Annotated in this window: 34 protein-coding genes and 3 pseudogenes; 19 read left to right on the top strand and 18 right to left on the bottom strand. The window is 72.8% G+C overall.

Annotation, left to right across the window (positions count from 1 at the left end; translation table 11 throughout):
- From AOJ26_RS44510 to AOJ26_RS22365, 10 genes and pseudogenes are all read right to left on the bottom strand, one after another.
- Positions 1-199 (bottom strand): annotated as a pseudogene (locus AOJ26_RS44510) (hypothetical protein); the annotation flags it as partial.
- Positions 196-1692 carry an oligosaccharide flippase family protein gene (locus tag AOJ26_RS22405; protein ID WP_053850122.1) on the bottom strand — a complete coding sequence of 499 codons (1497 nt, stop codon included), beginning with the start codon at positions 1690-1692 and terminating at the stop codon, positions 196-198. The pseudogene AOJ26_RS44510 and the gene AOJ26_RS22405, both read right to left, overlap by 4 nt.
- Entirely contained in the window at positions 1655-2488 is an 834-nt protein-coding gene (locus AOJ26_RS22400; protein ID WP_053850121.1) for a Wzz/FepE/Etk N-terminal domain-containing protein, read from the bottom strand. The genes AOJ26_RS22405 and AOJ26_RS22400 overlap by 38 nt, the downstream gene beginning before the upstream one ends.
- Before the next feature lie 51 nt (positions 2489-2539).
- Entirely contained in the window at positions 2540-3655 is a 1116-nt protein-coding gene (gene wecB, locus AOJ26_RS22395; RefSeq protein ID WP_053850120.1) for a non-hydrolyzing UDP-N-acetylglucosamine 2-epimerase, read from the bottom strand.
- 3 nt (positions 3656-3658) lie between these two features.
- Positions 3659-4918 carry a nucleotide sugar dehydrogenase gene (locus tag AOJ26_RS22390; protein WP_053850119.1) on the bottom strand — a complete coding sequence of 420 codons (1260 nt, stop codon included), beginning with the start codon at positions 4916-4918 and terminating at the stop codon, positions 3659-3661.
- Entirely contained in the window at positions 4918-5688 is a 771-nt protein-coding gene (locus AOJ26_RS22385; RefSeq protein WP_053850118.1) for a WecB/TagA/CpsF family glycosyltransferase, read from the bottom strand. Before AOJ26_RS22385 ends, AOJ26_RS22390 begins: the two co-directional genes overlap by 1 nt.
- Entirely contained in the window at positions 5685-6842 is a 1158-nt protein-coding gene (locus AOJ26_RS22380) for a hypothetical protein (protein WP_053850117.1), read from the bottom strand. Before AOJ26_RS22380 ends, AOJ26_RS22385 begins: the two co-directional genes overlap by 4 nt.
- Before the next feature lie 254 nt (positions 6843-7096).
- Entirely contained in the window at positions 7097-7696 is a 600-nt protein-coding gene (locus AOJ26_RS22375; RefSeq protein WP_053850116.1) for an acyltransferase, read from the bottom strand.
- Positions 7697-7831: 135 nt separating this feature from the next.
- Positions 7832-8848: a zinc-dependent alcohol dehydrogenase gene (locus AOJ26_RS22370; RefSeq protein ID WP_053850124.1), complete on the bottom strand. Its 1017-nt coding sequence runs from the start codon at positions 8846-8848 to the stop codon at positions 7832-7834.
- A gap of 26 nt (positions 8849-8874) precedes the next feature.
- Positions 8875-9690: an IclR family transcriptional regulator gene (locus AOJ26_RS22365; protein WP_053850115.1), complete on the bottom strand. Its 816-nt coding sequence runs from the start codon at positions 9688-9690 to the stop codon at positions 8875-8877.
- Between the two features lie 51 nt (positions 9691-9741).
- Here AOJ26_RS22365 and AOJ26_RS22360 point away from each other — a divergent pair, with 51 nt between their 5' ends.
- From AOJ26_RS22360 to AOJ26_RS22320, 11 genes and pseudogenes are all read left to right on the top strand, one after another.
- Complete coding sequence (locus AOJ26_RS22360) at positions 9742-11454, top strand: IlvD/Edd family dehydratase (protein ID WP_053850114.1); 1713 nt, start codon at positions 9742-9744, stop codon at positions 11452-11454.
- 122 nt (positions 11455-11576) lie between these two features.
- Positions 11577-11699 (top strand): putative leader peptide, encoded by a 123-nt coding sequence (locus AOJ26_RS45100; RefSeq protein WP_324613995.1) that lies wholly within the window; start codon positions 11577-11579, stop codon positions 11697-11699.
- Between the two features lie 98 nt (positions 11700-11797).
- Positions 11798-12665 (top strand): annotated as a pseudogene (locus tag AOJ26_RS22355) (glutathione S-transferase C-terminal domain-containing protein).
- A 442-nt stretch (positions 12666-13107) separates the two neighbouring features.
- Positions 13108-14091: an amino acid ABC transporter permease gene (locus AOJ26_RS22350; protein WP_053850113.1), complete on the top strand. Its 984-nt coding sequence runs from the start codon at positions 13108-13110 to the stop codon at positions 14089-14091.
- The gene (locus AOJ26_RS22345) at positions 14088-14852 is read left to right on the top strand and encodes an amino acid ABC transporter ATP-binding protein (RefSeq protein ID WP_053850112.1); all 765 of its coding nucleotides are present in this window, start codon (positions 14088-14090) and stop codon (positions 14850-14852) included. Before AOJ26_RS22350 ends, AOJ26_RS22345 begins: the two co-directional genes overlap by 4 nt.
- A gap of 38 nt (positions 14853-14890) precedes the next feature.
- Complete coding sequence (locus AOJ26_RS22340; RefSeq protein ID WP_053850111.1) at positions 14891-15913, top strand: transporter substrate-binding domain-containing protein; 1023 nt, start codon at positions 14891-14893, stop codon at positions 15911-15913.
- A gap of 57 nt (positions 15914-15970) precedes the next feature.
- The gene (locus AOJ26_RS22335; RefSeq protein ID WP_053850110.1) at positions 15971-16726 is read left to right on the top strand and encodes a GNAT family N-acetyltransferase; all 756 of its coding nucleotides are present in this window, start codon (positions 15971-15973) and stop codon (positions 16724-16726) included.
- Positions 16723-16869 (top strand): putative leader peptide, encoded by a 147-nt coding sequence (locus AOJ26_RS45095; protein WP_280848001.1) that lies wholly within the window; start codon positions 16723-16725, stop codon positions 16867-16869. Before AOJ26_RS22335 ends, AOJ26_RS45095 begins: the two co-directional genes overlap by 4 nt.
- A gap of 81 nt (positions 16870-16950) precedes the next feature.
- Positions 16951-18153, top strand: a complete 1203-nt coding sequence (locus AOJ26_RS22330) for an LLM class flavin-dependent oxidoreductase (RefSeq protein ID WP_053850123.1) — start codon at positions 16951-16953, stop codon at positions 18151-18153.
- A 21-nt stretch (positions 18154-18174) separates the two neighbouring features.
- Positions 18175-19548 (top strand): NtaA/DmoA family FMN-dependent monooxygenase, encoded by a 1374-nt coding sequence (locus AOJ26_RS22325; RefSeq protein WP_053850109.1) that lies wholly within the window; start codon positions 18175-18177, stop codon positions 19546-19548.
- Positions 19549-19692: 144 nt separating this feature from the next.
- Positions 19693-19899, top strand: a pseudogene (locus AOJ26_RS22320) (GNAT family N-acetyltransferase); the annotation flags it as partial.
- Positions 19900-20141: 242 nt separating this feature from the next.
- Here AOJ26_RS22320 and AOJ26_RS22315 read toward each other — a convergent pair.
- On the bottom strand, positions 20142-21227 hold the full coding sequence (locus AOJ26_RS22315; RefSeq protein WP_053850108.1) for a M12 family metallopeptidase: 1086 nt from the start codon (positions 21225-21227) through the stop codon (positions 20142-20144).
- A gap of 96 nt (positions 21228-21323) precedes the next feature.
- On the opposite strand from AOJ26_RS22315, the gene AOJ26_RS22310 reads away from it, so the two are divergent.
- Positions 21324-23168, top strand: a complete 1845-nt coding sequence (locus tag AOJ26_RS22310) for a LuxR family transcriptional regulator (protein WP_053850107.1) — start codon at positions 21324-21326, stop codon at positions 23166-23168.
- 88 nt (positions 23169-23256) lie between these two features.
- On the opposite strand, the gene AOJ26_RS22305 is transcribed toward AOJ26_RS22310, so the two are convergent.
- Positions 23257-25824 (bottom strand): CHAT domain-containing protein, encoded by a 2568-nt coding sequence (locus tag AOJ26_RS22305; protein WP_053850106.1) that lies wholly within the window; start codon positions 25822-25824, stop codon positions 23257-23259.
- 148 nt (positions 25825-25972) lie between these two features.
- Here AOJ26_RS22305 and AOJ26_RS22300 point away from each other — a divergent pair, with 148 nt between their 5' ends.
- Genes AOJ26_RS22300 through AOJ26_RS22290 form a run of 3 tightly spaced genes read left to right on the top strand, consistent with a single transcriptional unit; the run spans position 25973 to position 28547 of the window.
- Entirely contained in the window at positions 25973-27400 is a 1428-nt protein-coding gene (locus AOJ26_RS22300) for a S8/S53 family peptidase (RefSeq protein ID WP_053850105.1), read from the top strand.
- 59 nt (positions 27401-27459) lie between these two features.
- Positions 27460-28035: an RNA polymerase sigma factor gene (locus tag AOJ26_RS22295; RefSeq protein ID WP_053850104.1), complete on the top strand. Its 576-nt coding sequence runs from the start codon at positions 27460-27462 to the stop codon at positions 28033-28035.
- A gap of 5 nt (positions 28036-28040) precedes the next feature.
- Positions 28041-28547, top strand: a complete 507-nt coding sequence (locus tag AOJ26_RS22290; RefSeq protein ID WP_053850103.1) for a hypothetical protein — start codon at positions 28041-28043, stop codon at positions 28545-28547.
- A gap of 15 nt (positions 28548-28562) precedes the next feature.
- On the opposite strand, the gene AOJ26_RS22285 is transcribed toward AOJ26_RS22290, so the two are convergent.
- The gene (locus AOJ26_RS22285) at positions 28563-29336 is read right to left on the bottom strand and encodes an N-formylglutamate amidohydrolase (protein ID WP_053850102.1); all 774 of its coding nucleotides are present in this window, start codon (positions 29334-29336) and stop codon (positions 28563-28565) included.
- Positions 29337-29867: 531 nt separating this feature from the next.
- Positions 29868-32087 (bottom strand): NADP-dependent isocitrate dehydrogenase, encoded by a 2220-nt coding sequence (locus AOJ26_RS22280; protein WP_053850101.1) that lies wholly within the window; start codon positions 32085-32087, stop codon positions 29868-29870.
- Between the two features lie 222 nt (positions 32088-32309).
- On the opposite strand from AOJ26_RS22280, the gene AOJ26_RS22275 reads away from it, so the two are divergent.
- Positions 32310-33845, top strand: coding sequence for a M1 family metallopeptidase (locus AOJ26_RS22275; RefSeq protein WP_053850100.1), 1536 nt, complete (start codon positions 32310-32312; stop codon positions 33843-33845).
- Positions 33846-33848: 3 nt separating this feature from the next.
- Here the strand turns inward: AOJ26_RS22275 and AOJ26_RS22270 are convergent, their stop codons facing one another.
- From AOJ26_RS22270 to AOJ26_RS22260, 3 genes are all read right to left on the bottom strand, one after another.
- Positions 33849-34934, bottom strand: coding sequence for a mechanosensitive ion channel family protein (locus tag AOJ26_RS22270; protein ID WP_053850099.1), 1086 nt, complete (start codon positions 34932-34934; stop codon positions 33849-33851).
- A 160-nt stretch (positions 34935-35094) separates the two neighbouring features.
- Entirely contained in the window at positions 35095-36618 is a 1524-nt protein-coding gene (locus AOJ26_RS22265; RefSeq protein WP_053850098.1) for an amino acid permease, read from the bottom strand.
- Positions 36619-36657: 39 nt separating this feature from the next.
- The gene (locus tag AOJ26_RS22260; RefSeq protein ID WP_053850097.1) at positions 36658-37647 is read right to left on the bottom strand and encodes a hypothetical protein; all 990 of its coding nucleotides are present in this window, start codon (positions 37645-37647) and stop codon (positions 36658-36660) included.
- A gap of 288 nt (positions 37648-37935) precedes the next feature.
- Here AOJ26_RS22260 and AOJ26_RS22255 point away from each other — a divergent pair, with 288 nt between their 5' ends.
- Genes AOJ26_RS22255 through AOJ26_RS22245 form a run of 3 tightly spaced genes read left to right on the top strand, consistent with a single transcriptional unit; the run spans position 37936 to position 42010 of the window.
- Entirely contained in the window at positions 37936-39375 is a 1440-nt protein-coding gene (locus tag AOJ26_RS22255; RefSeq protein ID WP_053850096.1) for an FGGY family carbohydrate kinase, read from the top strand.
- Positions 39372-40790: an FAD-dependent oxidoreductase gene (locus AOJ26_RS22250; protein ID WP_053850095.1), complete on the top strand. Its 1419-nt coding sequence runs from the start codon at positions 39372-39374 to the stop codon at positions 40788-40790. The genes AOJ26_RS22255 and AOJ26_RS22250 overlap by 4 nt, the downstream gene beginning before the upstream one ends.
- Complete coding sequence (locus AOJ26_RS22245) at positions 40787-42010, top strand: NAD(P)/FAD-dependent oxidoreductase (RefSeq protein WP_053850094.1); 1224 nt, start codon at positions 40787-40789, stop codon at positions 42008-42010. The genes AOJ26_RS22250 and AOJ26_RS22245 overlap by 4 nt, the downstream gene beginning before the upstream one ends.
- 16 nt (positions 42011-42026) lie before the next feature.
- Here AOJ26_RS22245 and AOJ26_RS22240 read toward each other — a convergent pair.
- The coding region (locus AOJ26_RS22240) for a lysylphosphatidylglycerol synthase domain-containing protein (RefSeq protein ID WP_053850093.1) at positions 42027-42677 on the bottom strand (651 nt) is incomplete at its 5' end.

The following is a 42677-nucleotide window of genomic DNA, read 5'->3' as shown; positions in this document are numbered from 1 at the left end:
ACGGCCTGGGCCTGTGGGTGGGCAGCGCAAGGGTCGGACTGGAGGAGGGCGAGGCACTCGGGGAGGGCGTCGGGTCGGCGGAGACCCGGGGCGCCCGCGTGGGCGTCGGGTCGGCGCGGTCGGCCTTCTCACCGCCCGAGGAGCACGCGGCCGTCAGTAAGAGCGCCAGGCCGAGGAGGAGTCGGCGGAGCGTGGTCATACGGTCTCCGGGGTCCGGGAGCCGAGCAGGAAACGGCGGCCGGGCAGCACGCACACCACGTAGCAGGCGAGGGCGGCCGCGCCGGTCACGAACAGGGCCGGGGTGCCCTCGCCCAGCAGCCGCTTGGTGCCGAGCAGCACCAGGGTCATCGCCACGCCGCCGAGGAAGGGCCAGGCGCAGGCCCGGGCCATGGGGGCGAGGCCGATCCCGGCGCGGGTGAGGGCGTGGAGGAAGACGGGGACGACGAGCCCTGCGCCCACCAGGACATGGCCCTGGGCGACACCGACGATGCCGCCGAGCCGGGCGCCGACGATCAGGACCGGGACGAGGGCGGCCACCCACAGGCCCTGCACGAGGATGAGCGAACGGCGCCGGCCGACCGCCACCAGACAGTCGTAGGCGAGTTCGCAGACGATGCGGATCAGGCCCAGGGCCATCAGCCACGGCAGCGCCTCGGCGGCGGGCAGCCACTTGCCGCCGTAGACGAGGTGGATGACCGGGGCCGCGAGCCCGCCCAGCAGGACGCACAGCGGCACCGTGCCGGTGACCAGGACGCCCAGGGCCCGGCTGAAGCCCTGGGCCAGCGCCTTCGGCGAGTCGGCCAGCCGGGAGAAACCGGCGAAGGAGACCCGCCGGGCCGCCTCGGAGATGACGCGGACCGGCCAGCCGGACATGTTGAACGCCAGGACGTAGAAGCCGAGCGAGATCTGGCCGAGGGAGGAGCCCACGACCATGCTGTCCACGTTGACCACGGCCAGGGCGAGGAGGCTCGCGCCGGCCAGCGGCAGCCCGAACTTCAGCAGGGCGCGGGCCTGTTGGCGGTCCCAGCCGAACCGCAGGGTCCCGGGGACGGCGATCGCACAGCCGACGAGTGCGGCGACGTTGCCCGCGACCGCGCCGCAGGCGAAGCTCATCGCGCCCCAGCCGGCGAAGGCCAGCACCAGGGTCACGGCCGTGCTGAGGACGAAGTTGAGCGCGTCGATGACCATCCGCCTGCCCTGCGCGAACTCCCGGGTCAGGATGCCGGCGGGCACGTGCGCCACCGCGTCGATCACCAGGCACAGGCACATCACCCGGAGCACGTCCGAGGCGCCGGGCGAGCCGAGCAGCCGGGCCACCGTGGGCGCCGAGGCGAACAGCGCCACGTACAGCAGGCCGCTGGACAGCACACTCAGGGTGAGCACGGTCGGTGCGAAGCGGCGCGGGTCGCCCTCCCAGCGGATGATGGCGAGGCCCACCCCCAGTTCGTTCGCGGACAGCAGGACCAGGAGCACGGTCTGGGCGATGCCGTAGACGCCCCACTCCGCCGGGCCCAGGGCGAACCGCGCCAGCAGGATGCCGGTGGCGAAGTTGCCGAGGCGCATCACCAGGGTGTTGATCAGGCTCCAGCGGGCCGCGGAACGGACCTTCGTGCCGAGGGAGGCAGGGGCGGGAGGCGACGGGCTGTCGCCCGGCTCAGCTCTCTCGCTGTCCGGTGTGCGAACGCTGTCCATGTGTCGACTCCTCGTCGAGCGCGTCGGCGGCGGGCGCCACGGTCATGACGGACCGCCGGTCCCGCGGCCCTTCGGCGTGCCGCCGCTCGGCCGACCGCGACCAACTGGGCGGTGTCCGCAGGGCCATCGTCTGCTCGGCGACCGACTCGGCCGCCTCACCGGCCGGCCGCACGGGCTCCTCCTCGCGCACGGCCGGACGCGGCCGCCGGCGCGCCTCCGCGTAGAAGGTGGCGACGAGGCTGAGGACCAGGCCGAGACCCCCGGCCATCACCATGTACTCGATGCGGGTCTTGGTCTGCGCGATCGGGTTCTGCGGGGCCACGATGGTCGACATGCGGATCATGGCGTCCGTCGTGACCGACTGCTGTTTCTGGAACTGCACCAGCCGCTCGCCCGCGTACGCGGTCAGGATGCGGTCCGACTTCAGGACGGCCTTCTTGTCGGTGCCGGTCACCGTGAGCCACATGAGCGGCCCCTGCGCGTTGTCGGCGAGCTTGGCCTCGAACGTGCCGGTGGCGCCACGGGACTTGAGCTCCCGCAGCGAGGCGTCGGAGTTGAGGTTGCGGGCCAGGCTGTCGGCCATGCCGGTCAGCGAGGTCTGGGTGCTGAGGAAGGGATTGCCGTCGTAGGCCTTGGTGGCCTTCTCGGAGTTCAGCAGGACCACCGTGCTCTGCGACTGGTAGGTGACCGGGACCGTCACCGCCACGGCCACGGTCAGGCCGACGGTCAGCAGCAGTCCCGGCAGCAGGACGTACCAGCGCCTGCGCATCACCCGGAAGATCTCAGCGAGATCCATGGTGGTCCCCCCTCGCGCCCAAACGTTCGACGAGCATATGTTGCAAGCGGATCATATGGGGAACGTTCGATCGGTGGGCCTCGGTCGGGTGTTCGCCGTGCCTCCCTCCAGCAGGACCTCTGCGATCCGGTCACTGGCGTGTCCGTCCCACAGTTCCGGCCGGCGCGGTGCGGGAGGCGCGTCGAGCACCCGGTGCACGACGGACACGATCCGGGACGGGTCCCGGCCGGCCAGCACGTTGGTGCCCTCCTCGACGGTGATGGGGCGCTCGGTGTTGTCCCGCAGGGTCACGCAGGGCACGCCGAGTGCGGTGGTCTCCTCCTGGATGCCGCCCGAGTCGGTCAGCACGACCCGCGCGGCGTCCTGGAGGGCGATGAAGTCCAGGTACCCGGCGGGCGGCACCAGCCGGATGCCGCCGGGCACGCCGATCTCGGCCAGCCGGCCGGCCGCGCGCGGATGCACGGGCAGCAGCAACGGCAGCCGGCCGGCGATCTCGCCGAGCGCCTTCAGCAGGCCGGCGAGAGTCTCGGGATCGTCCACGTTGGCCGGGCGGTGCAGGGTGACCAGGCCGAACTCGCCCTTGGCCAGGCCGAGTCGACCGAGGACGTCGGAGGCCCTGGCCCGCTCCAGGTTGGCGAGCAGCGTGTCGATCATGACGTTGCCGACCAGGTGGATCTGGTCCTCCCGGTAGCCCTCGGCACGCAGGTTGTCGGCGGCGTCGGGGGAGGGGGCCAGCAGATAGTCGCTGACCCGGTCGGTGGCGACCCGGTTGACCTCCTCCGGCATGCCCCAGTCCCGGCTGCGCAGCCCGGACTCGACGTGGGCGAGCAGCGGTCCGGCCTTGGCGGTGACCAGGGCGCAGGCCAGGGTGGAGTTGATGTCGCCGACCACGACGACGATGTCCGGGGCGAGTTCGGCGAGCAGGGGCTCGAACGCGGTCATCACGCGTCCGGTCTGCTCGGCGTGGCTGCCGGAACCGACCCCGAGGAAGCGGTCGGGCGGGCGGATGCCGAGATCGGCGAAGAACACGTCGTTCATGGCCGGGTCGTAGTGCTGGCCGGTGTGCACGAGGATCACCTCGGCGCCCCGGCTCTCCAGGGCGTCCATCACCGGTTTGATCTTCATGTAGTTGGGGCGAGCCCCGGCGACGCAGACGATGCGCGGCATGGTTCAGAGCACCTCGATCGTGGGTCCGGACGGCAGCCGGCGCCGGCAGTCGAGGACGAAGGGGGCGTGTTCGGCGACGAGTTCGTAGTCGAAGCTGTCGTGGTCGGTGAGCAGGACGACCACGTCGGAGGCCGCGAGCTCCTCCGGGGTGACGTCGACCCTCACCAGCCGGGTGTCCACCGGCAAGCTCTCCACGACGTGCGGGTCCGCCGCCCGGACCTGGGCGCCCATGTCGAGCAGCAGTTGGGAGATGCGCAGGGCGGGCGACTCACGGGCGTCGCCGGTGTTCTTCTTGTAGGCCAGGCCGAGCAGCAGGACGCGCGAACCGTTGACGGAGCGGCGCCGCTCGTTGAACAGGTCGCTGACGCGGCGGGTCACGTACTCGGGCATGTGGTTGTTGATGTCGTTGGCCAGCTCCACGAACCGGAAGCTCTGGCCGAGTTCGCGCTGCACCCGCCAGGACAGGTACGACGGGTCGATCGGCAGGCAGTGGCCGCCGACGCCGGGTCCCGGTGTGAACCGCATGAAGCCGAACGGCTTGGTGGAGGCCGCGTCGATGGCCTGCCAGACGTCGATGTCCAGGTGGTGGGCGAACATCGCGATCTCGTTGACCAGTGCGATGTTCACGTGCCGGAAGGTGTTCTCCAGGAGCTTGGCGAGCTCGGCCTCCTTCGGCGAGCCCACCGGCACGGTGGTGTCGACGAGTTCGGCGTAGAAGTCCTGAACGGCCTTCAGCGAGGCCTCGTTGACGCCCGAGACGACCTTCGGGGTCTCCTTGAAGCCCCACACGGTGTTCCCGGGGTCGATCCGCTCCGGGCTGTAGCCGAGGTGGAAGTCGGTGCCCGCGGTCAGGCCCGAGCCGTCCTCCAGGATCGGCGCGAACATCTCCTGGGTGGTGCCGGGATAGGTCGTCGACTCCAGGACGACGGTCGCCCCGGGTCTCAGGTACCGGGCGAGGGTGACCGCCGACTCGCGGATGTACCGCAGGTCGGGGGTGCCCTCGTGCAGCGGGGTGGGCACGGTGACCACGGCGACGTCGAAGCCGCCGCAGTCCCGGGCCGCCTCGCTCGGCCGGTAGGCACCGCTGTCCAGGGCCGCGCGGATCCGCTCGGAGGTGACGTCCTCGACGAAGGACTCACCGGCGGCGAGGCTCTTGACCCGCCGGGAGTCGACGTCGTACCCGATCACCTCGTGGCCGACCTCGGCGGCCCGGATGGCCAGCGGCAGACCGACGTATCCCTGTCCAACCACGACGACACGCATCAGTGACTCCTGTTCGCGGGAGCGGCCTGCGGGGTGATCCGGATGAACTCCCGTGCCGTCATGAGAAGGAAGGCGGTGTTGGTGGTGAGGTAGCGCTTGCCCAACCGGCGCGGCTCCTGGAGCGCGCGGTAGAGCCACTCGACGCCGAGCCGCTGCCAGGACGCGGGGGCCCGCCTGGTGACCCCGGCGAGGATGTCGAAGGAGCCGCCGACGCCGTGGACCACGCGGGCGCCGGTCCGTGCGCCGTGGGCGGCGGTGAAGATCTCCTTCTTCGGCGAGGTCATGCCAAGGAAGAGCATCTGGGCGCCGGAGCGCGCGATGCCGTCCGCGATCTCCTCCTGCTGGGAGTCGTCGAAGTAGCCGTTGCGGCTGCCGGCGACCTTGAGGCCGGGGAAGCGGTCGGCCACCCGGCGCAGCATCTCCTCCAGCACCTCCTCCTTGGCGCCCAGGAAGTACACCGGGATGCCCGCCGACTCCGCCTCGGCCAGCAGCCGCAGGAACAGGTCGATACCGGCCACCCGTTCGGGCAGCGGGGCGCGCAGGACCTTGCCGGCCCAGACCACGGCCTGGCCGTCGGCGAGGACCAGGTCACAGCCGGAGACGGCCTCGGCGAGCCGGGCGTCGCGCCGCATGTTCACCAGCTTCGCGGCGTTGACCACGCCGATCTCCAGCTGTCTGCCGTCCCGGACCGCGGCCAGGCAGCGCTCGACGGTCTCGTCCATCGTCAGCGGGTCCACTTCGATCCCGAACAGGGACTGGCGGTCGTTCATATCAGGCCCCCCTGCCAGGCGTAGAGCATCCAGCCGAACTCGTACGGCCGGCATTCGCGGTCCACGGAGAGCGGGCGGTAGACCCGGTCCAGGGTCTTCAGGCGCAGCCCCGGGGCAACCCGGGTGGAGAGCCCGCGGGCGGCGCGTACGGCCTTCTTCGGGTCGCCCCGGTAGACCTTGCGCCAGGTCACGCCGAGCTCGTCGAGAATCAACGGCTCCGGGTGCGCGGCCAGTTCGGGCGCGTCCGTCATCCAGCGCAGGCCCTTGCGAATCGCCGGGCCGAAGTCGCCGCCGCCGGCGTCGGTGAGGTCGAACAGGGCGGTCGGCGCCATCGCGTGCTGGTGGACGCTGTAGACCGGGTAGCCCTCGACGACCTGGCCGGTGCGCGCGTCGTAGTGCCACCACCACTGCCCGCCGTCGCCCTGGAGTTCGCAGATGCGGGCGGCACAGGCCTCGGAGGCGGCCAGTGCCTCCGGGTCGCCGTCGCCGCTCGCGTGCGCGCGGGCGAGGGCCTGGAGCGGGTACGTCTGGTCGGCGAAGCAGGCCACGTGCGCCCGGTACCAGGGCACCAGGCCGGGGCCGGTGGCGTGCGGGAAGAGCGGGCTGTCGCCGACCCGGGCCCGCAGCAGGCGGTCACGCACCGCGGAGAAACGTCTCTCCACGTCGACCGTGCTGCGCGCCGCCGCCATGGCGGACAGCACCCAGGCCGCCTCGACGGTGTACTGCGGCCGCCCGTCCTCGTCGAGGGCGTCGACGCGGGCCAGGGCGTCGGACAGCTTGGGATGTCCGGTCTCGGCGGCGGCCCAGGCGATCAGCGCCGCGTCACCGAGGTTGGTGACGCCGGGCAGCGACTCGATCAGCAGACCCGTGAACTCCTCGGCGGTGCGCCCGCCGAGGACCGCGCGCTGCCGGTCCTCCGGAAGGAACCGGACACCGAGCGCGGTGATGGCCGCGTAGCGGGTGCTGGTCCCGCGCCGCTCCAGGGTCCAGGAACCGGCGGCAGTCCGCCGTCCGGCCATGGTGAAGGCGAAGGCCTCGCCGCCGGGCAGCAGCATCGACGGCAGCCCCGACTCGGCGACCGTGAGGAGTCGTCGGGCGAGTGGGAGCAGCGTCGGTTCCTCATGGCCGAGCGCGGCCAGACGTGTGATGCTCATCGGTTGGACACACCAACCCCCCTGTTTTTGCGCAGACTTGTGAGCGCCACGGCACGGACGGCCGGGCGGCGGAAGGCAGGCGGACGTCAGGCGTCGGAGCTGGTGCCGATCCTGTTTTCAGACATAGGTGTTTCCACCCGGTAACCCCCCCTGGGCACTACTGGTTCGTGTGCTCATTGTGCTTGGTCTGCACAGTTCGCACACATGTTATGCCGGTGAATGTTCGAAGATTTGCGATTTGGCGGAAACAGGAGTCATGCGCGCTCGACGAGTCCGCCGTCCTTCTCGTCGTACAGCGCACCCGTCTCAGGACACTCCCAGGCCCCCGGCTCGCCCTCCCGCTCCACCAGTCGTACGCCGGCCCGCCCCACCCAGCCGATGCGGCGCGCCGGAACACCGGCGACGAGCGCGTGGTCGGGCACGTCACGGGTCACCACCGCGCCGGCCGCGACCAGGGACCAGCGGCCGATGCGCACCGGAGCCACGCACACCGAACGGGCCCCGAGGGAGGCCCCTTCGGCCACCTCCACCGCCACGGCCTCCCAGTCGCCGCCGCGCTTGAGCCTGCCCTCCGGGTCCACCGACCGGGGGAAGTAGTCGTTGGTGAGGACCGCGGCCGGGCCGACGAACACCCCGTCGCCGAGCACCGCCGGCTCGTAGACCAGCGCGTAGTTCTGGAGCTTCACGTTGTCGCCGATCCGCACCCCCGGGCCGACGTAGGCGCCCCGGCCGACGATGCACCCGCTGCCCAGCCGGGCGTCCTCGCGGATCTGGGCCAGGTCCCAGACCGTCGTCCCCTCGCCGATCGTCGCCGTCTCGTCGACCTGGGCGGTCGGCTGCACCTTGAAGTCCACCGGGCTGAACCCTTCGTCTCGTCGGACATGTCCGGTCGTCGAACATGCCGACGGTGTCCATAGGGGATCGAGTCTGATCACCCCGGCGACGGAATACCAGCCTCCGTTCGTGAGTCCTGTCCGGTCGGCGCGGACTCACGCCAGACGGGGATCGACGTGGATCTTCGGTCCCGGGCCGGCGCCGGGCGGCCGTTCGCCGGCGAGCACGGGACCGATCGCGTCCAGCGCCACGGTCGCGGCCACCAGCGGCCGCGGGTCGACGACCTTCTCGGCGTAGGCCCTGATGGCCGCGTCGAGCCCGGGGGAGCCCGACAGGACACCGACCGCCGTCACGTCCTTGAGGACGAGCGCCCGGGTGTCGATCCTGCTCGGCTCGGCGGCCAGCCCGATGTACACGAGCCGGCCGCCCGGTTCGACCAACTCCTGCGCCCGGGCGGGCAGACGGGCCGCGTTGGTGGCGTCCACGACCGCGTCGAACGGCAGGTCGGGCAGCGTGTCCTCGCGCCAGGCGTGCGGCAGGCCCAGTGCGCGCGCGAAGGCGAGGGAGTCCTCCGTGGCGCCCATCAGGTGCACCTCCGCCCCGGCTGCCCGGACGAACAGCGCGACCAGCAGACCGATGGTGCCGGGCCCCAGCACCAGGACCCGGTCGCCGGGCCCCGCAGCGGTGGCCCTCGCGGCCCGCAGGGCGTTGCCGCCGGGCTCGACGAGCGCGCCGAGCACCGGGTCCACGGAGTCGGGCAGGGCGTGCAACGACGCCGCGGGAACGGCGAGTTGCTCGGCGAGGGCACCCGCGCGGCCGCCCCGGATGCCCACCTCCTCGCGCTTCTCGCACACGTGCTGCACCCCCCGCCGACAGCGGCGGCAGGACCCGCAGCCGAGCATCGTGTCGCCCATGACCCGGCGCCCGACCCAGCCGGGATCGACCCCCGGCCCCACCGCACGCACCCGGCCCGCCCACTCGTGGCCCAGCCGCATCGGATAACCGGCGTGTCCCTGGTGGAGATAGGCCATGTGCCCCGTGAAGAACTCCAGGTCGGTGCCGCACACGCCGACCCGCTCGACGTCGACCACGACCTCACCGGGTACGGCCACGGGCGTGGGCACCTCGCGGACCGCGAACTCGCCGGGGGCCGTGAGGACGAAGGCACGCATGTGCCGGTCAGCGGCCGAGGGGGCGTTCACCGCAGGGGCTCCTTCAGCGGGCCGAGGGCGTCGCGGATCTCCCCGACGGCGTCGACCAGCGTCCGCAGCGGGGTCCGGTACGCCAGCGCGCTCACGCTCACCGCCCCCGAAGGAACCGTCGGCGAGGTGGCGTACACGGGCAGGGCGAGGCAGGTGACGCCGGTCTCGTTCTCCTGGTCGTCCAGGGCGTAGCCCCGCTCGCGCGTCCGCCGCAGCTCGCGGTGCAACTCCTCGGCCGTGCACAGGGTCCGGGGCGTCCGGCGCTGCGGGGGCACCGGGCCGATCCACCGCCGTACGGCGTCGAGGGTGCCCAACTCATGGGCGAGCAGCGCCTTTCCGACCCCGGTCGCGTGGGCGGGGTTGCGGCCGCCGACCGTGGAGGTCAGCCGGACGGCACCGGTGGGCGGGTCGACCTTGGCGCGGTACACGACGTCGCGGCCGTCGAGGACGGCGTAGTGCGCGGTCTCCCCGAAGCGGGCGGCCAGTGACTCCAGCAGCGGCCGCACCCGCACGTGTTCGGGGCGGGCCTCGTGATGGGCGAAGGCCATCCGCAGGAACTCGTCACCGAGCAGATAGCGGCCGCCGGGCTCCTGACCGGCGAGCCCGGCCCGGCGCAGCGCGGCCAGAGCCCGGTGCACGGTCGGCTTGGGACTGCCGATCGCCCGGGTGAGCTCGTCCAGCGCCACCCCGTCCGGGTGCCGGGCCAGCTCCTTGAGCACGGCGAGCACCCGGTCCGAGCCCACCAGCCGGTCCCCCTCGGCACCGGCCGTGACGGGGGCTGTCGAAGCGGGGGAGCGCTGCGTATGCTGCATGGCGTTCCGGATAGTAGACCGCTGTACCGATTACCGGAAAGAGCACCGGCGATGAACCTTCGCAGCGCGCAGTGGTACGGGGGACAGGACCGCAACGCCTACATCCACCGGGCCTGGATGCGCCGGGGCGTCCCGGCCGACGCCTTCACCGGCCGGCCCCAGATCGCCATCGCCAACACCGCCTCCGACCTCACCCCCTGCAACGCCCATCTGGACGAAGTGGCCAGGTCCGTCCGCGACGGCGTGTACGAGGCGGGCGGCATCCCGCTCGACCTGCCCGTGGTGTCGCTGGGCGAGACCAACGTGCGGCCCACGGCCATGCTCTGGCGCAACATGGCCGCGATGGCCACGGAGGAGATGCTGCGGGCCAACCCCCTCGACGGGGTGGTGCTGTTGGGCGGCTGCGACAAGACGATCCCCTCCCTGCTCATGGCCGCCGCCTCGGTGGACCTGCCCGCCGTGGTGGTGCCCGGCGGGCCCATGCTGACCGGCACCTTCCGCGGCACCCCGCTCGGCTGCGGCACCGACGTGTGGCGGCTGTCGGAGGAGGTCCGGGCCGGGACCCTGTCCCAGGAGCAGTTCACCCGCTCCGAGTCGTCGATGATCCGCAGCCGCGGGCACTGCAACACCATGGGAACCGCCTCCACCATGGCACTGGTCGCCGAGGCGCTGGGCACGGTCGTCCCCGGGGTGGCCGGCACCCCGGCTCCGGACAGCCGGCTGCTGGAGGCGGCGCACGGCACCGGACGGCTGGCGGTGGAACTGGTGTCCAGCGACCGCCGCCCCAGCACCTTCCTGACCAAGGGGTCCTTCCACAACGCGATCGTGGCGCTCGCCGCGATCGGCGGCTCCACCAACGCCGTCGTCCACCTCCTCGCGATCGCGGGCCGGCTGGGCGTCGAGCTGACCCTGGACGACTTCGACCGCATCGGCTCCCGGGTGCCGGTCCTGGTGGACCTCCAGCCCGCCGGACGCTTCCTCATGGAGGACTTCCACCGAGCCGGCGGACTGCTCGCCGTGCTGCGCGAGGTCGCCGACCTCCTGGACCCGGACGCGCTGACCGTGACCGGGAAGCCGCTGGTGCACCACCTCACCGACGCCCCGATCTGGGACGCCGAGGTGATCAGGACCCGGGCCCGCCCCCTGGTCGAGGAGGGCGGGATCGCCGTACTGCGCGGCAGCCTCGCCCCCGACGGGGCGCTGATCAAGCCCGCGGCGGCCTCACCGCACCTGCTGCGCCACCGGGGCCGGGCGGTCGTCTTCGACAGCATCGAGGACTTCCACGCCCGCGTCGACGACCCGGACCTGGACGTCGACGCCGACTCCGTCCTGGTGCTGCGCGGCTGCGGCCCCAAGGGCTACCCCGGCATGCCCGAGGTGGCCAACATGCCGCTGCCCACCAAGCTCCTCGAGCAGGGGGTGCGGGACATGGTCCGCGTCTGCGACGGCCGTATGAGCGGCACCGCGTACGGCACCGTCGTCCTGCACGTGGCCCCGGAGGCGGCGGCGGGCGGTCCGCTCGCCCTCGTGCGGACCGGCGACGTCATCAGCCTCGACGTCGAGGCCCGCCGCATCGACCTGGAGGTGCCCGCCGGCGAACTGGCCGCGCGCACCCCGAACGCGGCCACCGTCGAGGGGTTCGCGAATCCGCGGCGCGGCTGGGAGCGGCTGTACGTCGACCACGTCCAACAGGCGGACCAGGGCGCGGACCTGGACTTCCTCGTCGGCTCCAGCGGCTCGGAGGTCAGCCGCGAGTCCCACTGATCCGGAAAGGGGCGGGGCGGGGTTCCCGCTCCGCCCCTGCCCACCTCGTGGACGCCCCCTTGACGTGCGCCCCGGCCCGATCGACACTCCAGACGGGAATCCTAGTGAACAGGTAGGGAAACATGAGGCGCCTTGAACCGGCCGTCGGCCGAGTGAGCCGTACCTCCCGGCCCTCGCCTCTCCTCACCTCCCGCCGTCACATCGATCTGCTGCGGGTCAGCAGCGCGATCAGGCCCCTGGGCTGAGCCCGGCCGCCGCCCACCTCCCTGTCCCGGCCCGCACCTTCGGCCCGACGACGCTTCCGCCGCGCGTACGTCTGCGCACCGACACCCCGGGGAGACCCATGTCCGTCACACCGCTCGCCCACGTCCCCGCTGTCCGATCCGGCCCCCGCCTTCCGGGGCCGGATCGGACAGGACGCGCGCAGTGGGCACTACGCCGTGCCGCGCCGCTACCGGCTCCACCTGGCCGCCGCCTGCGCGGACGGTCTGCGCATCGCCGTCGTGCACAGCCTGCTCGGCCTCGACGACGTCTGTCCCGTGACCTTCCTGGACCCGGTCCCCGACTGTCCCGACGGAGGCCACTCCGCGCTGCGCCCGCTGTACGAGGCCAGTGCCCACCGGTACCCCGGCGCGGCCGTCGCGCCGGTGCTCAGCGACGACTGGTCCGGACGGATCGTCAGCACCCACGCCGCCGACATCACCCGCGACCTCGCCCGGCACTTCGGCGGCGGCCGCCCGGCGCTGTACCCGTGCGGAGCGGAGTCGGAGACCGAGGCCGTCGAGCGGATGTGCGACGGTATCGGGCAGGCAGCGCAGCACGCCGGTTCGGCGGGCGGCGGGGTGCCCGAACGGGCCGCCGCGCTGGAGCGGTTGCTGGACTCCCTCGGCTCGCTGGAGCGCTGGCTGGTCGGACGCGACCACCTGATCCGGGATCACATCACGGCCGCCGACGTCGAGTTGTGGGTGACGCTGGTCCAACTCGACACCGTGCACCGCCACCACCTGGACGCCGACGCCGTGCGGCGCGTCGCCGACCACCCCACCCTGTGGGCCTACGCCCGCCGGCTGACCGCCCGTCCGGCCTTCGGCGCCCACCTCGACCTCGACGGCATCGCCCGCCGCCACCATGCCCGCTGTCGGGGCCTGGAGGCCGCCGGGGCCGCCGTACAGATCCTGGACTGGGCCGCGCACGCGGCTCGCAGCGCCTGACCGTTTCACCTGATGGACCGGCATTGACAGCGGTTCGGACGACTGCCTTAACCTACGGGTCCGACAAGGGCCTGTTTCAGCCACAGGCTCCACGGGTCCCGCGAGACCCCCGAGAACAGCGACGGTGACCGACATGTACGCAGCTCCCAGGACGGCCGCACGCCGTTCTCCGGGCTGCGTACGGCCGTACGGCGACCCGCTGGTCGCCAACCGGGCCGTCGACCTGCTCCGCGTGAGCAGCGCACTGTGTACCGCACCGGGCCGTGCCCGCTGTCGGGGCTGACCTTCCGCCTCCGCAGCCCCCGCGTTCCTGACGCACACCGCGCTCGCGGTGTGCCGTCGTCCGCCCCGCCCCCGGTTCCCGTGCGTCGCGTCCTGCGCCTGTAGTACGCCCCGTTCGCCGTGTCCCGGGGGAATCTCCCGACTCCGCCGGAGCCCCCTCATGAGTGAACCCCCAGGCGCCGCCGTGTCCGTCACCGAGGCACCGCCGCTGCCCGACGTACCGTCAAAACACCTCACAGCGCAGCGGGTTGTGCCACTGCGACGGCCCGGACGCTGGATCGCCACCGCCGTCGTCCTGGTCCTGGCGGCCCAGTTCGTCCACGGCCTGGCGACCAACCCGTTCTACCAGTGGGACCGCTTCGGCTACTGGTTCCTGCGGCCGACCGTCCTCGACGGGCTCCTGATCACTCTCGAAGTCACCGCCTACAGCGCGGTTCTGGGGCTGCTCGGCGGCATCCTGCTCGCCCTGGCCCGGCTTTCGAAGAGCCCGGTGCTGCGGGCGGTGAGCTGGACCTACGTCTGGGCGCTGCGCTCGATCCCGCTGATCGTCGTCCTGCTCTTCCTCTACAACTTCTCGGCTCTGTACAGGACGTTGAGCGTCGGCGTCCCTTTCGGGCCGGCCTTCTTCTCCTTCGACGAGTCCCGGCTCGCCACCGACATGGTCATCGCCGTGATCGGGCTCAGCCTCAACGAGGCCGCCTACGCGGCCGAGGTCGTCCGCGGCGGCATCCTCTCCGTCGACCAGGGCCAGCACGAGGCGGCCTCCGCCCTCGGCCTGCCCAAGAGCTACCAGTTCCGCCGGATCGTCTTCCCGCAGGCGCTGCGCTCCATCACCCCGAACTACGTCAACCAGCTCATCGGCCTGGTCAAGAGCACCTCGCTGGTCTTCTACGTCTCGCTGCTGGACCTGTTCGGCACCGTGCAGTCCATGGGCGCCACGTACCCCGGCGACATCGTGCCGCTGCTGCTGGTCGCCACCGTCTGGTACCTGATCCTGACCAGCGCCGTCTCGGTCGTCCAGTTCTACGTCGAGCGGCACTACGCCCGGGGCGCCACCCGCTCCCTGCCGCCGACCCCGCTCCAGAAGCTGCGGGCCGGCCTCACCGACCTGCGCGCCCGCATCCGCAGGGAGGCCGCCGTATGACCGCCGCAGCTCTCGAAGTGCACGGTGTGCACAAGTGGTACGGCGCCCACCGCGTCCTGGACGGAGTCGACCTGACCGTGCGCCCCGGCGAGGTCACCGTCATCCTCGGCCCGTCCGGCTCCGGGAAGTCCACCCTGCTGCGGGTCATCAACCACCTGGAGAAGCCGGAGATCGGCTACGTCAGCGTCAACGACGAGCTCATCGGCGTCCGACGCCAGGGGGAGCGGCTCAAGGAGCTGAGCGAACGAGCCATCCTGACCCAGCGCAGCCGCATCGGATTCGTCTTCCAGAACTTCAACCTCTTCCCGCACCTGACCGTCCTCGACAACGTGGCCGCCGCCCCGGTGGCGACCGGCAGGCTCGGCAGGACGGAGGCGCAGGAGCTGGCCCGGGCACTTCTCGGCCGGGTGGGCCTGGCCGACAGGACCGGCGCCTATCCGCGCCAGTTGTCAGGCGGCCAGCAGCAGCGGGTGGCCATCGCCCGCGCCCTCGCCCTGCGGCCGGGCGTCATCCTCTTCGACGAGCCGACCTCCGCCCTCGACCCGGAGCTCGTCGGCGAGGTCCTGGCCGTCATCAAGGACCTGGCGACCAGCGGCACCACCCTCGTCATCGTCACCCACGAGATCGGCTTCGCCCGCGAGATCGCCGACCGGGTCGTCTTCATCGACGGCGGTCGGATCGTCGAGCAGGGGCCGCCCTCCGAGGTCCTGGACCGGCCACGGCACGAACGGACCCGGGACTTCCTGAGCAAGGTCCTCTGAACCTCTTTCCTCCCTCTCTCCAACTCCTAAGGACAGCCATGCCTCTTCACCCCTCCCGGCGCAGCCTCGTGCGCGGCATCACCGCGGCCACCGCCGTCACCGCCCTCGCCGGCGGGCTCGCCGCCTGCGGCGGTGACAGCGACGCCGCCACCAGGACGACCGACAGCGCCGGCACGGTCACCGTGGGCCGGCTCTCCAACGGCGCCGCCAAGGAGACCACGCTCAAGGTCGCCGAGGTGAAGTCCATCAGCGCCGAACTGCCCGACGCCGTCAGAAAGAGCGGCAAGCTGGTCATCGGGTCCGGCACCCTCCCCTCCGGTTCGCCGCCGCTGGGCTTCGTGGGCAGCGACCAGAAGACCCTCACCGGCTCCGAGACCGACCTGGCCCGCCTGGTCGCCGCCGTCCTCGGACTGAAGCCCGAGGTCAAGCGGTTCACCTGGGAGAACCTCTTCGTCGGCATCGACAGCGGCAAGGTGAACGTCGGCTTCTCCAACATCACCGACACCGAGGAGCGCAAGCAGAAGTACGAGTTCGCCTCCTACCGCAAGGACGACCTCGCCTTCGAGACGCTCAAGACGTCGAAGTGGACCTTCGACGGTGACTACGAGGCCCTCGCCGGCCAGACCGTCTCGGTCGGCGCCGGCACCAACCAGGAGCGGATCCTGCTGGAGTGGCAGAACAAGCTGGAGAAGGAGGGCAAGAAGCTCACGATCAAGTACTTCCAGGACAGCCCCAGCATCTACCTGGCCCTGGGCAGCGGCAAGATCGACTCCTACCTCGGCCCCAGCCCCAACCTCTCGTACCACGTCACCCAGACCGCAGGCACGCCCAACGCGACGAAGATCGCGGGCCAGTACTCCGGCGCCGGTGACTCCCTCCAGGGCCTGATCGCCGCGACCGCCAAGAAGGACAGCGGTCTCGCGAAGCCCCTCGCCGACGCGATCAACCACCTGATCGACAACGGCCAGTACGCCAAGTGGCTCGCCGCGTGGAACCTCTCCAACGACGCCGTGACCAAGTCGGAGATCAACCCGCCCGGGCTGCCGCTGGACAACTCCTGATGGCCCATCAGTACGTCTGACACGCACATCCGTTGACCTGGAAGGGACTCCGCCTCCGTGGCCCAGCAGACCCGACTCCGCGGAGGCGGAGCCCCCCTGAGACCCCCCGCACACCCCGTCTCCGTCCTCGACAACGCCGTATGGGCAGCGCTCACCGGCCCGCACGCCCACCTCGCCGAACGCGTCGGCCTGGCCGCCCGCTACCCGGACGACGTCTACGCCTTCGCCGCCCTCGCCGATCCCGGTGACCCGGCAGCCTGGGCCGACCTGCACACCCTCGTCGGCCCCGGAACCACCGTACGGATCAAGCCCGTCGAGCAGGTCCCCGACGGGTGGGAGATCGTCGGCGGGGGAGTGGGCGTCCAGCTCGTCGACACCGCGCTGCGGGCCGAACGCGCACCCGAGGCGGTACGGCTCGGCCCCGACGACGTGCCCGAGATCCTGGACCTGGTCGCCCGCACCAGACCCGGCCCCTTCCGCAAGCGGACCGTCGCACTCGGCACCTACCTCGGCATCCGCGACCGGGGACGCCTGATCGCCCTCGCCGGCGAGCGGCTGCGCCCGCCCGGCTGGACCGAGATCAGCGCGGTCTGCACCGACCCCGCACACCGCGGCAGGGGACTGGCCACCCGCCTGGTCCGCGCGGTCGCCGCCGGGATCCGGGAGCGCGGCGACACCCCGTTCCTGCACGCGGCCGCGGACAACGCGAACGCCATCCGGCTCTACGAGTCGATCGGCTTCACCCTGCGCCGCCGCTCACCCGTCCTTCTTGTCCGCAGCCCGGGAACATCGCGGGAAAGCCGGGTGTTGTGACTCACGACGAGATCTGCCGGGCGCCGTCGCGCGCCCAGAAGGAGGAGGTGACGGGCGTGATCCGCGCACTCCGCTCCGCCCACCTCCACTCCCGGCCCCACATCGATCTCCAGCGCGTGTCCACCGCGCTCTGTTGTTCCTGACCCGTCAGCTGCTCCAGCCGCCGTGCCCCGCCTCCGCGAGGGCCGGCCCTCTCGTACGGATCTCCAGGAAGGCACTTGCTCGTGTCCCCTTCTTCCCTGCTGCATCTCGCCGTCGCCGTGGACGGCACCGGCTGGCACCCCGCCTCCTGGCGTGAGCCGGTGGCCCGGCCCCGTGAACTGTTCACCGCCGGATACTGGGCCGACCTGGTCACCGAGGCCGAGCGCGGCCTGCTGGACTTCGTCACCATCGAGGACGGCCTGGGCCCGCAGTCCTCCCGGTTCCTCGACCCGGACGAGCGCACCGACCAGGTCCGCGGTCGTCTCGACGCAGTGCTGATCGCCTCCCGCGTCGCCCCGCTCACCCGGCACATCGGCCTGGTCCCGACGGCGGTGGTCACCCACACCGAGCCGTTCCACCTCTCCAAGGCGATCGCCACCCTGGACTACGTCAGCACAGGGCGCGCGGGTCTGCGCGTGCAGATCACCGCGCGCCCCGACGAGGCAGCGCACTTCGGCCGCCGCACCGTCCCGCGCATCGAGGCCTACGACAGCCCCGAGTCCCAGGGCCTGGTCAACGACCTCTTCGACGAGGCCGCGGACTACGTGGAGGTCGTGCGCCGCCTCTGGGACAGCTGGGAGGACGACGCCGAGATCCGCGACGTCGCCACCGGCCGCTTCATCGACCGCGACAAGCTGCACTACATCGACTTCGAGGGCAGGCACTTCAGCGTCAAGGGCCCCTCCATCACGCCCCGTCCGCCGCAGGGCCAGCCCCTGGTCACCGCCCTCGGTCACCAGACCGTCCCGTACCGGCTCATCGCCCGCCAGACCGATGTCGGTTACACCACCCCGCACGACACCGGCCAGGCCCGCGCCATCGTGGCCGAGATCCGCGCGGAGCAGGAGGCGGCCGGCCGCGCCGACGAACTCCTGCACGTCTTCGGCGACCTGTTGGTCTTCCTCGACGACGACCCCGCCGAGGCCGCCGCCCGCAGGGACCGTCTCGACTCGCTCGCGGGAGAGCCGTACCGGAGCGACGCCCGCGTCTTCACCGGAACCCCGGCCCAACTGGCGGATCTGCTCGGCGAGTTCCAGGAGGCGGGTCTCACCGGCTTCCGCCTCAGGCCCGCCGTCCTGGGCCACGACCTCCCGGCGATCACCCGCGGCCTGGTCCCCGAACTCCAACGCCGGGGCGCCTTCCGCACCGCGTACGAGTCCGACACCCTGCGCGGCCTCCTGGGCTTTCAGCGCCCCGCCAACCGCTACGCCGCCGCGTCCGCCTGAGCCGGAAGGACCCCCGCACCCATGTCCAAGCCCCTGAAGCAGATCCACCTCGCCGCCCACTTCCCGGGCGTCAACAACACCACCGTGTGGAGCGACCCCGAGGCCGGCAGCCACATCGAGTTCAGCTCCTTCGCGCACTTCGCGAGGACCGCCGAACGCGCCAAGTTCGACTTCCTGTTCCTCGCCGAGGGCCTGCGCCTGCGCGAACAGGGCGGGAAGATATACGACTTGGACGTGGTCGGCCGCCCCGACACCTTCACGGTCCTCGCCGCGCTCGCCGCCGTCACCGAACACCTCGGCCTGACCGGCACCATCAACTCCACCTTCAACGAGCCCTACGAGGTGGCCCGCCAGTTCGCCAGCCTCGACCACCTCTCCGGCGGCCGCTCCGCCTGGAACGTCGTCACCTCCTGGGACGCCTTCACCGGCGAGAACTTCCGCCGCGGCGGCTTCCTCCCGCAGGAGGAGCGCTACTCCCGCGCCAAGGAGTTCCTCGCCACCACCCAGGAGCTCTTCGACTCCTGGCAGGGTGACGAGATCCTCGCCGACCAGGCCTCCGGCGCGTTCTTGCGGGACGCCAAGGCCGGCTCCTTCGTCCACACCGGACAGCACTTCGACATCCACGGCCGGTTCAACGTCCCGCGCTCCCCGCAGGGCCGTCCGGTGATCTTCCAGGCGGGGGACTCGGACGAGGGCCGCGAGTTCGCCGCCTCCTCCGCCGACGCCATCTTCAGCCGGTACGCCACCCTCGACGAGGGCCGGGCCTTCTACACCGACGTCAAGAACCGGCTCGCCAAGTACGGCCGCCGCCACGACCAGTTGCTGATCCTGCCCGCCGCCTCCTTCGCCCTCGCCGACACCGACGCCGAGGCCGAGGAACTGGCCCGGACCGTCCGACGCCAACAGGTCAGCGGCGCCACCGCGCTCAAGCACCTGGAGTTCGTCTGGAACCGGGACCTGTCGTCGTACGACCCCGACGGGCCGCTGCCCGACATCGACCCCTTGGTGAGCGAGGAGCACATCTCCCGGGGCCGTGCCCAGGTCCGCATGTACCGGGACCCGCTGGCCACCGCCCGCGAGTGGCGCGAGCTGGCCGAGGCCAACAAGTGGTCCATCCGCGACCTGGTCATCCACACCGGCAACCGGCAGAACTTCGTCGGCTCACCGGAGACGATCGCCCGCACCATCAACGACTACGTGCAGGCCGACGCCAGCGACGGCTTCATCCTGGTCCCGCACATCACCCCGACCGGCCTCGACGCCTTCGCCGACAAGGTCGTCCCGCTCCTCCAGGAACAGGGCGTCTTCCGCACCGAGTACGAGGGCCCGACCCTGCGCCACCAGCTCGGCCTCGCACACCCCGACGACGTCAAGGGCGAGCAGCGGGTGGCCTAGCCCTGTTCGGGCCGGGTCACCGCGCCCGGTCGAGCCGGTGCCCGGGAGTGCCCACCGACCGTCCGTACGCGACCGCTTCGGCGCGGCCCGCCCCGCCGCCGCGCCGAAGCGGGAGACCTCGCCCGCGAAGACGGCCACGCCGACGTGAACGACCTCCACCAGGTCCTGGAGGACCACTCCCGCTACTGGGGCGAACGTGACCTGGGCGCTCTCCATCTCACGGCGCTGGTGCGGCAGTTCGGCTCGACCTGCCTGGTCGCCCGCGCCGAGAACGGCATCCGCGGCTACCTGATCGGCTTCGTCGCCCCCGACCGCACCGGATACGTCCACCTGATCGCCGTCCGCGACGACGCGTGGTGGAGGACTACGACGGCCCCGGCCGCCCCGAGTCGTCTTCACCCGCGACCTGCGGTGAGCGGGCGGTTCAGCCGCCGAACGCCGACGCATGCCTCGCACCGGTCCTCCATGTGAGAGGCCTCTTGGACGCCGCGTGGCCGGAAGTACGTATCCCTCCCCCGAAGGCTACGTACTTCCGGCCATTCCCCCGGCGCCGGACAGTGGTCCAGCCTCGTCCGTGCGGCCCGACTGCGCTGTCACCAGCACATGACCGCGGTTTCCCCCGAACCCCACGCGGAGTACAGGCGCACACGGACGAAGTAGCGGCGGCCCTTGACGAGACGGGCCCTGAGCGTGGCGTTGTGCGGAGTTCCTCCGTCGTCCCGGCCGGCGAGGTAGCGGGCTTCTCCGTCCCGTTCCTCGAAGACCACGACGACGGTGTCGCCGTCGCCGAAGGTGCCCACGGTGTACTCGCGGGTCTCCGGCGGTTCCACGGTGAAGTCGGCCTGCCCGCCCGGGCCGAGCCCGAGCGGCGCGGACCGGAAGGGCACCAGCGCCGGCGGCCGACCCGGTGCGGTCGGCGGGTACCAGCGCAGGACGTACTCCTTGTCGGCGGCCGACAGCGTGCCGGGCGGATTGAGGCCCGCACGGTACTGCTCGGGCTCCAGGATCAGCCCCGCCTCGAAGGGATACTCCATGATCGACTGCGGGTCCCAGACGGAGCCGTTGACCTCGTCCGGGTCGAGCTTGCGCAGGATGTTGAAGAACGTCCGGTCCCGGCTCCAGAAGTTCGGCGGGCCCGCCAGATCGGCGTAGACGGCCTCGTCGTCCCAGTGGATCCCGGCGAACGGACTCTGGTGCTCGTGCAGCATGCCGAGCGCGTGCCCGATCTCGTGCAGGGCCGTCCCGCGCTCCCCCGGCGCGGTCAGGTCCCACCCGAAGTTCATGGTGCGGTCGTGCAGACCGACCAGGAGCGCGTCCTTGCCCACGGTCGACCAGGAGCCGTCGCCGATCTGGAACCCGATGCGCAGCTCGGCCTCCGAACGATCGCCGACCTCGGCGAACCTCACCCCGATCCCGAGGTCCTGCCACTCCTTGAAGCACTCGCGCACCACGTCCTGCTGCTCCTTGGCGCCACCCCACGACACCCGGCGGGACTGCCCGGTCCCCGGAACAGGAATGACCGACCCGTCGGTGTCGCCGTCGAAGAAGCAGTAGTGCAGGACCGTGCCGTCGACCCACATCCGGCTGCCGCCGATGAGCGCACTCAGCCGCTCGGCGGCCAGCCCCGGTGCGAACACCGGAGCCGACTGCTGCGCGAGGGAGCAGTAGCGTGCGGTCATGGCGTTCAGCGTGCCCGTCGGGCGTCCCGGGACGCCTGAGTCGGGGGCTACTCAAGTCCCCCTGTATCAGGACTGAGTAGCGGTGCTCTACCTTCCGTGACGACTTTCGAACGGGACGCGAAGACACCGGAGCTGCCCTGGCCGTTCACCGGCCGGGAGGACGAACTCGAGCTGGTCCGCAGGTCCATGACCGGGGGACGGCAGGGCATCGCGGTGACCGGGCCGGCGGGCCGGGGCAAGACCCGGCTCGTCACGGAGGCCGTACGCGGGACGGACTGCGCGCGGGTGGTGGGCACGCCCGAGGCCCGCGGGCTCCCGTTCGCCGCCTTCGCGCACCTCCTGCCGGAGACGGTGTCCCTGCACCGAGCCGTCCACCTCATGTCCTCCGTGCGGCTGCTGCTCGTCGACGACGCCCATCTGCTGGACGACGCCTCGGCCGCCCTGGTCCACCAGCTCGCGGTGCACGGCCGCACCCGGCTCCTGGTGGTCGCCACCGAGGGCGTGCGGGCACCGGAGGCGGTCTCCCGGCTCTGGACCGGAGAGCTCCTGCCGCGCCTCGCCCTGGCACCGCTGCCCCGCGAGGAGACCGCGCGGCTGCTCGCGGCCGGCACCGGCGGTCTGGAAGCCCTCACCGTCAACCGGCTGCACCGCCTGTGCCAGGGCGATCTGCGACTGCTGCGCGAGCTGGTGGACGCGGTGCGCGAGCGCGGGCTGCTGCACCGGCTCCCGGACTCGGCCGACCGGGAGTGGCGCGGGCCGGTGCCGGTCACCGCGACCATGCGCGAGCGCACCGCTCACCTCCTCGACCGCAGCGGTCCCGAACGGGAGACCCTGGACCGCCTGGCCTTCGGCGAGCCGCTCCCGACGGACGCCGACACGCTCGATCTCGCCGCCCTGGAGGCTCTGGAGGCCGACGGCCTGGTCCACGTCGGCGAACAGGGCGCCGTACGCCTCGCCCACCCCCTGTACGGCCCGGTGCTGCGAGCGGCCGCCGGACGCCTGCGGGCCCGACGGCTGACCGGCGCCCCGGACCGCTGCGCGGCCGCCCTGGAGGCCGAGACGGCCACCCTGACCCGGGCGATCGCTGAGGCGGACGTACGAGCCGTCCCGGCGCCCGTGGGGGAGTGGCTGGTGGCCGAGCACGGCGGCATCCCGGGCCGGCACGCGGCCGTTCGGGCCCGCTTCGCCCGCCTGCGCGGCGAACTGCGCGAGGCCGCGGCCTGGGCCGGGCAGGGCCTGCGCACCACCCCGGACGCCGAGTCCTGCCGCCTCGAACTCGCCCTGGCGGCGGCCCAGTCGGGCGATCCGGAGCCAACGCCGGGCCCGGCCGGCGCGGCCACCGGCGACGCCGCCCCGCCCCCGGCCGAGCCGGGTGGCGGCCGGCCGGCCGTCGCCGCGGTCACCTGGCGGGCCGCCGCCCGCGGCGATCTCGACGCGGCCCTCGGGACAGCCGACCCCTACGACGCCGTCCGCCTCGGCGTGCCCGACCGGGCCGTCGGCCGGCTGAGCGGCGTCCTCGCCGATCACGCCGAGGCCCTCGCCCGCGGCGACGGTCCCGCCCTCGACGAGGTCGCGCGGGCTCTGGAGGAGCGCGGTTTCCTGCTCTTCGCGGCCGAGGCGTACGCCCAGGCCGTAGGGGCGCACCGCGACCCGAGCGCCGCCCGCACCTCACGCACCCGGGCCGCCGCGCTGGCCCGGCGCTGCCAGGGCGCCCGCACCCCGGCCCTGTCCGGGCTGGTGCTGGGCGAACTCACCGCCCGCCAGCGGCAGATCGTCACCCTCGCGGCCGCCGGACTGAGCAACCGCCAGATCGCGGAGAAGCTGACCCTGTCGATCCGTACGGTCGGGAACCACCTCTACAGCGCGTACGCCCGCCTCGGCGCGAGCGACCGCGACGCGCTGCCCTGCCTGGTGGAGCTGCCGGAGGCACAGCCGGCCTGAGCCGTACACCGGACCGGGGCGGTCTGACCCCCAGTATTCGGGGGAGGGGTCAGGCCGCCCCCACACACTGCACGCACCGCCGGAGCCGTCACGCTGCCCCGAACGCCGAGAACGCCCACCCCGTCGCCCGGTGCACCGCGTCCCCCGGCAGCGCGGCCCGCGCGTCACGCAGCGCCTCCGCCAGGGACGCCCCCGCGCTCAGCCCCTTGTGCAGGGTGAGCATCAGCGGCACCACCGCCTCGTCGTTCACCGGCGCGCTGCACGCCACCACCCCCGCCGTGCCCAGCGGCAGCAACGCGGTGACCAGGCCGAGCAGTTCGTCCGCGCCGACCGAGGCGAACCGGGCGGTGTCGCAGCAGGACAGGATGATCCGGTACGGGCTGCGGTCCAGCCGCTCGAAGTCATGGACGATGAGCGGCCCGTCGGCCATCCGCAGCGACGAGAACAGCGGGCTGTCCGCACGGAACGTGCCGTGCGCGGCGATGTGCGCCAGCGCCGCCCCGTCCAGTTCCTCCAACACCCGTGGCACACGCGCGTCCTCGTGCTCCAGGACCGTAGCGGAGCCGTGCCGGCCGGCCAGTTCGGGCACCTCGGCGCCCCCGGTGGCCAGCCCCGGACCGCGCACCAGCACCTGACGGCCGCCCGGCGGCGGCACGGTGTCACGGGCCCGCAGCCAACTGCTCGCCGACGGCGACACGCTGAACACCCGGTCCCGCAGCGAGGGCAGCAGCGCCCACGGCACCTGGTGCAGCCGCCCCGGCGGCACCACCACGACCGGACCTGAGCCGAGCCGCGCCGCCGCCGGCCCGAGCAGCAGCTCCTCCAGCCGCCGCCCGGCCGCCTCCACCACCGGGACCCGTGCCTCCGCCCCCGGATGGGCCAGCCGTCTGAGCCCCGCCTGGACGTGCTCCGCCTCGCGCTCCGCGTCTGCCAGCAGCCCGGCCTCGAACCGCCGCACCCGCCCCTGCGCGCACAGCAGCACCTGAACCCGCCCGTCCAGCACGGCGAGTTCCACCAGCCGTACGTCGTCCCCCAGCCGTTCCAGCAGTCTGCCGGGGTCGAACCGGTAGCCGTCGCCGGGCGCGTCGCCGCGGATGTGGAGGGTGCGGGAGCGGATCTCCCGTTCCAGGCGGCGCTGTTCACGCTCCAGCGTCGGCACGGGGCGGCCCTCCATCCGGGCTGCCTCCGCGCGGGCCGCTATCTCCCGGAAGGCGGTGAGGTCGCTGAGCAGGGCCGGGTCGGCCGGCGGGCGGGTCGGCGGCGCGGACAGCACCGTCGCCCGCCAGCGCTCGCTCCACACCAGCAACCGCCGCGGCCCGCCCGACGCGAGCGAGGCACGCGCCGCGAGCCCGGCGAGCTCGGCGCCCTGCGCGGTGGCCCGGGCCCGCAGTTCCGAGGCGCCCAGGGTCGTGCGGTGATCGTCGAGGACGTCCAGACCACGGCGGCAGGCCTCCAGCACCCCCCGGTCGGACCCCATCGCCCGCGCCCACAGCGCCCGCGCCGCCCAGCCCGTCATCCGGGCCAGCGGCGGTCCGCTGTGCCGGCTGCGGGCGGCCACCTCCAGATGCCGCCGGGCGTCCTCCCGCCAGCCGAGGCCGAGGGCGATCCGGCCCGCGAGGAGGGCGGCCTCGGGGGCGGCCGGCGCGCCGAAGGAGGCCAGCCGGTCGGCGACCGCGGCCGCGTCCGCGACCAGCCGTCCCGAGCCGCGCCCGGCGGCGACCCGCGCCTCGATCAGCACCAGCCGTGCGTGCGTCTCCCACCAGGTGCGCCGCTGCCCCGCGAACAGCCGGACCGCCATGTCGGCGCGGGCGATCGCGGTGTGCGCGTCCCCCGCGTGCCGGGCCGCCCGCGCGGCGGCGAGCAGCAGTTCGGCCTTGAGGGTGGACTGCCCGCCTATCCCGTCGAGCACCCTGATCGCCGCGTCGGCCTCCGCGAGTGCCTCCGGGGCCAGCCCCGCGGCCATCAGCACCTCGCAGCGCCGGACGGTGAGCATGAACGTCGGCGTGCCGAGCTTGGCGTACCGCTCCTGCGCCTCGTCGAGCAGCCGCAGCGCGGCCGGGATGTCCCCGGACCGGTAGGCGGCAAGACCCCGGCTCTCCACCGCGTCCGCCTTGTCGTGCTCCTGACCCGTGGTGTCCCACAGCGCCTCGGCCGCCGTGAAGTCGGCGTCCGCCCGCTCCACCGCCCCGAGCGCCAGGTGCACGGTGGCCCGCAGGGTCAGCGCCCGCGCCGTCCAGATCACGTCGTCCGCCTGCCGCAGCACCGGCACGGCCCGCCGTACGTCCTCCAGCGCCGCCCGGTGATGCCCGAGGACCCAGGAGGCGTACGCCCGCCGGAACAGGACCTGCGCCCTGGTGTGCCCGCTGCTGACCGCGACGCCCCGCTCCAGCGACTCCAGACCCTGCCGGGTGCGCCCGGCGTGCACCAGCGCCACCCCGAGCGCGGCCAGTACGTCTGCCTCCCGGTCGGACGACTCCGAGCGGGCCGCGAGATCGCGGGCCCGGCGCAGATGGTCCAGGGCGATCCGCATGTCGCCCCAGTCCCGCTGCCAGATGCCGATGACCTGGTGGGCGACGGAGGCGTGCAGCGGTGAGGGGTCCGAGCCGAGCACTTCCTCTGCCCTCGCCAGCGCCTGCCTGGGCGCGGCGAACACCATCGGCAGCAGTTCGAGAACCGAGTCGCTTCCCGCTGTCACTCCATGGATGGTAGTGGCCCAGGTGGCGGGCCACACCGGTTTGGCGCTGTATCAATCACCGGACCCGCGGCTCTGACTGACGACCGACGCCTCAGTGGGAGGACACGCCATGGCACCTCAGCGATTCCACGAGCAGTTCGACCAGATCCAGCGCTCCATGCCCGACGTCCCGCTGGCCCTCGGACCTGACGACGCCTCGGAGTTCATCTACGAGAAGGGCGTGGTCCTCGCCCGCGACGGCCGGGACGCGGCGCTCGTCGAGGAGACCGTCCGCACCCACTTCACCGAGGCGACCGGTCTGACCGGCGACTACGTGCGCCGGGACAGCCCCGAGACCAACCGCTCGGGCATCACCCGGATCAAGGTCGGCGACCCGGGCCACGGCGACCGGCGCGGTGACCGCGCGGTCACCCACGCCCTGCGTGCCATGAGCGAACGCGAGGGACGCGCCGGGCACCGTCTGGTCAGCCGCAACCACGTGGTGTCGATCGCGGTCAACTCCTGCCCCGGCGACGAACCCGTGCCGGCCGCCCTCAGCCAGGGCACCAACCCGGCCCCCGCGGAGACCGGTCACGACCCGGACACCGCCGTGGACGTCCTCGTCGTCGACAACGGCCTCACCCACGACCACGCGCTCGTCCCGCTGCTCGCCCACGTCGGGGGCGACCTGCACGGCACCGAGACCGACGGGGACGGCAACCTCCTCCAGTACGTCGGCCACGGCACGTTCATCGCCGGTGTCCTCGCGGCCGTCGCGCCCAACACCGACATCACTGTCCGCAGCACCCTCAACGACGCGGGCGCCATCCTGGAGTCCGAGCTCGGCGAGAAGCTCTTCGAGGCGGTCGCCGACGGCTGGCCCGACATCATCAGCCTCTCCGCGGGCACCTCCAACGGCCGCACCGACGGACTGCTCGGCATGGACGCCTTCATGCAGGAACTGCGCGCCCGCGGCACCCTGTTGGTCGCCGCGGCCGGCAACAACGCCAGCGCCAGCCCGTTCTGGCCCGCCGCCTACGCCGACCTGCCCGACTACCAGGGGGCCGTCCTGTCGGTCGGCGCGCTGCGCGCCGACGGCGAGTTCGGCGCCTGCTTCAGCAACCACGGCTCCTGGGTCAAGGTCTACGCCCCCGGCGAGCGCCTCACCAGCGCCCTCACCGGGTTCGACGCGCCGGTGCCGTACCTGTACCAGCACTCCACCTATGACGCCTGCCGGTACGGCTTCACCTACGTGTGCACCTGCCAGTCGCCCGCCCACGTCGGCATGTTGAGCGAGGACGGCAGCACCGCCAAGCCGGACCAGGTGATGTTCGAGGGGTACGCGCACTGGAGCGGAACCTCCTTCGCGACCCCGGTCGTGGCAGGTCTGGTCGCCGCCCACATGACCGCGCACAAGGAGACCGACCCGCGTGCCGCCCGGCAGCAACTGCTCGCCACCAACACGCAGTTCGCCGAAGTGCGCGGGGCGCACGTACCGGCGCTGAAGCCGGCCGGCTGGCGCCCGGTGCCGGTCGTGCAGCGTCCGGTCGGCGCATGACGGCCGGAGCGGTCCCTTCCACGGCGTACGATTACTTGCCGTACACGAGGGGTGGGACCGTGGACCGAGCAGATGTCGGTGCGCTGGTCCAGTCCGCCGTCGACGGGGACGCGGCGGCCTGGAAGGCGCTCGTGGAAGGGCTGAGCCCGCTGGTGTGGGCCGTGGTGCGCGCGCACCGGCTCTCCGACGCCGACGCGCACGAGGTGTACCAGACCGTGTGGTTCCGCTTCGCCCAGCACCTGGGGCGGATCCGTGAACCCGACAAGGCCAAGTCGTGGCTGGCGAGCACCGCGCGCCACGAGTGCCTGAAGGTGCTTAAGAGCCTGCGGCGGCTGACCGTCACCGACGATCCGCAGCTCCTGGACCGGATCAGCGAGGACCGTACGCCCGAGCAGTCGTTCATCGACTCCGAGGAGGCCGCCGCCCAGAGCGAGCGGGTGCGGCGCCTGTGGCAGGAGTTCGAGGAACTCGGCGAGCGATGCCGGCAGTTGCTGCGCATCCTGATGGCCTCGCCGAAGCCCGGCTACCAGGAGGTGTCCGCCGCCCTGGGGATCGCGGTGGGCAGCATCGGACCACTGCGCCAGCGCTGCCTGAGGCGGCTGCGGGCGCGGCTCGAAGCCCGGGGGGCGGTATGAGCGACATGAACGACGACCTCGGCGACGACGTCCTCGGCCTCGGCGAGGACCTCGGTGAAGAGGCGCTGCCCGACGAGGAGTTCGCCCTCGAACTGCTGGAGGAGGAACTGCGGCAGGCGACGGCCATCCTGGACCCCGTCCCGGCCGCGCTGCGGCAGGTCGCCGTCGAGGCGTTCGCGCTGCACGACCTGGACAGCCGGATCGCCGAACTCGGCTTCGACTCGGTGGTGGACGCCCTGCCGGTGCGGGGGGCGACGGGGACCCCGCGGATGCTGACCTTCCACGCGGGCGAGGTGACGGTCGACGTCGAACTCACCCCGCACGGCCTGATGGGGCAGGTGCTGCCGCCCCAGTCGGCCCGGATCGAGGTGCTCAGCGGTCCGCAGGCGGGCTCGCCGCTCACCACCGACGACATGGGCCGCTTCACCAGTGAGGAGTCCCCGGCCGGTCCCTTCGCGCTCCGGCTGCGGACCGGTGGGGGAGTGGTCGTCACCGACTGGCTGACCGTCTGAACGCCCGCGGCCGTCTCAGCCCAGAGAGTCCACGAGAGCGGCCAGCGCCTGGGCGAGCCGGTCGAGCCCCGGTCCGGCGGGGCCGCCCGGTTCCGTCATGTACGTGTCCCGCCGGATCTCCACCATCAGGGCACTGACCCTGGGATCGCGGCCGTAGAACTCCAGCGGCACGTACGCCCCGCTGAACGGACTGTTCAGCCCGACCTCCCCGAACGCCTCCCGGGCCGCGGCGAGCAGCCCGGGAGGCGTGTGGAAGGGGTCGGTGCCGAGGCAGACCGGGGGCCGTGGCCCCTCGCCGTGGAGTTCGTAGGGCAGCGGCGCGCTGGGGTAGGAGTGCACGTCGATGACGACGGCCCGTCCCGTCGCCTCCAGCCGCTCCGCCACGGCGTCGGTCATGGCCCGGGCGTACGGATGGAAGTAGCGCGCGAGGAGCGGCCCGGGATCGGTGTCACCGGGCCGCAGCTCCTCCCGGTGCGTGGTCCTGGTGTACACGGCCCCCATCCCCACGGCGAGCATCTCCTCCCGCCCGTCCGGGAACCGCTCGGGATCCACGACCAGCCGCGACAGCCGGTTCACGAACCGCCACGGCACCACCCGGGACAGCCGGGCCGCGCGTTCGGCGAGTTCCGCCGTGTGCGCGTCGACGATGTGGTCGAGCTCCCGCTCCAGCGCCGCGTCGTCCAGCACGATCCCGGCCCGCACCTCGGCGGGCGTCTCCCGCGCCGAGTGCGGCACATGCAGGATCACCGACGACCCCGCGGCACCGGCCAACAGTTCGAACGAGGACATACGGCTGCTCCCGGGACGTGATCGGTGACGCGGTGCACCATCTCAGCATGGACACCGGCGACGGGGGGACGAGGGGCCCGGCTCACGCCGGGCCCCGCCCGCCTCCCGTGTCGGCGACGGGGTCCTCCGACATGTGCCCTGTCGGACACCCGCCCTCCGGACACGCCCCAGGCCCGGCCGGGTGAAGCCGGCCCGCGGGGGGTATCGCCCCCGGGCCGGTCCCCGGGACCGGCACCCTCCAGGCGCGCGAGCCCGGCCGACTCCCGTGCCCGAAACGGCCCTCGTAACGTGCCCTGTCCTGTGCGCCCCCCGGACATGCCGCGCCCCGGCTCGGCGCAAGCCGCCCCGGGCGGGGTGGCGCGCCCTCGGCCTGCTCCAACCACCCACGCCCTCGCCGGGGCACGGCCGCAGCCGGCCCCGGTGCCGGGCACAGCGCCCGCCGGTACGTGCCCTGCCGTACACGTCCTCCGGACACACCTCCGCCCCGGCGGGCAGCGGCCGGCCGGGGCGGAGGTATGCAAGCGGCGGGTGTCAGCTCAGGGACGCCAGCGCCTCGTTCCAGGTCGTCGACGGGCGCATGACCTTCGCGGCCTTGGCCGGGTCGGGCTGGTAGTAGCCGCCGATGTCGGCCGACCGGCCCTGCACGGCGTTGAGCTCCTCGACGATCTTCTGCTCGTTCGCGGCGAGGGTCTCGGCGAGCGGGGCGAAGGCCTTCGCCAGGTCCGCGTCGTCGGTCTGCGCGGCCAGCTCCTGCGCCCAGTACAGGGACAGGTAGAAGTGGCTGCCGCGGTTGTCGATGCCGCCGACGCGACGGGTCGGGGACTTGTCCTCGTTGAGGAAGGTCGCCGTGGCGCGGTCGAGCGTGTCGGCGAGGACCTTGGCCTTGGAGTTGTTCGTGGCCGTCGCGTACTGCTCCAGGGAGGGGACCAGCGCGAAGAACTCACCGAGGGAGTCCCAGCGCAGGTAGTTCTCCTTGACGAGCTGCTGGACGTGCTTCGGCGCGGAACCGCCGGCGCCCGTCTCGAACAGGCCGCCGCCCGCCATCAGCGGGACGACCGACAGCATCTTGGCGCTGGTGCCCAGCTCCAGGATGGGGAAGAGGTCGGTCAGGTAGTCACGGAGCACGTTGCCCGTCACCGAGATCGTGTTCTCGCCGCGACGGATGCGCTCCACCGACAGCTTGGTGGCCTCGACGGGGGCGAGGATGCGGATGTCCAGGCCCTCCGTGTCGTGCTCCGGCAGGTACGCCTTGACCTTGGCGATGAGCTGCGCGTCGTGCGCACGGGTCTCGTCCAGCCAGAACACGGCCGGGTCGCCGGTGGCGCGGGCGCGCGTGACGGCCAGCTTCACCCAGTCCCGGATCGGCGCGTCCTTGGTCTGGCAGGCGCGGAAGATGTCGCCCGCCGAGACCGTCTGCTCGATGAGCGCGGTGCCGTTCTGGTCGACCAGGCGGACGGTGCCGGTGGCCGGGATCTCGAAGGTCTTGTCGTGGGAGCCGTACTCCTCGGCCTTCTGCGCCATCAGGCCGACGTTCGGCACCGAGCCCATGGTCGAGGGGTCGTAGGCGCCGTTGGCCCGGCAGTCCTCGATCACGGCCTGGTAGACACCGGCGTACGAGGAGTCCGGGAGCACCGCGAGGGTGTCGGCCTCCTGGCCGTCCGGGCCCCACATGTGACCGGAGGTGCGGATCATGGCCGGCATCGAGGCGTCGACGATCACGTCGGACGGCACGTGCAGGTTGGTGATGCCCTTGTCGGAGTCGACCATGGCGAGCGCCGGGCCCTCGGCGAGCTCGGCGTCGAAGGACGCCTTGATCTCGGCGCCCTCGGGCAGGGACTCCAGGCCCTTGTAGATGCCGCCCAGACCGTCGTTCGGGGTCAGGCCGGCCGCGGCGAGCGTCTGGCCGTACTGCGCGAAGGTCTTCGGGAAGAACGCGCGCACCACGTGACCGAAGATGATCGGGTCCGAGACCTTCATCATCGTGGCCTTGAGGTGCACGGAGAACAGCACGTCCTCGGCCTTGGCGCGGGCGATCTGCGCGGTGAGGAACTCCCGCAGCGGGGCCACGTGCAGCACCGAGGCGTCGACGACCTCGCCCTCCAGGACCGGTACCGACTCGCGCAGCACGGTGGTGGAGCCGTCGTCGCCCACCAGCTCGATCCTCAGCGAGCCGGCCTCGGAGATCACGACGGACTTCTCGGTGGAGCGGAAGTCGTCCACGCCCATGGTGGCCACGTTGGTCTTGGAGTCGGCCGACCAGGCGCCCATGCGGTGCGGGTGGGTCTTGGCGTAGTTCTTGACCGAGGCGGGGGCGCGGCGGTCGGAGTTGCCCTCACGCAGGACCGGGTTCACGGCGGAGCCCTTGACCTTGTCGTAGCGGGCCTGGATGTCCCGCTCCTCGTCGGTCTTCGGGTCGTCCGGGTAGTCCGGCAGCGCGTAGCCCTGCGCCTGAAGCTCGGCGACGGCGGCCTTGAGCTGCGGGATCGACGCCGAGATGTTCGGCAGCTTGATGATGTTGGCCTCGGGCGTCTTCGCCAGTTCGCCCAGCTCGTGCAGGGCGTCCGGGATCCGCTGGTCCTCGGTCAGGTACTCCGGGAACACCGCGATGATGCGGCCGGCCAGCGAGATGTCCCGCGTCTCCACAGAGACACCCGCCTGCGAGGCGTACGCCTGGACCACCGGCAGGAAGGAATACGTCGCCAGGGCCGGGGCCTCGTCAGTGTGCGTATAGATGATGGTCGAGTCAGTCACCGGGTGCTCCGCTCCACGTCTGCAACATTGCTCGACATCAAGATATCTCGTGACCGGCCCGGTCTCGACAGCGGTCCTCGACAACAGCGCTCCTCGGCGGCGACCCTCGGCCGCGCAGATCCCCCGGGGCAACCGAAGCGTCTGATCTTGTGGTCATGCACCTTGATCGCAGTCGTCCGACGGCCGGACCCGACCAGCCGGCCGCCCGAGGGAAAGCAGACCATGAGATATCGCACCAGAGTGACGGCCCCGGCAGCGCTGCTCGGCACCGTGGCGGCCCTGACCGAGGCCGCCCCGGCGCACGCCGACCCGGAAACCGGCACCCCGGGCCCGGAGACGCTCGGGGACCCCGTCTTCCCGGGCCTCGGCAACGACGGCTACCGCGTCTGCGCGTACGACCTCGACCTCGCGTACGACGCCACGACCCGGCTCGTAGACGCGACGGCGACCCTGACGATCACCACCACCCAGGAGCTGAGCCGCCTCTCCCTGGACGCGCTGGGCCTCGACGTGCACGAGGTGCTGCTCGACGGCGTGCCGGCCGTCCGCGAGCAGGCCGGTGCGAAGCTGCGGATCACCCCGGCCGCCCCGCTGGCCGCGCGGACCACGGCGACCGTGACCGTGACGTACACGGCGGACCCGCGGTCCGCCGTCACCCCCACCGCCTGGGTGCCCACCCCGGACGGTTTCGCGGTCTGCCCCCAGCCCGACGCGGCGCACACGGTCTTCCCCTGCAACGACCACCCCTCGGACAAGGCGGACATCAGCTGCCGCATCACCGTCCCGGCCGGTCTCAAGGGCGTGGCGAGCGGCCGGCTGGTGAGCACCGAGGACCTCGGGGACGGCCGGACCGCGTACCGCTACCAGTCCCGGGAGCCGATCGCCACGGAGGTCGTGCAGATCACGGTCGGCGACTACGTGATCAAGGAGCGGCAGGGCCCGCACGGACTCCCGCTCAGGGACGTCGTGCCGGCCGCCCGGGCCGCCGCCCTGGAGCCCGCCCTCGCCCTCACCCCGAACCTGGTGAGCTGGATCGAGCAGCGGCTCGGGGCGTTCCCCTTCGAGACGTACGGGCTGCTGCCCTGCAACAACGACGCCTCGAACGCCTTCGACTTCACGGGCCTGGAGACCCAGACCCTCACCCTGTACAAGCCGAACTTCCTGCTCCAGGCGGAGAGGAGCATCGGCTCGCACATGATGCACGAGCTGGTCCACTCGTACTTCGGCAACAGCGTGAGCCCGGCCACCTGGTCCGATCTGTGGCTCAACGAGGGCCACGCCGACTTCTACGGGCTGCTGTACCGCTACGAGCGCGGCTGGGCCGACTCCCTGGGCCTGACCACCATGGAGGCGCGCATGAAGGACACGTACGCCCGCGGCGACCAGTGGCGCAGGACCTCGGGCCCCGTCGCCGCCCCGAACGCGGCCGACCTCTTCGACAGCCAGCGCTACCTGGGCGGCGTCCTCGTCCTGTACGCGCTGCGCCGACAGGTCGGCGAGACGGTCTTCGCGGCGATCGAGTCGACGTTCCTCGAGCGCTTCCGCAACGCCTCCGCGTCGACCGACGACTACATCGCCGTCGCCTCGGAGGTCTCCGGCGCCGACCAGTCGGGCTTCCTGGGCGACTGGCTCTACGGGACGAAAACCCCGAGGATGCCCGGTCACCCGGACTGGACGGTGACGCCCGCCAGTTCCGCGCTGCGCCGGCCGCAGAACCGGACCGACGGCCACTGGCACGACAACTCGGCGACGCTGTAGGGCTCAGTCGAGCCGGGCGGAGGGCACCTCGCCCGGCTCGACCACCGTCTCCGCGCCGCGCTGGTGCGGGATCGACACCGATCCCTGCTGGAGGGCCACGGTCCGCGTCGGCGCCGGGATCCGGATGCCCTCCTCGCGGTAGCGCTTGTGCAGCTGCTTGATGAACTCGTGCTTGATGCGGAACTGGTCGCTGAACTCGCCGACGCCCAGGATGACCGTGAAGCCGATCCGGGAGTCGCCGAAGGTGTGGAAGCGGACCAGCGGCTCGTGCTCCGGGACCGCGCCCTCGACCTCGGTCATGACCTCGGTGACGACCTCGCAGGTGACCCGCTCGACGTGGTCGAGATCGCTGTCGTAGGCCACCCCGACCTGCACCAGGATCGTCAACTGCTGCTCGGGTCGCATGAAGTTGGTCATGTTCGTCTTGGCGAGCTCGCCGTTGGGGACGACGATCAGGTTGTTGGAGAGCGCGCGGACCGTGGTCTGGCGCCAGTTGATGTCCTCGACGTAGCCCTCCTCGCCGCTGGCCAGCCGGATGTAGTCGCCGGGCTGGACCGTCTTGGAGGCGAGGATGTGGATGCCCGCGAAGAGGTTGGCGAGCGTGTCCTGGAGGGCGAGCGCGACCGCGAGTCCGCCGACGCCCAGGGCGGTGAGCAGAGGCGCTATGGAGATGCCGAGGGTCTGGAGCACGACCAGGAAGCCGATCGCCAGGACCAGGACCCGGGTGATGTTGACGAAGATCGTGGCCGATCCGGCGACTCCGGAACGGGACGTGGTGACCGTCCGCACGAGCCCCGCGACCAGCCGGGCCGCCGCCACCGTCACCACGAAGATCAGCAGTACCGTCAGCACCTGGTTGACCGTGCGCTGGACGCCCTTGGTCAGCGGCAGGGCGGCCGCGGCGACGGCGAGACCGCCCGCGACCGCCGCCGAGGGCACCACGGTCCGCAGCGCGGCCACGAGGACGTCGTCACCGCCCCACTTGGTGCGGTCCGCGTGCTTGCCCAGCCACTTGAGCAGCATGCGCAGCAGAAAGGCCGCCACCAGGCCCGCGACCACGGCGACACCGGCGCCGATCATGTCGTCCATGGTGAGATCCCGTTGAAATGCCGTCACGTTGCCACCTGTTCGATATTGCGGGATGTGCGATCGCGTCGGCCGTGTGGAGGTTCCGTGGCCGACGCGACCGCTCATCCTGCCGTATCCGACACGGCAGTTCGTACCGGGCGGGGCGCCGGATCGCCCGGTTTCAGACGATGCCCTCGGCGAGTTCGGCCTGTTCCCGGTCGGAGTAGGCGGCGGTCGTGGGCGTTCCGTAGGAGCGCCGGGCCACGAACCACCACACCGTGGCCAGGAGCAGGACGACGGCCAGCGCCACGGAGGCGTAGTTCATCGTGTCCACCGTCACCGGCGAGGACTGCGGCAGGCAGAACAGCACCGTCACACACGCCACCCACACCACGGCCGTCCATCCGATGGGCTTGCTCCACCTGCCCAGGCTCCACGGACCCGGCTGAAAACGGTCCCCCGCGCGCAGCCGCAGCAGGACGGGGATGGCGTACGCGGGCGTGATGCCGATGACGTTGATCGCGGTCACCGCGCCGTAGGCGGTCGCCGAGTACAGCGAGGGCAGGGCGAGCACCCCGGCGACCACGACCGACAGCCACACGGCGGCCACCGGCGTCTGGGTGCGGGCGCTGACCTTCCGCCACAGCGCGGAGCCCGGCAGAGCCTTGTCCCGGCTGAACGCGAACACCATCCGGCTGGCCGCGGCGACCTCGGCGTTCCCGCAGAAGAGCTGGGCCACGATCACCACGACGAGCAGCGCGCTCGCGCCGTCGGTGCCGAGCCCGTCGAGCAGGATCTGGGCGGGCGGCACCCCGGTCGCGCTGGCCCGGGTGGCGTCGTAGTCCTGGATCGCGAAGGTGAGCCCCGCGAGCAGCACGAACCCGGCGACCCAGGACACCCAGATCGCCCGCACGATGCCCTTGGCCGCCGACACCGAGGCGTTGGAGGTCTCCTCGGACAGGTGGGCGGAGGCGTCGTAGCCGGAGAAGGTGTACTGCGCGAGCAGCAGGCCGATCGCGGCCACGTAGACGGGGTTGTGCCAGCCGGTGTCGTTGACGAACTCCGTGAACACGAAGGACGGCGACCGGTGGCTGTCCGGGACGATCCACAGGGCACCGACGATGACCGCCACACCGGCCAGGTGCCACCACACGCTGATCGAGTTGAGCACGGAGACCAGCCGCACGCCGAACAGGTTCAGCACCGCGTGCAGCGACAGGATCGCCAGGAAGATCAGCATGGTCTTCCCCGGGGTCGGCTCGAAGCCCCACTGGAGGTTGGCGAACGCGCCCGCGAACAGGGCGGCCCCGTAGTCGATGCCCGCGATCGCGCCGAGCAGACCGAGCAGGTTCAGCCAGCCCGTGTACCAGCCCCAGCGGCGCCCGCCGAGCCGGTCCGCCATGTAGTACAGGGCGCCGGACGTCGGATAGGCGCTGGTGACCTCCGCCAGCGCGAGTCCCACGCACAGCACGAACAGGCCGACGCCGGCCCAGCCCCACAGCATCACCGCGGGGCCGCCGGCGCCCATGCCGAAGCCGTACAGGGTCATGCAGCCGGACAGGATCGAGATCACCGAGAAGCTGATCGCGAAGTTGCCGAAGCCGCCCATGCGCCGGGCGAGCACGGGCCGGTAGCCCAGTTCGCGCAGCCGCTGCTCCTCGTCGGGCTGCGGGACCTCGGGGGACATCGACGGTTCTGACGACATACGGAGACCTCCGGTGAAGGGGCGGGGGACGGACGGGAGTCAGGGGCCCTGCACCGCGGACCGGCTGCGGGCCCGCGCCTGGAGGAAGACCTGCACGCCCTGCCCCCGCTCGCCGCTCGCGTCGGCGCGGTAGGACCAGGGCAGCGGCGTGTAGTAGGGACCGAGCGCGTCGAACACCTCGGTCGCCGCCTCGAACCGCAGGGCGCCCCACAGGGCGTGAGCGAGATGGTTGAGGTCGAGCGGGGTGCGCTCCTCGGCGGGGGCCCGCGCGAACCAGGCCCCGTGCGCCCGGCCCGCCTCCCGGACCGCGTCCTCGGCCACCCAGTGCAGGTCGAGCGCGGCGCTGTGCCCGGCGCTGCGCCGGTAGCGCTCGACCCGTACGTACAGCGGCAGCACATGGAGCGCGGATCCCGGCGGGGCGGACTCGGCCGCCCAGTGCGCGTAGCCGACCGCCTCCGCCAGCCGCCCCGAGGAGGCCCGCGCGTACAGGAACTGCAGCATGCGGTGGTGGGCCTCACGGTTGTACGGGTCCCGCTTGTCGGCCTCGGCCAGCAGCCCCCAGGGCCCCGGCGGCAGCATCGGCCCGGGCGGCTCGGCCCGGTGCTCCTCCCACAGCAGCCGGTCGTCGAGCTGCGCCAGGGCCAGCAGGCACACCCAGGGCACCGGGTCGTGGGCCGCGATCCGGGCCGCGGTCCGGCTGACGTCCCAGGCCTCGATCCACAGTTCGTGCGTACGGCGGTGCCGCTCGCGCCGGGCCCGCAGCGCGCGCTCCACGGCGACCCGGGCCCGCATCACCGCGGCCGGCACGCTGCCGGGCTCCTCGCTGAGCCAGGCCCGCACCACGTCGGTGCCCGCCGCCGCCGCGGCCAGCACCTGGGTGCGCTGGGTCCACTGCCACCAGGCGGTGGTCCGCTCCAGCAGGGTGCGCATCGACATCCAGCGCCCGGTGCGGACCTCCTGGAGGGCGGCGCGCAGTTCCGGGTCGTGGCCGGCGGGATCGTATACGGGGCGTGCTCCTTCTCTGGCCATCACCGGCCCGCCCCGGACGCGGGACCGGGCAGGACGGCAGGGTGGAGTAACAACAGCCCTCCTCGGGGCGGCGGTTGAGGAGATCGCGCGTCGGTCGGCGGTCACTATAGGGGCGGACAAACGACAGCACACCACCTTCCCGATCATTGAGAACTTCTTGTGAAACAGGGCGAGTTGACTGGTGATCGACCAGTCAACGCGGGCGGGCAACCGCTGGTGGGAGCGCCTTGACGCGGTACGGACGGCAGCGGCAGGCTGTCGGATCGTGATCACTTCGGGAGGGGTGCGATGACCGGTCCGGTGCTCGCCGTCGACCAGGGCACCTCCGGCACCAAGGCCCTGGTGATCTGCCCCGAACGCGGTGTCCTCGGCACCGGGTTCGCCGAGGTGCGGCCCCGTCACCTCTCCGGCGGCCTGGTCGAGGTCGACCCCGCGCAGCTGTACGACTCGGTGATCGAGGCGGGTTCGCGGGCCCTGGCGCAGGCGGGTGAACCCGTGGCCGCGCTGGGCCTCGCCAACCAGGGGGAGACCGTGCTCGCCTGGGACCCGACGACGGGCCGGCCGCTCACCGACGCGCTCGTGTGGCAGGACCGCCGGGCGGAGTCCGTGTGTGCCGAACTCTCCGCACACGGCGACGAGTTGCGGGAGCTGACCGGACTCCCGCTGGACCCGTACTTCGCCGCGCCCAAGATGGCGTGGATACGGCGTCACCTCACCCGGGAGGGCGTCGTCACCACCAGCGACGTCTGGCTCGTCCACCGGCTCACCGGCGCCTTCGTCACGGACGCCGCCACCGCCGGGCGCACCCAGCTCCTCGACCTCGACCGCGCGCAGTGGTCGGCGCGCGCCCTCGACCTGTACGGCCTCGCCGGCGAACGGCTCCCCGAGATCGTCGACAACGCCCGACAGGCCGGCGCGACCAGGGCGTTCGGCCCGGAGATCCCGCTCACCGGCCTGGCCGTGGACCAGCAGGCCGCCCTGCTCGCCCAGCGCGTCACGGCACCCGGCGGCGCCAAGTGCACCTACGGGACCGGGGCGTTCCTGTTCGCCAACACCGGGTCCGAACCCCGGCGCGGCGGTTCGGGACTGGTGAGCTGCGTGGCCTGGCGGCTCGACGGGCGTACGAGCTACTGCCTGGACGGCCAGGTGTACACGGCCGCGTCCGCGGTCCGCTGGCTCACCGACCTGGGTGTCATCGGCGGCGCGGCCGACCTCGACGCGGTGGGCGGTGCGGTGCCCGACAGCGGCGGGGTCACCTTCGTCCCCGCCCTGGCCGGACTCGCGGCCCCCTGGTGGCGGGGCGACCTGCGGGGCTCCCTGACCGGCCTCGGCCTCGACACGGGTCCCGGGCACCTGGTGCGCGCCCTGTGCGAGGGCCTGGCGGCCCAGGTCGTGGAGCTCGCCGAGGCCGCCGCGCGGGACCTCGGCACACCGCTGGACGTCCTGCGCGTCGACGGGGGCCTCACCCGCTCCACCCTCCTCATGCAGACCCAGGCCGACCTGCTCCAGCGCCCGGTCGAGGTGTCGGCACTGCCGGACGCGACGGCCCTCGGCGTGGGCGCCCTGGCACGCCTCGGCGCGGAACCCGGCCTGGAGCCGGCCGACGCACTGCCCGACTGGAGGCCGGCCACGGTCTACGAGCCGAAGGTGTCACCGCAGGAGGCGGCCGACCGACTGGGCGGCTTCCGCAGCGCGGTCACGGCACTGCTCGAAGGAACGCCCCGGTGAAACGCGCGGAAGGAACCGTCACCCGCCACGGTCCCCTGCCCGCAACGCCGTACGACGTCACGGTCGTCGGCGCCGGTGTGGTCGGCAGCGCGACAGCCAGGGCCCTCGCGCACCACCCCCGTCTCCGCGTCGCGCTCGTCGAGGCCCAGGACGACATCGGCCAGGGCAGCTCGAAGGCCAACACCGCCATCCTGCACACCGGCTTCGACGCCACCCCGGGCTCCCTGGAGGCCCGCCTGGTGAGGGAAGGCGCACGGCTGCTCGCCGACTACGCGGCCGCCACCGGCATCCCCGTGGAACCCGTCGGCGCACTCCTCGTGGCCTGGGACGAGGAGCAACTCGCCGCCCTGCCCCGCCTGCTGGACAAGGCCGAGCGCAACGACTGCCCGGACACCCGTCCGATCGGCCCGGACGAGCTCTACGCGCGCGAACCCCACCTGGGCCCCGGCGCACTCGGCGCCCTGCACGTGCCCGGCGAGAGCATCGTCTGCCCCTGGACGACGACCCTGGCGTACGCCACCCAGGCCGTCCGCAACGGCGTCGACCTCCACCTCGGCACCCGGGTCGGGACGGTCGGCCGGGACGACGACACCCACGTCCTCGACACGGACCGGGGCACCCTGCGCACCCGTTGGCTCGTCAACGCCGCCGGCCTGCACGCCGACACCCTCGACCGTGCCCTCGGCCACGACGACTTCACGGTCACCCCGCGCCGCGGCCAGCTCCTCGTCTTCGACAAGTTCGCCCGCGACCTGGTGCGGCACATCCTGCTGCCCGTCCCCACCGCCCTCGGCAAGGGCGTCCTGGTCGCCCCCACCGTGTACGGCAACGTCCTCCTCGGCCCCACCGCCGAGGACCTGGACGACAAGCGGGCCACCCACTCCACCGCCGAGGGCCTGCGGGCACTCCGGGACCAGGGCCGCCGCATCCTGCCCCGCCTGCTCGACGAGGAGGTCACCGCCGTCTACGCGGGCCTGCGCGCGGCCACCGAGCACGAGGACTACCGCATCGCGGCCCACCCCGGGCAGGCGTACGTCACCGTCGGCGGCATCCGCTCGACCGGACTGACCGCCTCGCTCGCCATCGCCGCGCACGTGACGGACCTGCTCGCCGACGCCGGACTGGACCCGGGGCCCGCCGAGGAACTCGAACCGGTCCGCATGCCCAACCTCGGCGAGGCGTTCCCGCGCCCCTACCAGCGGCCCGAACTCATCGCCGCCGACCCCGAGTACGGCACCCTCGTCTGCCACTGCGAGCGGGTCACCCGCGGCGAGATCCGCGACGCGCTCACCGGCACGATCCCCCCGGCCGGCCTGGACGGACTGCGCCGCCGGACCCGGGCCCGGGCGGGCCGGTGCCAGGGCTTCCACTGCGGGGCCGCGGTGCGGGAGCTGTTCGAGGAGGCACGGAGGTGAGCGGTGCGCGTCAGGTCGACGTCCTGATCGTCGGCGCCGGTCCCGCCGGACTCGCGGCCGCCGCCCGCCTGGCCGCGGCCCGGGTGGCCCGCATCGAGGTCCTGGACCGCGAACCGCAGGCCGGGGGAGTGCCCCGGCACTGTGCCCACGGCGGCTTCGGCACCTGGCTGCACCCCCTGACCGGGCCCGCCTGCGCCCGGCTCCTCGTCACCGCGGCCGAGGGCGCCGGAGCCGTCGTACGTCCCGGGGTCACCGCCCTCGACTGGACGGGGCCGCTGTCGCTGCACACCGTCGGCCCGCGCGGACCGGAGACGATCGAGGCGCGGGCGGTCGTCCTGGCCACCGGCGCCCGTGAACGCCCGCGCTCCGCACGGCTGGTGCCCGGCACCCGCCCCGCCGGTGTCCTCACCACCGGCGAACTCCAGCAGGCCGTGCACCGGTACGGGCAGCGCGTCGGGGAGCGCGCGGTCGTGGTCGGCGCGGAGGACGTCTCCTACGCGGCGGCCGCCACCGTACGGGCCGCCGGAGCGGACGTCGTCGCCATGCTCACCGGCCTGCCCCGGGCGCGGACCACGCCCGCCCGCGCCGCCGACGCCCGCCTGCGGCAGCGCATTCCGCTGCTCACCGGCACCACGGTCACCGAACTCCTCGGCCACGGCCGGCTGTCGGGCGTGCGGGTGCGGCACCGTGACGGCAGGACGGCCGTACTGCCCTGCGACACCGTCGTGTTCACCGGCGACTTCGTGCCCGAGCACGAACTCGCCCGGCGCGGCGGCCTGATCCTGGACACCGGCACCCGGGGCCCGGCCGTCGACGGGTCGCTGCGCACCTCACGGCCCGGCGTGTTCGCGGTCGGCAGTGTGCTGCACCCCGGGGAGAGCGCGGCGACCGCGGCCCGCGAAGGGGCGCACGTGGCCGGAACCGTCCTGGAGGCACTCGCCGGAGCCGCAGCCCCGGACGGTGTCCCGCTGTCGGTGGCGCCGCCGCTGCGCCGGATCGTCCCGAACCGGGTCACCCCGGCCGACCGCGGGCCGTACGTCCTGCGCACGACGGCCCCGCTGACCGGCCCGCTGCTGCGGGTCACCCAGGACGGCCGCACGCTGTACCGCCGGCGACTGGCCAGGGCGGTTCCGTACCGGCCCCTCACCCTCACCGCGCGATGGACCCACCTGGTCGACCCCCGGGGCGGTCCCGTGCGGGTGACGCTCGGCGACCGGTGAACGACACGAGCGCCGGTCAGATCACCTTCAGCCGCACCAGCGCGCCCAGCGTCAGCGCGCCCGGCACCAGCGGCACCCAGACCGTGATGATCCGGTAGGCGAGCACCACCGCCGTGGCCACGGCCGCCGGGCCGCCCGCCGCCACCAGCGCCACCACCAGGGCCGCCTCCACCGATCCGACCCCGCCCGGCGTGGGCACCAGCGCCACCGCGCAGGTCGCCGCGAGGTACGCGAGGGCCATGTGCGCGGGCGGCACCGACAGCCCCATCGCCCGCCCCACCGCGGCGAGACCGGCCGCCTGGAGGGCCGGGAAGGCCAGCGCACCGCCCCACAGGGCGAGCGCCCGGGACGGCCGGGCGTGCACCGAGCGGGCCTCGCCCAGCGCGGTCCGCAGGAAGGAGCCCACCGCCGTCCGCACCCGGCGGACCCCGGCGAGCACACCCACGGCCGCCACCAGCACCGCGCCCAGGCCCAGCAGCAGCGGACCGGCCGCCGTGCCGGGCAGCAGGGTGCCGAGCCGCAGCGCGCCCGGGAAGGCGACGAGGAGCGCGCTCAGCAGGGCGAGCCGGCCGACCGCCTCCGCCAGCAGGTACAGGGCGAGCGCGGCCGACGAGCGGGCGAGCGGCACCCCGCACACGGTCATGAACCGCAGGTTGACCGCGCTCGC

The organism is Streptomyces sp. NRRL B-24085 (assembly GCF_001282115.1).
Lineage (GTDB): Bacteria > Actinomycetota > Actinomycetes > Streptomycetales > Streptomycetaceae > Streptomyces.
This window is presented reverse-complemented; position numbering and strand designations above follow the sequence as displayed.

Bases quoted from the DNA above. Each gene is read 5' to 3' on its own strand.
- AOJ26_RS22290 (WP_053850103.1), top strand. From the start codon at position 28,041: ATGAACGACGACCTCGGCGACGACGTCCTCGGCCTCGGCGAGGACCTC.
- AOJ26_RS22380 (WP_053850117.1), bottom strand. From the start codon at position 6,842: ATGAGCATCACACGTCTGGCCGCGCTCGGCCATGAGGAACCGACGCTG.
- AOJ26_RS22305 (WP_053850106.1), bottom strand. From the start codon at position 25,824: ATGGTGTTCGCCGCGCCCAGGCAGGCGCTGGCGAGGGCAGAGGAAGTG.
- AOJ26_RS22400 (WP_053850121.1), bottom strand. From the start codon at position 2,488: ATGGATCTCGCTGAGATCTTCCGGGTGATGCGCAGGCGCTGGTACGTC.
- AOJ26_RS45100 (WP_324613995.1), top strand. From the start codon at position 11,577: ATGAGGCGCCTTGAACCGGCCGTCGGCCGAGTGAGCCGTACCTCCCGG.
- AOJ26_RS22340 (WP_053850111.1), top strand. From the start codon at position 14,891: ATGCCTCTTCACCCCTCCCGGCGCAGCCTCGTGCGCGGCATCACCGCG.
- AOJ26_RS22300 (WP_053850105.1), top strand. From the start codon at position 25,973: ATGGCACCTCAGCGATTCCACGAGCAGTTCGACCAGATCCAGCGCTCC.
- wecB (WP_053850120.1), bottom strand. From the start codon at position 3,655: ATGCCGCGCATCGTCTGCGTCGCCGGGGCTCGCCCCAACTACATGAAG.
- AOJ26_RS22325 (WP_053850109.1), top strand. From the start codon at position 18,175: ATGTCCAAGCCCCTGAAGCAGATCCACCTCGCCGCCCACTTCCCGGGC.
- AOJ26_RS22360 (WP_053850114.1), top strand. From the start codon at position 9,742: ATGAACCTTCGCAGCGCGCAGTGGTACGGGGGACAGGACCGCAACGCC.
- AOJ26_RS22390 (WP_053850119.1), bottom strand. From the start codon at position 4,918: ATGCGTGTCGTCGTGGTTGGACAGGGATACGTCGGTCTGCCGCTGGCC.
- AOJ26_RS22405 (WP_053850122.1), bottom strand. From the start codon at position 1,692: ATGGACAGCGTTCGCACACCGGACAGCGAGAGAGCTGAGCCGGGCGAC.
- AOJ26_RS22260 (WP_053850097.1), bottom strand. From the start codon at position 37,647: ATGGCCAGAGAAGGAGCACGCCCCGTATACGATCCCGCCGGCCACGAC.
- AOJ26_RS22265 (WP_053850098.1), bottom strand. From the start codon at position 36,618: ATGTCGTCAGAACCGTCGATGTCCCCCGAGGTCCCGCAGCCCGACGAG.
- AOJ26_RS22275 (WP_053850100.1), top strand. From the start codon at position 32,310: ATGAGATATCGCACCAGAGTGACGGCCCCGGCAGCGCTGCTCGGCACC.
- AOJ26_RS22385 (WP_053850118.1), bottom strand. From the start codon at position 5,688: ATGAACGACCGCCAGTCCCTGTTCGGGATCGAAGTGGACCCGCTGACG.
- AOJ26_RS22270 (WP_053850099.1), bottom strand. From the start codon at position 34,934: ATGGACGACATGATCGGCGCCGGTGTCGCCGTGGTCGCGGGCCTGGTG.
- AOJ26_RS22315 (WP_053850108.1), bottom strand. From the start codon at position 21,227: ATGACCGCACGCTACTGCTCCCTCGCGCAGCAGTCGGCTCCGGTGTTC.
- AOJ26_RS22365 (WP_053850115.1), bottom strand. From the start codon at position 9,690: ATGCAGCATACGCAGCGCTCCCCCGCTTCGACAGCCCCCGTCACGGCC.
- AOJ26_RS22370 (WP_053850124.1), bottom strand. From the start codon at position 8,848: ATGCGTGCCTTCGTCCTCACGGCCCCCGGCGAGTTCGCGGTCCGCGAG.
- AOJ26_RS22255 (WP_053850096.1), top strand. From the start codon at position 37,936: ATGACCGGTCCGGTGCTCGCCGTCGACCAGGGCACCTCCGGCACCAAG.
- AOJ26_RS22285 (WP_053850102.1), bottom strand. From the start codon at position 29,336: ATGTCCTCGTTCGAACTGTTGGCCGGTGCCGCGGGGTCGTCGGTGATC.
- AOJ26_RS22350 (WP_053850113.1), top strand. From the start codon at position 13,108: ATGAGTGAACCCCCAGGCGCCGCCGTGTCCGTCACCGAGGCACCGCCG.
- AOJ26_RS22345 (WP_053850112.1), top strand. From the start codon at position 14,088: ATGACCGCCGCAGCTCTCGAAGTGCACGGTGTGCACAAGTGGTACGGC.